We start from the raw sequence: 57,671 nt of genomic DNA, 5'->3' as shown, positions 1-57,671 counted from the left end.
GCTAATCCCATTTTGCTGTTAAGTGATGTTGAACAGTGCAATTGTCTGCTTGCTACAATTGCAGGGGGAGTACCAGCGAAGCTGTCACAGCCCGCAAAGTAAAGGCGCGCCTTGTACTGGAGTCGCTTCGGGGAAGCGAACTCCCAACCTATTGAAATTGCCCACTTTGGTAGTTACAAGATGTTTTCTATTTGTCTCACTCTACTGGTAAAGTTCTAGTATCTCCTGAATTTTTCATTAATAATGAATCCAGGCTATAGGGTACCTTCTGAAAATAAACCAATAGGAAAGCTCCTGCAGACGCAGAGAATACAGAATAGTCGAGAGGAGATTTAAAACCTATCCCTACAGTCATACATAGAGCAAATATAAGTAACAAAGCACCAGTCAATACCGCAATTGCTCTTGTTTTAAAACCAATTATAAGAAGTATTCCAAAAATGACTTCAAAACCGGTTGCTATCCATCCTACTATTGGTACAAGCGTCTCTGGTATAAAAGGAGTCAACACGCCTACATAGTTCATAAAATTTTCTATATTTCCCCATGACACATTAGGTTCTCCAGGTGCCCCCCATATTCCGAATCGATCGGCTACAGCCGATAAAAAGCTAAATCCTAAAGCCAGTCTAAGATATACTGTTATTAATCCTTTTAATTTCATTTTTTATTTCTCCTTCCCTTTGTGATAACCCTTATTAGTCCATAAGCAGACAAATATTATTAATTTTTGCTTTTCTTCTTTACTCCTTTATCGTTTAATCGCCCTGTTGGTTTGTTTTAATTCTAAGCATGTTGTTGCTTTAGAAAATGCACTTTATTCGTTTTTGCTCAAAAAATAGAATGTAGTCTGATCTTTTCAGTGGTTAATTTACGTTTATGGAATGCAAGCGTTTTTACGCGGTCGTCATGCAGATGCTGAAGTGCAGCCTCTTCTCATTTTTCATAATTATCCATCCATATTTACCAATTATTCACTTCCGTTTTTATTCGATATTGATGCAACCTTGTTTATTCATATACATTGCTGACTTCTACTTCAGGGTAAGCTCCTTGGATTTTCTTGGCTTAAATTCTATAACTTCTTAATTATTAATGATTGTATCTGCTATCTCCCGCTAAAAATCTATTTCTCCTTTCATATTCACGTTAAGTTACACAAAAAAAGTAAATAAACGAAACTTTGATAGATATGGTAAAATACTAAAAAGTAAAAGCAAGCCATTCGGCGAGGAAGTACACTCTGATAAACAGGATATGAAATTCCAAACTATTGGTTGCTTCTTCTCTGCCGACTTGTTCAATTAACAAGAGTAAAGGTGATTAGAGATGCATGAAAATGAAGTATACAAACGTATAGTTGAAAATCAACTAACAATGAGTAAATCTCATAAAAAAGTTGCCAACTATTTAATTGAAAATCAAAAAACTGCAGCATTTTTAACAGTATCCAAACTGGCTAAAAACGTCGGTGTTGGCGAGGCAACCATTATTCGCTTTGCGACCAGCCTGGGTTTTGATGGTTATTCAGATATGCAAAAATTCCTGCAGCAGGCAATGCAGCAGAAGTTCACATCAGCCGAGGAATTTTCAAATACAACAGGGGCAAATGAAGACCCGAAAAACATTGCCAGAGAAATTTTATCAGATGACATTCACAACATGAAAACGACATTAAGTCAGCTTAATCTAGATGTATTTAATGAAGCGGTTTCGGAGATGATTAAAGCGAAACGAATTTATATTATTTCCTACAGAAGTGCGGCCAGTATTGGTTCTTTTTTAGAATTTTATTTAAATCTAGTACTGCAAAATACAGAAATGATTCGTCAAAGCGACGGGGCAACAGAACATTTATTGGATATCAGCGATCAAGATATGGTCATTACGATCAGCTTTCCACGCTATACAAAGCGAACAATTGAAACCCTGAAATATGTAAAGCAAAAAGGAGCAAAAACATTGGTTATTACTGATCACCTAATGTCGCCACTTGTCCCATATGGAGATATAACGTTATTTGCTGAAACAGAAATTAACTCATTTATTGATTCATTTTCGGCACCGTTAAGTATTATTAATGCACTAATTACAGCAATTACAAGATCTGAGCACCAGAAGGTTGAAAATCGTTTGAAAGAACTTGAAGAACTTTGGGATCAGTTTGATATTTTTTATGAGTAATGTTTTATTAAATGTCTTGAAATAAAAGTCGACCTACTTCTTTGAAAGTGTGTAGGTCGACTTCTTTTCTACTTAACATATTCTTCGAAAGTAGTTATTTTTTTAGAAATGATGCCTCATTCTCTTTCATTACACCCACCCACGAAATTTGCAAGATTCTGCCATCCTGCGTACTCCAACCATGTATGCAGCTAAGCGCATATTAACATTCTGTGATTGCGAAGTTTTGTACACGGTTTCAAAAGAATCGATAATAACTTTGCGAAGTTTTGTATCTACTTCTTCCTCTGTCCAATAATACCCTTGGTTATTCTGCACCCATTCAAAATAAGAAACTGTTACTCCACCTGAGCTTGCTAATATATCGGGAACGAGAAGTATCCCTCTCTTACTTAATATCTTAGTTGCTTCAAGAGTTGTCGGACCGTTTGCCGCCTCAACAACAATCGGGGCTTTAATAAGATGGGCATTTTCAGTTGTAATTTGATTTGAAATTGCTGCAGGTATAAGAATATCACAGTCCAATTCTAACAATTCTTTGTTTGTCATGGTCTCTTTAAACAACTTTGTAACCGTACCAAAGCTATCACGGCGTTCTAACAAATAATCAATATCTAATCCATTAGGATCATAAAGCGCCCCATAGGCGTCCGAAATCGCAATGACATTTGCGCCGAAATCATGCATAAATTTTGCTAAGTAGCTGCCCGCATTACCAAATCCTTGAATAACTACTCTAGCTCCTTTAAGATTTATTCCCTTTTTCTTAGTCGCTTCTTCAATACAAATAGTTACACCTCGTGCAGTTGCACTTTCTCGTCCATTTGAACCTCCAAGCACTATAGGCTTTCCTGTAATAAAGCCTGGGGAATCAAATTCACGAATGCGGCTGTACTCATCCATCATCCATGCCATAATTTGCGAATTTGTAAACACATCTGGAGCTGGAATATCTTTTGTCGGGCCTACAACTTGACTAATTGCTCGAACATAGCCGCGGCTTAATCGTTCTAATTCATGAAAGGACATGTCTCTTGGATCACAAATAATTCCACCTTTACCACCCCCATAAGGTAAATTTGTAATCCCGCATTTTAAACTCATCCAAATGGATAGTGCTTTCACTTCATCTTCTGTTACTTCAGGATGAAACCTTATTCCACCTTTCGTAGGCCCTACTGCATCGTTATGCTGAGAGCGATAGCCAGTAAATATTCTCACTGTTCCATCATCCATACGGATAGGTATACGTACAGTGAGCATACGAACAGGCTCCTTCAATAATTCAAACATTTCACTAGAATAACCCATTTTAGTTAAAGCATTTTCAATTACGGTCTGTGTTGATTTTAATAAGTTTAAAGTCTCTTTATCCTGCTTATTTTTTAAATGTATGTCATCTAAGACTGCTGTTTTTTTCATAATGAGCACCTCACTATACAAAATAGTATTTGATTTGGATAGAGTGGCTCGTTTATTTAAAATAAATAACGAACCACACCCTTTTCAACAATTAATACGATTCAAGTCTAAAATGTTTTTTTAAAACTTACACTTATGAGTATACTTGGAATCCTCTAAAAAAAATGTTAGGTGCCTTACATATTTAACGAATAATAAAATGAAGCAAAGTAAAGTTGAATCTCTCTGCAATTAGTAGAAGTATGTCCCGTCGTATGGGAACACACCTCTTCGTAAGTCGGGTTCGGCTTGTGGCCTCCCGTATAGCCGGAGACGACCGAAACGATGCCCGGCATTTCCTCGAACGGAGATACCATACACCAAAAGCAGCCGCTGGCAAAAATCGCGTGTTCCCTTTATTCTGATCCTGGCGTTATCCTCAAAGTTCCAATTGCTTAATGAAGTTAACTGATGAATAACCACATCGGGCTGAATGTCGACAAGTGCTGAACATAGCGCTTCTCGATCAAATGTTTCACATTGTCATCAATAAGAAGAGACGGTTCAGTGGATGCTTGAATATCTTTAATTGTATAACCCTTGCTACTTCTACTAGCTTTAGCCCATTTTCTGTTACATCAATTACAGCACGCTCTGTAATTTAACGATTTACTACTCCCTTTCCCGTTATTCAGCAATGGGGGTACCGACGCCTGCAGGAGTATAAAAGGCAGGGATTCCTGCTCCGCCTGCACGAATTTTTTCAGCCAATGTGCCCTGTGGCATTAGTTCAACTTCAAGCTCACCTGAAAGCACTTGGTATTCAAACTCTTTATTTTCTCCTACATATGAGCCAATCATTTTTTTAATTTGTTTATTTTTTAATAGGAGCCCTAATCCCCACTCATCTACACCGCAGTTATTTGAAATAATTGTTAAATCTTTCACATCTGTTTCTAGTAAAGCTAAAATTAAATTTTCTGGAATACCTACTAATCTAAATCCGCCAACCATAATGGTCGCGCCATCGTGTATCTCTTTTACAGCTTCTGTAAAAGATGAAAGTATTGCCTTCACATTGATCACCTCAGCTTCATTCTACTTGTTTAATTCTATTTTGCGGCTAATTTATTAAACACAGCCTTTTTCTCGTTCAATTTATTACAATTTGGATAATACATTTTCATATGCTTCAAGAGTTAAATCAATTTCCTTCTTACCATGTACTGTAGAGAGGCTGTAACGGTTTAATGGCTTTGTATAAATTCCGTGATTTAATAGATGAAAATCAATGATCTTTCTTGTTACAAAATCAGATTGCTGCAGGTCGCGATAGTTTAATATTTCTTCTTTTTCTGTTAACACAACATTGAAAATTGTCCCTTTTCCAACAGCTTTCATTGCTATTCCTTTTGCAGTAAATAATGCTTCAATGCCTTTCTTTAGCTCATCTGTCGTTTCCATCACTTGATCAATTTCAAGTTCTAGCACTTCAATTGTTTTAAGACCTGCCGTTAAAATTGTCGGATGACCATTGTACGTACCGCTGTGGAAGAGAACATCTTTTGCAGCGGACTGTTTACTTTGACTGTTATCAAAAACATCTGATGCTGAAGTTGGTGCACTTACCATTAGAATTTCTTTTTTTCCACCGATAATTCCAACTGGAAAACCGCCGCCAACGACTTTTCCTAATGCCGTTAAATCAGGTTTGATGTTATAAACAGATTGCGCACCGCCAAGACCAAGACGAAAGCCCGTTTTTACTTCATCAAAAATGAGCAATATGCCTAGTTCTTCTGTTAATTTGCGAAGACCGTCCATAAATGATTGTTCTGCAGGAATAAAGCCTCCTTGAATAGGTTCAAGGACGACAGCTGCTACTTCATCTTTATATTTCGTTAAGATATCCGCACATGCTTCAATATTATTGAATGGCAAAATAATTGTATGCTCTTGATGATACGGGTCTACACCTTTTGATTCAATAATCGCATTTGGTTCATTAACTGGCCCTGCTTCATTCACTGGTGGATTTACACTAAGCAACACTTGATCATATCCGCCGTGATAATGTCCTTCAAATTTTGCAATTTTATATTTTCCTGTATACGAATATGCTAAGCGAAGCGCAAGCAGTGTTGCTTCAGTTCCTGAGTTTGTATAACGAACAAGCTCCATACTTGGATAATGCTCTTGTACTTTCTGTGCCATTTCCACTTCAAGACGGTGTGGTGTACCAAATAGCGCTGTTCCATCTGAATGTAATTGTGCTGTAATCGCTTCAATAATTTCCGGATGACCATGCCCAAGCATTAACGCGCCATATGATAGTAAATAATCAACATACTTATTACCATCCAAGTCTGTTAAATAGGCGCCATGTCCTTTCTCCATTACGATTGGATGTGGTGCAAATGATTTAATGTTAGCAGTTACTCCTTCTGGCATGACTGTTTTTGCTTTCTCCATAAATTCACAGGAAGTCTTTGTGTTTTTGCTGTAAACTTCATACAAGTTATTTACGGGATCCATTTTTATTTCCCACCTTTAAAAGGAGTGTTTACTCCATTTTTAATTAATAAAGAAATTCCACTCCATATTACAATGAACTCAAAAAATTGTGAAGAATTTATTTCTAATTTTTTTAAAAATGAAAAAAATACTCCGTATTTATTGAAATTGTTTTAAATCAATATTACAATTTTAAACGGTTACATTAATATTTAGATTTTATGTAATAACGTTACACAAAAACTGAAGGGGGAATCTTTTAATGAAAAAGACATATTCTTTATTACTTGTGTTAGTGCTTTCACTTTCTTCATTATTAGCAGCATGCGGTAACAATAACGAAGCAACTGAAACAAAAGATGGTGAAACAAAAGAAGATTTTAAAACGCAAATTCAAGGAGCTCCTGTATACAACTTTTTTCAATTTGTCTTGGTATTTGCACCAGAACCCGCTCGTACTCTTTCATCTAATTACGGCCCATATTGATGAACCCAACGCATAATCGTTGTGTGGGCCATCGATAAGCCACGTTCTTCCATCATCTCCACTAAATTACGAAATGTGAAACTTGCGAAGGGTATTCAGCAATAGAAAGAAACAGGAAAAACTTCCCAATAAAAGAGAATATTTCGAAGTGTAAGCCAGATTACAGAATACATAGTGGTTATCTCGTATCATGTTGTTGTGTAAGATAACTGAACACTTATGGAAAGGAAGATAAATATGGAGAAAAGAATAAAAAATCAACCGGATTTCAACCAAATTATTAACTCTAAGGAGCCAGTTGTCATCAAGTTCGACACAAACTGGTGTCCAGATTGCAGACGCATGGGTGCATTTATGGGAGAAGTATTAGAAGAATTCAATCCATTTCCTCTTTATGAAATGGATAGAGATGAATTCCAAGAAATTTCATCCACGTATAAAGTGATGGGAATTCCGAGCCTGCTTGTATTTAAAGAAGGCGAGAAAATAGGCCACTTGCATAGTGCAAATGCCAAAACACCTGAAAGTGTAACTGAATTTCTAACAACTTATTTTAAATAAAAGCAAGGGACCGGGCATAGTGCTCGATCCCTTTTCTTAACTTCATGAATCATCATTTTCTTTTTGAAGACTCTTCATGTACTTCAAATATTGATTGATTAACTGGTCAAGTTCTTGACTTAATTGTATGAGAGTAGATTTTTGAAGTTCCTTATCAACGTTGAATAATTTTGTCAATTTTCCGCGTTTTACCTCAATCATATACCTCAAAAAGTAAATAGATGCTATCGAATCACCGTACTTCTTCTCCATAACCGTTTACCTCACTGTTTTACCATTCTTACACCAAATAAGCGCATTTTACCTCATAATGTTCACATTATTTTTTGATTTAACTGTAGCTGATATTGGAAATGAATAATGTTAGCTATCTCACTTTTATGAGGTTAACCGTTACATTTATTTAGAAGATTATTCTGCTTTCATATTTTTTCTTCCACAATACTGTCAATGCTTTTTGTTCCGAATTGTCTTAATACTTATATTTTGGGTATTGATATTCCAGATGTGGGATTTTAACGCAGTCATTTTTGAGCTCTTGACTTTTTTCATCAAGATGAGTAAAACTAAATTCAATGAAAAAGCGTTAATCTGCGTTAAATTTGCCGAATAGATCCCTTTATCAACACGAATAAATTTTGCTGCTTTTAATATAGAAAGCTGATGATGTAGTGTTGTTTTAGAAGTATTAAACTGCACGCTCATCTCTTGAAGCGGTAACGGTCCCTTTAGAAGCTGATTAAGCAATTTTAATCGGAGTTCATCCCCTAACGCCTTGTGACCACGAATTAATTCATCCGAAGGAACTCCTGACCAAGCTCATGAACATAGCCACCTAAGTATTCGTGAGGTTCAAATTATGTAGCATACTTCTCGAATAATTCCCCTTGATGATGTTCAGTGGCTGTCGCTTTTCTAATTGGCTCAGTATCCCGATCCTTTTAAGGTAAAAGTGTGTCATAAAAATGATCGATTAAAATTTCTGAAAGACGGTTGAAAAATCTTGAACAGATGATGCGGATTGTTTGTTTTGAAGCATAATCAGCCCATACCAGAAGTTGGTCGAATTGAAGCCGCAGCTGCACAGCAATAGAAGGGATTCTTTTCACGTTTATTTTGAAACAATTCAAATTCATGATAGAGTTGAAATATCAGTGCACAAGGGGGATGGAAGATGCCTGCTTCAGCGCAAAAATCAAAGAAAATACTCACAAAGTCCAAAAACGATTATATACAAAACTTCTTAATCAACCAGTTGTTATTCATATAACTTCTGTTGTAAAGGTTAAAGGGCGAATACAGAATACGATGAATATACAATTGCTGTTTCTGTAAAACAAGATGAAGTCAAGATTTTCAAGCATGCAATTAGCTTGATCCGTCCGAATCGAGCTGAAATTGAAGAAAAAAAGTCAGTATCAAATCATAAGAAAAAGGACCGTAGGTATACACACACCCGACGGTCCTTTTATCAATTGAGGTTAAGGTTCATTTTATTCCCGGGATCTATTCAGCACCGGCAATCATCCTATGTTAGTGTATCTTACTGGGGAAGCTACAAGGCGTTACCCTATCTTTTCGTTCTCATCGAAAAAGTTGTTCTCTTTGTAACTTTCATTTGAGTTACTCAGAGCCGTTCTCTCCCCATAAAGTTTTTAGTCTTACTTTTGAGAACAACGTCTCGCACCCTTCGGAAGTTCGTTAGTTCTTATATAATGAAACTATTCTCATCATATCTAGTTTTTCAGGCGCGCGACATATCCGTTTGCATACCTTTTATTAAAGAATGGCTTCAGCCCTCGTAACCTGTCAGTTATGGAGGATCGCTGAGAGTTATTATTTTTCAGTTTCTGTTTGCCCCATTGCAATAGCAATTCTATTCCAAGTGTTAATTTGATTAATTATTAGAACAAGGTCAACATACTGTTTTTCGTCATAGTGGTTACGCACTCGTTGATAAAGCTGATCTGGCACACGTTTTGTCGGGATTAACGTTACGTGCTCTGTCAACTCTAAAGCTACTTTTTCTGCTTCTGTGTAAAAGTCACACTCTTCCCAAGCACTAATACCATATACTCTTTCTTCTGTTTCACCCATTTTCAGGACATCTGTTGTGTGCATATACATACAAAGTGGACAGCCGTTAATTTGAGAAGCACGAAGTCTAATAAGTTCACGAAGTTTACGGTCTAAACCTGTAGATACCGTATACTTATCCAATTTCTCAATGATTTTAAGTGCGTCTGGTGCTACATTGTAATAATCAATTCTTTGTGTCAATTTTATTTCCTCCTTAAAAAGTTTATTCAATTCAATATATAATTGATTTGAATTGAATAAACTCTTTATTTCCTCCTTAAAAAGTTTATTCAATTCAATTCAATTCCCTTCTTTAAACCAAATTCGATAACGGTCTGCTATTGTTCCTTAATATGTCCAAAAGTTACATTTGTTCATCTTCAGGTACGTTTGTGACAAACATTTCCTTCTCCTAAATGAATTCCTCTTTTATTAACTTCGTTTCACTTCATGATTTTTGGATTGTCCACTCCGTTTTTTGAAGAAGATAATCCACAGTAGCCAAATGTTCGACTTCCGGTTCACCAAGTTCTTACGCTCGTCGCAGTTCGATGATCCCTCTGCACAAGCTCTACTTTCCCTCCTGCTTTTCGGATATCTGTAACCGTCTGCTCTCTACGGAGTAAGTCCGAGATAAGTCCAAAAAACGCCATGCAGATGCTTTGGTTAGTTCTTTATAAAACTGCTCTTTAACCATTGTCTTATCCAGAATCTGGGATTTGAGGACTTATGGCCAATATCTGTGCACCTTTTTGCTTAATTTAAGGAAGCAGCTCCTGGTAAGCCTTGTGTTCAAGGTTACAATAGGGACACCAAGCCCCTCGGTAAAAGGTTAAGATAACAGGACCTTTTTCAAGTTCACGGGAAAAAGATATATGTTCACCCGTCGCGTTTGGAAGTGTAAAGTCTGGAGCTATATGCCCGATCGATATTCCTTTAGGCGCATGCTTCTCTAAATCCTCTGCTGCTTCTCTAATATATCTTGTATTGCCTGAGGGCGATTATTAACAACCTGATTAATTTTCGCTTCTACTTGTTCTCGTAATGTCATGTTTATCCCTCCCATTCTCTCTCTCTTTACCAGCAGTTTATATAAAAAAAAGAATGGATTCTGTAATCTAGATTACATTTATGCTTAAATATAAAAAAACTTCCTAGAGAAGTATCCAGGAACGTTTTCATAACTATTTAAATAAACGAAGATATTCCCCATAGCCTTCTTCTTTTAGCTTGTCTATTGGGATATATTCAAGTGCAGCAGAGTTAATGCAATATCGAAGGTTCTGGTGCAAAAACTTCAAGGCAATTGCAATTAATCTCTAAAACTTGGCTATACTGATACTATCAATCTAGAAAAGGGATGGTATTCAGTTATGAAAAAGCAAAATTTATTCAAATGGAAACATTATCAACCTGATATTATTTTATTAACCGTGAGAGGGCCCCTGGCTCACGCCTTGGATAATGACATGTAAACTTGCCTAAAAATAAAAATCCTTTCCGAATCGGGAAGGATTTTTGTTTTCATTACTTAACAATGTGAATAGGGCTGCCAATAGCAACTTCTGCTGCTTCCATTGTGATTTCGCCTAATGTTGGATGAGCATGGATCGTCATAGCGAGATCTTCTGCAGTCATACCTGCTTCAATTGCCAATCCAAGCTCGGCAATCATATCGGATGCGCTGGCACCAGCAATTTGTGCACCGATCACAAGACCATCTTCTTTACGTGTTACAAGCTTTAAGAAGCCATCTGTTGAATCCAGTGCTAGAGCACGGCCGTTAGCTGCAAATGGGAACTTGGCTGCTGTTACTTCGATTCCTTCTTCCTTCGCCTGCTTTTCTGTATAGCCTACAGAAGCAAGCTCTGGTTCAGAGAATACGACAGCTGGAATAGCCAGGTAATCAATTTCTGAGTTATGTCCGGCAATTGCTTCTGCAGCGATTTTTCCTTCGTAAGAAGCTTTATGTGCAAGCGGTGGTCCTTCTACAATATCACCAATTGCATATATATTGTTTACAGATGTACGGCATTGCTTATCGATTTTAACTACTCCGTGGTCGCTCATTTCGATGCCTACCTGCTCCAAACCTAATTCATCAGTATTAGGGCGGCGTCCAACCATAACGAATACATAATCCGCTTCAATGGTTTTCTCTTCGCCTTTTACTTCATATTTTACAGCTACGCTGTTTTCACTTTCTTGAACACCTTTAGCAAGTGCCTTTGTAATGATTTCAGCGCCTTTTTTCTTAAGGTTGCGTTTTACAAGGGAAGACATCTGCTTTTCGAAACCATTAAGGATTTCATCAGTACCTTCAAGTATAGTTACTTTTGTGCCAAAGTTAGCATAAGCGCCCCCTAGCTCTGTACCGATATAACCTCCACCGATAACAACTATGCTTTCAGGAATTTCTTCTAGTGCCAATGCACCTGTTGAATCCAGTACACGTTTTGTGTATTTAAATGCAGGAAGCTCAATTGGGCGTGATCCTGTAGCAATAATGGCATTTTTGAATGTATATGTCTGAGCAGAATTTTCATCCATTACGCGAAGTGTATTCGCATCAACAAAGTAAGCTTCACCGCGTACGATGTCTACCTTATTGCCTTTTAATAGGCCTTCAACACCGCCTGTAAGCTTTTTAACGACACCAGCTTTCCATTCTTGAACCTTTGTGAAGTCAACCTTCACATTTTCAGCAGTTATACCCATATTATCAGAGTGTTTAGCTGTTTCATAACGGTGACCAGCTGAAATGAGTGCTTTTGAAGGAATACATCCAACATTTAGGCACACACCACCTAGGGTACCTTTTTCTACAATTGTAACCTTCTGTCCAAGCTGTGCTGCGCGGATCGCTGCAACATATCCTCCTGGACCTGCTCCAATGACTATAGTATCTGTTTCAATTGGGAAATCTCCTACTACCATTTATTACGCCTCCATTAACAATAGTTCTGGATCGTTCAGTAAACGCTTGATGTGGTTTAGTGCATTCTGTGCAGTTGCTCCATCAATAATTCTGTGGTCAAAGCTTAAGGACAACGCCAATACAGGAGCAGCAACAATTTCTCCATCTCTAACTACTGGCTTTTCAGCAATGCGACCAATACCGAGAATGGCTACTTCTGGGTGGTTGATAACTGGTGTAAACCACTGACCGCCAGCAGAACCGATATTTGTGATGGTGCATGAAGCACCTTTCATTTCATCCGGTGCCAGCTTGCCATCGCGTGCTTTTCCAGCCAGCTCATTGATTTCATTTGAAATAGTAAAAGTGGATTTGCGGTCTGCATCCTTAACTACCGGTACAAGAAGACCTTTCTCAGTATCTGCTGCAATACCAATGTTGTAGTAATGCTTATGGATGATTTCACCTGCAGCATCATCAATGGATGTATTTAATGCAGGGAACTCACGCAATGCACTTGTCAATGCCTTTACCACATATGGAAGGTATGTAAGCTTAATTCCTTTATTAGCTGCAATTTCTTTGAACTTCTTGCGGTGTGCAACAAGTTTCGTTACATCAATTTCATCCATCAATGTAACATGTGGAGCAGTATGCTTAGAGTTTACCATAGCTTTAGCAATGGCTTTACGGATCCCGCTCATCTTCTCGCGTGTTTCAGGGTATTGTCCTTCCGGAATCGCTTGTGCAGCTGCTGGTGCTGCTTCCTGAGCAAGGGCTTCAGCAGCTTGAGCTTGTGCTCCTCCATTCAAGAACGCGTCGATATCAGCTTTTTGAATACGGCCGTTTTTGCCGCTTCCTGCTACCTGGCGAATGTCAACGCCTTTATCACGAGCATATTTTCTTACTGATGGCATTGCAATAATGCGGCGGTTAGGATCAACTTCAGTTTGGGAAATAGCCGCCCCTTCTTTTGGTGCTTCTTGCATAGGGACTTCTTCCTTTTTCACATCCTGGCCTGCTTCACCTGTTGATTGAACTTGAGCTTCAGTTTTAGCTTCTTCTTTGGGAGCCTCGTCTTCATGGTCTCCCTTGAATTTAAGGTCCTCATATCCAGGAGCGTCAAAAGTAATCAAAACCTGGCCTACAGTTGCAACTGTACCTTCTTCAACAAGAATTTCTTCGACTTTACCTTTAACAGGGGAAGGAATCTCAACAACTGCTTTATCGTTTTGAACTTCACAAAGCACGTCATCTTCTTGTATTTCATCGCCTGGCTTAACGAACCACTTGACGATTTCACCTTCATGGATACCTTCACCAATGTCAGGCAATCTAAATTGGAATGCCAATGGAATTCACCCTCCTATAATTTCGATCAATTAATAAAGCGCAAGCGCCTTGTCCATCCCCGACAAGCACAAGACATCAAGCGGCCGGTCCTTTTCAAATTGAAGCGGATTCAAATTAAGCTTCCTTTCGTTCAGTTTAATTTGCAGCAGTCGGAGCAGCTTGGTTTAATTGAACAGGTAAACCCGCTTCCAATGATTGTTTCGCTGCCCTTGCAATGCGCTCAGCTTGCAAACCATCAAACCCTGTACAGGTTACATCCTGGTTATTCAAAATAGAGCTCGCAAATTCAGTAACTTCGTCAATATATGCTTGAGTGTAGCGTTCAAGGAAGAAATATAGGGGCTTTTCCTTTGCTACATAATTCGCTGTAGAAACTTCCACATTCGTTGCACGGTTGTTGTCTACATTTGCTGCTCCCTTATCACCGAAGACTTCAAGACGTTGGTCGTATCCGTATGCAGCCCTGCGGCTATGTCAGCCCCCTCTTCCTTTTACTAAATTGGGTAAAAAACATGCAGATCTTTAATAAATCGTTAATAAATCGATACAAATCATAGACATTCGGAACCATCAAATGATCTGATTATTTTCCCACATCCGGATAGCGCCTCTCCTGGGTTTCATGAAACGTTCCACGTCTAGTCGCCTTCAGTGACTCGCCCAAGGCAAACACAGAAGCGCCCAGCAAGACGAGATCCTTCAACAGAAATTGACCTGGGGCCGCAGAAAGGGCGGGGAAACCGAGGCTCGGCTCAAAGACACCCGGCGTGGAGAGCATGAAACTCAGTGTCGTCAGAAATAGAATGCAGGAAAGAAACGCTCCAACAGCTGACAGCTTTGCAGACACAAAGCGGCTGAGAATGAGTAGGCCGACTAATAATTCTAATATGCCCAATAGAGAAGAAAACGTACGAATTGAAAAATAGTTGTAAAGCCATCCAAGTACTGGGCTGTTGCTTACAAGGCCGGCAATCTCATTCGCTTCGTAGGCCGTGAATTTCATCGCGCCAATCCAAATATAAACGATAGCCAGTGCAATAAACAAACCCTTTTTTCCGATGATCTCAATTTGTTGACCGAAAGCTTCAAATAACTTGAACATGAACGTTTCCTCCTCCGCCATTAGCAATAGTAAGTTTGTTATTTACCGAAAGGCAAAAAAAATGTTCCCCCATTTTTCCCTCGGACCCATACATTTTTATCATACCCGCGTTTTTCCCAATACCCTGTCCATTACATTCCAATGTGTCGCATTTTTTATTTAAATTATAAACCACTTGCTCGACAGCTCCTTCACAAACACTACAAGATGCTGTAAATACTTCGATTAATCTTTTTGCCACTTTAATTCACTCCTTTTGATAATTTTTTTAAAATCGGACACTGACTTTTTGGAACTCCAGAACCAGGGCATTTTTCAACCAAACCTTCTAACAAGAATTTCATTTCGTTTAAATCACGAATCTTTTTTTCAATTTCCTCAATTTTTCCTGATGCAAATTCGAGCTTTTCTTCTGAATGAAATTCTTTATCCCCGTTTGATACAGCTAGTAGATCTTTAATTTCTTCCAAAGTAAACCCTAGATCCTGAGCCCGTTTAATAAACTCAATGTCTTGAATTACTTCATGGGGATACATTCTGTATGCAGCATCACTTGCGGGTGGTGTCAGCAACGCTGGTACTGCCCCGAAACGATGATTACTTCTCAATGCTTTTTTAGGCTTAGATATGCTTATTTAATGCTTCCTCAAGTGCTTCCTTAGACTTAAGACCAACCAAAGTATCTACAACCTTGCCATCTTTCATGACTATTAGAGTCGGAATACTCATGATACCAAATTTGTTGGCTGTTTCTTGGTTTTGATCGACATCAATCTTTACAATCTTAACTTGGTTCCCCATGTCTTGATCAAGCTCTTCAAGAACGGGTGCAATCATTTTACAAGGTCCACACCAAGTGGCGAAAAAGTCAGCTAACACTATTCCATTGTTAGTTTCTGCCGTAAATGTTTGATCGGTCACGTTTAATACTGCCATCTCTTATCCATCCCCTTAAAATCTGTAATAGTTTTTTCTTACACTTACGAGTATAGTTTTTTTCTGTATTTAAAAATGTTAGATGGCTAACATTTAGTCATTATATTTAAGAATTATTGGTGGCAAAATTTTATCAATACAAAAAAACATCTCCTCCGTTCGAAGAGATGTTCGTTTTCTCATTTAGCTTTTTAATTTTTCCAAGAGCTCTTCTACATAATGCTGGGCACTTTGTGCGGCAATGCTACCATCACCAGTTGCGGTTACAATTTGACGTAATGTTTTTTCACGAGCATCCCCTGAAGCAAAGATACCTTCCACCTTTGTTTCCATTCGATCATTTGTCTCAATGTAGCCCATTGAATTCGTGATTCCAAGTTTCCTAAATGGTGCTGTTAGTGGAACCATTCCGACATAGATAAATACACCGTCTATAGTAAACTCTTTTTCAGCGCCATTTTCCGTCGATACAAGCGTCACTGACCCTACTTTTCCATTTTGCTCATTAATGGTTTTAACGGTTGTATTAAACATAACCTCAATTTTTTCATTATCAAACGCACGTTGCTGTAGAATTTTCTGCGCTCTGAATTCATCACGCCGATGAACAATTGTCACCTTATTTGCGAAGCGAGTTAAGTATACACCCTCTTCAACAGCAGAGTCTCCTCCCCCCACTACCACAAGGTCCTTGCCTTTAAAAAAGGCTCCATCACAGACTGCACAATAAGATACACCACGTCCACCTAGCTCTTTTTCACCAGGTGCACCCAGCTTTTTATACTCAGCACCGGTTGCAATGATCACGGCGCGAGCTTTATATTCCTTTGAAGTGGTTTTGACCGTTTTATATTCCACACCATCTTCAATGTCTTTAATATCTCCATATGCATATTCAGCACCAAACTTCTTTGCATGCTCAAACATCTTGTTAGAAAGATCAGGACCTAGAATATGATCAAATCCAGGATAGTTTTCAACCTCTTCTGTATTGACCATTTGTCCACCAGGCACTCCTCTTTCAATCATTAAAGTTGAAAGGTTGGCACGAGATGTATAAACCGCAGCTGTCATACCAGCTGGGCCAGCTCCAATAATAATCACATCAAAGATTTTTTCACTCGTCATCTTATCCATCTCCTTTTTCATTTTAGCAACTTTGAAAGGCTAATATGAATCGTCTTACTTTAGGTAGTATAAACTAATTTGAAACATAAAAATGTTAGATGGCTCACAATAAAGATGGTTTATTTTATAAACAAAAAAAGCTGTTAAAACTATTGCTTGTAAACATATCTAATTATTTCATAACATCATACAAGTGGAGTACGAAGGTTGATTTTGTACATAAAATGAAACCATTCTTCAGCATATAAAAATGCAGAAGGCGAGAATGAGAAGCTTGCGAAGGGTATTCAGGTATAGAAAGAAACAGGAGAAACTTCCTAATAAAAAAGAATATTTCGATGTGTAAGCCAGATTACAGAATACATAGTGGTTATCTCGTATCATGTTGTTGTGTAAGATAACTGAACACTTATGGAAAGGAAGATAAATATGGAGAAAAGAATAAAAAATCAACCGGATTTCAACCAAATTATTGACTCTAAGGAGCCAGTTGTCATCAAGTTCGACACAAACTGGTGTCCAGATTGCAAACGCATGGGTGCATTTATGGGAGAAGTATTAGAAGAATTCAATCCATTTCCTCTTTATGAAATGGATAGAGATGAATTCCAAGAAATTTCATCCACGTATAAAGTGATGGGAATTCCGAGCCTACTTGTATTTAAAGAAGGCGAGAAAATAGGCCACTTGCATAGTGCAAATGCCAAAACACCTGAAAGTGTAACTGAATTTCTAACAACTTATTTTAAATAAAAGCAAGGGACCGAGCATTGTGCTCGATCCCTTTTCTTAACTTCATGAATCATCATTTTCTTTTTGAAGACTCCTCATGTAATTCAAATATTGATTGATTAATTGGTCAAGTTCTTGACTTAATTGTATGATAGTAGATTTTTGAAGTTCCTTATCAACGTTGAATAATTTTGTCAATTCTTCCCGTTTTACCTCAATCATATACCTCAAAAAGTAAATAGGTGCTATCGAATCACTGTACTTCTTCTCCATAATCGGTTACCTCACTGTTTTACCATTCTTACACCGAATAAGCGCATTTTACCTCATAATGTTCACATTATTTTTTGATTTAACTGTAGCTGATATTGGAAATGAAAAGTAGTAGGGTAATTTTTCTTCCACAATACTGTCAATGCTTTTTGTTCAGAATTTTCTTAATACTTATATTTTCTTTGTTATTGATATTCCAGATGTGGGATTTTAACGCAGTCATTTTTGAGCTCTTTTTCGTGAGTTTCAAAATATGTAGCATACTTCTCAAATAATTCCCCTTGATGATGTTCAGTGGCTGTCGCTTTTCTAATTGGCTCAGGATACTTGGTTTCCTTGGTCACTAAGCAAGTAAAAATCTAGTTCATTTTTCCCCTTCATAGTCAAAGAAGAATCTGGGGTTTGAGGACTTATGGCCAATAGCTGTACACCTTTTTGCTTAATTTGAGGAAGCAGCTCCCTTTAAGCCTTGAGTTCAAGGTTACAATAGGGACACCAAGCCCCTCGGTAAAAGGTTAAGATAACAGGACCTTTTTCAAGTTCACGGTAAAAAGATATATGTTCACCCGTCGCGTTTGGAAGTGTAAAGTCTGGAGCTATATGCCCGACCGATATTCCTTTAGGCGCATGCTTCTCTAAGTCCTCGCTCTCCTTTTTAATATTCTCTCAGTTATGAGGGGAGAAGACATTTTCCTCCCTGTTGGCAGGTCTTTTTCACTCCTTGAAGTTCTAACAAAGATGCTTCATATTTAATTTAAAAAATTTATACCCATCCTCTGAAGCTTGAAGCTTCAGCCACTTTTCTGATCCCTACCATATAAGCAGCTAAGCGCATATCAACTTGATGATTTTGAGAAGTTTGATATATATTTTCAAAGGAACTAATCATCACTTTTGATAGTTTTTCATTAACCTCTTCTTCTGTCCAATAATACCCTTGATTGTTTTGCACCCATTCAAAATAAAATACTGTTTCTCCACCGGCACTAGCGAGAATGTCTGGAACAAGAAGTACTCCACGCTCTGTTAAAATCTTGGTTGCCTCGGGTGTAGTCGGACCATTTGCTGCTTCTACAACGATACTTGCCTTGATATTCTCAGCATTTTTCCCAGTAATTTGGTTTAAAATAGCGGCAGGAACCAGGATGTCACAATCTAATTCTAGTAACTCTTGGTTTGTGATGGTATCTTTAAACTGCTGAGTAACGGTACCGAAACTATCTCTTCTATCTAACAAATAATCAATATCAAGTCCATTTGGATCGTGAATGGCTCTGTATACGTCTGAAATACCAGATTGGCTCTTTTAAAAGTTCGAACATTTCAGCCTAATTTAGCAAGCGCTTTTTGAATAACCGTCTGTGTAGAATAGAATAAGTTTAATGACTCTTTTTCTTCTTGTTGTTTATTGGTCATTTCCGTTAATAACGTCTTAATAGACATTTTAGACACCTCTTCGTTTAGTGGGTTATTGGTTTCTTCTTATCCCTTTGCTTAAAACTTTTTTGATTTTCTCAAATGCCCAGTCAAGTTCTTCTTTGGTAATGATAAGCGGTGGTGCAAAGCGAATTACGGTATCATGAGTTTCCTTACATAATAACCCTTCATCTTTTAATTGCTCACAATATGGTCTAGCTGCTTCCGTTAGTTCAACCCCGATGAATAACCCTCGGCCGCGAATTTCTTTGATGATAGGATTTTCGATTGTTTTTAATTGATTTAAAAAGTACTGGCCTAATTCGAATGAACGCTGTTCTAATTTTTCTTCCTCCATTACATCTAGCGCTGCAATGGACACTGCACATGCAAGTGGATTACCTCCAAATGTCGAACCATGTGATCCAGGATTAAAGACACCTAATACATCAGCATTAGCCACGACACAAGAAATTGGGAATACGCCTCCGCCAAAACGACTACTAAACTATCAATTACTTCCGGAACGGCCTCAAGGGCTCTTCTCTAAATATATCTTGTATTGCCTGAGGGCGATTATTAACAACCTGATTTATTTTCGCTTCTAACTGTTCTCGTAATGTCATGTTTATCCCTCCCATTATTTCTCTCTTTCCACCAGTTTATATAAAAAAAAGAATGGATTCTGTTATCTAGCTTACATTTATGCTTAAATATAAAAAAACGTCCTAGAGAAGTCTCCAGGAACGTTTTCATAACTATTTAAATAAACGAAGATATTCCCCATAGCCTTCTTCTTTTAGCTTGTCTATTGGGTTAAATTTAAGTGCAGCAGAGTTAATGCAATATCGAAGTCCACCTTTATCACGTGGTCCATCATCAAATACGTGTCCTAAATGAGAATCTGCCGAGGTGCTTCTGGCTTCAATGCGTCTCATCCCATGGGACGTATCTAGTTTTTCGAGGACTTCTTGATGCTTAATAGGCTTTGTGAAGCTCGGCCATCCACATCCAGAGTCAAATTTGTCAAATGAACTAAATAATGGTTCACCAGAAACAATATCTACATAAATTCCTTCTTCCTTATGATTCCAAAATTCATTTTGGAAGGGTGTTTCCGTACCGTTCTCTTGAGTCACACGGTGCTGAATTGGAGTAAGCTGCTTTATGTTTTCTGCATGCTGTTTCTTCCAATTTTCTCGGATAAATCCCGCTCGTCCAGATCCTTCTTTGTAAATATTATAATGAAAGGAATTCTTTTTATAATAGCCCTGATGGTATTCTTCTGCTGGATAAAACTCAGATGCCTCTTTGATTTCTGTCACGATTGGCTTTGAAATCCTTTTACTATCCTCTAATGTCTGTTTTGATTCTTCGGCTAGTCGCTTTTGTTCCTCAGTATGATAAAAGATTGCCGTTTTATAGGACTCTCCTCGATCACCAAACTGACCATTTGCATCGGTTGGGTCAATTTGTTGCCAAAATAGTTCTAACAGCTTTTCATACGGAAAAACAGTCGGATCATACGTAATTTGAACTGCCTCATAATGACCCGTTGTGTATGAGCATACTTCATCATAGGTTGGGTTCTCTATATGCCCACCTGTATAGCCTGAAACTACTTTAATAATGCCTGGTAACTCATCAAATGGCTGAACCATACACCAAAAACATCCACCAGCAAATGTAGCTAATTCATAAATTGTTGACATAAACATACCTCCTACTAGTACTAGTTTACCCAAACCCTATCTATTCCTTCAATTTAGAAAGAACACCTCAGTTCATAAGGGTTTCCTTTTTAATTATTTAGATTATTTCTTTCTCCAAGTTGATTGAATCTTTATGAAGTTTGTATCTTTTAAGATGTTAAACACTGGACATCTTGAGTCTGTCTTTTCTTTTAGCTCTTGAATTCTCTCATCAGATTTGTCAGTGTCAACCACTGCTTCAATGGTAGTTTCGAAGTATTGCTTTATCGTGTCAATGATGTTAACGTGAACCATTTACCACCACTGCGTTCTTTTGGTTTACAGTTTTTTTGATAAATGGCATTAATGCACGAAGCTCACGGCCAACTACTTCGATCGGATGATTGTTTTCGCTACGGTTGATTGCATTAAATTGCGGGCGGTTTGCCTGGTTTTCTAAGATCCAGCCCTTAGCAAATGCACCTGTTTGAATGTCTGTTAATACTTCTTTCATGCGTGCTTTTGTATCTTCGTTTACAACACGTGGTCCTGAAACGAAATCTCCCCATTGTGCTGTATCAGAGATAGAGTAGCGCATGTTTTCTAATCCTCCTTCATATAGAAGGTCAACGATTAATTTTAATTCGTGTAAGCACTCAAAGTAAGCAACTTCTGGCTGGTAACCAGCTTCTACAAGCGTTTCGAAACCAGCTTTAATTAGGGCAGTAGTACCGCCCGCAAGAACTGCCTGTTCTCCGAATAGATCTGTTTCTGTTTCTTCTTGGAAAGAAGTTTCTAATACACCTGCACGAGCAGAGCCAATACCTTTAGCGAAAGCTAGAGCCAGGTCACGCGCTTGCCCAGTGTAGTCTTGGTATACTGCGTAAAGTGCTGGAACACCTGCGCCCTCTGTATATGTGCGGCGAACTAAATGTCCTGGTCCTTTAGGAGCAACTAAGAATACATCTACATCGGCAGGTGGAACGATTTGTGTAAAATGTACGTTGAAGCCATGTGCAAATACTAATGCATTACCAGCTTCAAGGTTCGGTTTGATGCTTTCTTCGTATACCTTTGGCTGCATTTCATCTGGAAGCAAAACCATAACAACGTCTGCTTGACGAGTTGCTTCTGCAACAGTAGTAACCTCAATGCCGTCTTCTACTGCTTTATCCCAAGACTTTCCACCTCTTAAACCAACAACAACATCAAAGCCGCTTTCTTTTAGGTTTAATGCGTGAGCATGACCTTGTGATCCATACCCGATTACTGCAATCTTCTTTCCTTGTAAAACTGCCTCTTGAATATCTCCGTTATATAGTACCTTTGCCATAATAATCATCCCTTCAGTATTGTTTATTTTATTTGAGAATAGGTAGTTAACTCGTTAACTTGTGGTTGATGTCCCCGTAAAAAGGCGGTTAATTCGGTTCTAACAATCACTTTAAATCCATAAGGCCGGAATAAATCGATTAATGATCAATTTTATCCGGACGTCCTGTGATCTGGATCGCCGGGCTGTCCTTGCTGACGTCTATAATCAAGGCGCAGAATGGATCAATAATGCCGCTGATTTCACTGCGAAGCTGTGAACAGCCGGCTTCTTAATAACTACCATTTCTCAATAATAAAAATGTCAATCTTTTAATGCTCCTTGATACTCTTTTAAAAATTAAAAGATTAGTGTCCTAAATCACTTGTGAGCTGTTTTTGTTCTTCATAAAACAGAGGTGCATGATCATCCTTTAATCCTTCAATTATATCTTCCGCAATCTGTTTACCTAGTTTCCTACCAGCTATATTTTTAGTTTCATATTGTACACCTGCGAGTTTTCTGAAAAGGTCGGATTCTTTTGACATTGCAATAAATGTTTCTTTTTTCATCCGGAAATATATACAAAAGAACCGTGCTGACTGCCCAACCTGTTGCTACATGAGCAGAAGGATAGGAAGGCTGGGCTGGAAATGTAAAATTATCAATTAATTGGATGTCAGGATCAAGATGTGTTGGACTTGGTAGAAGATAATGGTATTTTTCATGGAATGCAGCTACAGGGGCTGTATAAATAGCACCACTTACTATGGTGAATCCTTGCAGCTTCAGGTGGTGTTAGACTGTATTTCTTTAACATTTCTTCTGTTATTGCCATCCACCATTGGACCATTAATCTCACTTGTCTATCGTTTAAGGATCATTAATTTAGGTCAAACGTTGAAAAAAGAGGAAAGCCCAAGTTTCTTGAACATTGCTCTCCTTGACCTAGTTGTTCAGTGAATAATTTATTTACCTGGTACGATATGCCAAATTTCTTCTGCATATTTTTTAACCGTATTGTCAGAACTGAACTGGCCACCATTTGCGGTGTTTATCAAACTCATCTTACGCCATGTTTTTTGATCTTTATATAACCTGTCGATTTTTTCTTGGGCCGCAACATATGCATGGAAATCTAGAAGATTGAAATATTCATCGTTATATTTAATCAACGTATCAAAGATTTCTTGACCTTCACGAACAATATTTGGAATCGTTCCATCTACAAGTGCATTCACCACGCGTTTAATGATTGGATCAGCATCATATACACCCCAGGCATTATAATCATGTGCATAATAGTGGGCATACACGTCATCTTTATCCATCCCAAAGATAACGATATTTTCATTGCCAACAGCATCTCTAATTTCAATATTGGCCCCGTCGAGTGTTGCTATCGTTACTGCACCATTTAGCATAAACTTCATGTTTGAAGTACCAGATGCTTCTTTAGAGGCAAGTGAAATTTGTTCTGAAACATCTGCTGCCGGTACGATAATTTCTGCGAGTGAAACGTTATAGTTCGGTAAAAAGACAACTTTCAATTTATCTTTCAATGCATTGTCGTTATTGACTAAGGTACCGACTTCGTTAATCACCTTGATAACTGATTTTGCAAAGTAGTAGCTCGGTGCTGCTTTTGCTCCGAAAATGAAAACGCGTGGCGTAATATCTAAATCAGGATTTTCCTTCAAATCCATATATAACTTGATGATATGTAAGAGATTTAATAGCTGACGCTTATACGCATGAAGACGCTTAACTTGTACATCGAAAATCGCATTTGGTGAAACTTCAACACCAGTAGCTTCTTTAATGTATGCGGCTAGACGCTCTTTGTTTTGATGTTTTGCATTTGCAAGTTTATCTTTAACTTTTTTATCGTCTGCATAACTTTCTAAAAGTTTAATTTTGCTAGCATCTGCACGCCATTCCTTACCAATCGTCTCATCCAATACCTTAGACATTGGTTCGTTTGAAATTTGTGACCAACGACGCAAGGCAATCCCGTTGGTCTTATTATTAAAGCGCTCAGGGAAAAGTACATAGAAATCATGAAGCACGACATCTTTCAACAAGTCAGAGTGGATTTTAGCAACCCCATTAGTTGAATGAGAACCTATGATAGCTAAGTGCGCCATATGCACTTGTCCCCATTGAATGATACGTGTACGTCCTACAATTTCAGGATCGGCAACTTTACTCATTTCTTCTACATAACGACGGTCGATTTCTTCAATGATTTGATAAACGCGTGGAATTAGGAATTTAACCATATCCACTGGCCATTTTTCTAAAGCCTCTTGAAGAATGGTGTGGTTGGTATATGACATTGTTTTAACAGTCGCATTCCAAGCACGGTCCCAATCCATCTTATGTTCGTCAATCAGTAAACGCATAAACTCAGCAACTGCTAAAGCCGGGTGTGTATCATTGATGTGTACCGCAATTTTTGTGTGAATTTCATCAAGCGGGATTCCAAGTTTCAAATAATGTTTGACAATCGTTTGAAGCCCTGCTGAAGTAAAGAAATATTCCTGTACAAGTCTTAATTGACGACCTTCGTAAGTCGAATCATCAGGGTAAAGCACACCAGTAATATCTTGAACTTGACGACGTTCGTTGATTGAATAGTATTTTCTTTCTTCAGATTCTGGAATTTCTACATCCCACAGACGAAGGTTGTTGACTTGTCCATTTTCATAACCAACCATTGCCGTGTCGTACGGTATTGCGCGCAAAACTCTAGGATTTTCATAAACCGGAGTGAAATTACCTGTCGCCTTGTCTTCTTTAAGCCATACATTTCCTTCCATTTTCACTTCAACTGCTTCATGGGCTTTACGAACTTCCCAAATATTTCCACTCTGAAGCCAAGCATCTGGAAATTCTACTTGATAACCGTCAATGAATTGTTGTTTAAACAAACCGTATTTGTAACGGATACCATTTCCGAATCCTGGAAGACCTGTCGATGCTAGAGAATCCATGAAGCAAGATGCGAGACGACCGAGTCCACCGTTCCCGAGTGCCATGTCTTTTTCGGCTTCGGCAATCATATCAAAATTCAAACCTAATTCTGATAATCCATCGCGTACAACATCTAAAATCCCTAAGTTTAGCAAATTACTGCGAAGCATTTTTCCTGGTAAGAACTCGATTGAGAAGTAATAGGCAGTTTTGTTTTTATTTTCCATTTGGTAACGACGTACATCGCGCCAATCCTCAGAAATATAGTTCTTAATTACCGAACCGAGAGATTCAAATAGTTCCTGTGCATTTGCATCCACAGTTTCAATCGCGAATTTTTCATGCAATCGATTTTTAAAATCTGTTTGGAACTTCTTTTTGGTTAATTTCACAAGTAGTAACCTCTTTTCATTTTTTTGATGAATTAGCACATAAAGGGCTTAACAGAAAAACATATCGGTAGTCTGTAATGAATCTTTATTAAAAATCTTAATTATCAAAATAATTAAGGGTGTTGTTTTTATTAAAAAATGTTTAAACTTTCTGTTGCTTCTCTTTCTAAAAGAATAGGTGAAAAGTTCAGAAAGATATATATATATATAAAGAAAGGAAAAAAAGCAATGGAGAAAAGCACAATTCAATAAGCTTTTCCCCATGCTAATGGTCAAATATGGGATCAGAAAAGGATAATACATATACTAAAATCAAGCTGTTATTTTCTTCTGTATGTAATAAATTTAATATCTTCATAACGTGATTTAATTAAGTTTTCTAATAATTCCAGTTCAGCTTTTAATTCATTGATTTTTTTTGTACAAACTATATTTGCTTTTTTAATTTCAGTGATCCTGTTTTTTAACAATTTTCTAAAATGAGGTGATTCGTTTAATAAATAATGAATTAATTCCTTTGCAGCTTCCATTTCCTGGTGGTTCTTGAGAGCAAAAATACTTTGTTGACTTGGTTCAAATATGAATATAGATCGAAAATGTAACTAGTCCTATTTAAAAAGAGCCAATCAAAAAGTTGTGATTGGCTCTTTAAATGTTGATTTTCTTTTTTTACCTACTCCACCGTGAGGGTTTTGAGCAGAAGCCATTGCACTTACAACCTTATTAACTAGCTTTCCATTAATAAATAGACCACCGGTTGTATCTAGAAATTACTTCATTTGTGAAGGCATATTTCCAAATCGAGTTGGTACACTAAAAATAATTGCATCTGCCCATTCTAGGTCGTCTAATTGCACCTCTAAAACATCTATTGTTTTCTCAACAGTAGCTTTAAACTAAGCCGAATTAGCGTGTGCCTCGGCTTACTTCCTTTTTTGGATAAGTTGTCTGCTGTTATATTACATTATACTAATTCATGTATTGTTTTAACGAATTGGTAACCCCCAGCAGCTCCGCTCGTTACAAAGCTGTGAGAGGTTAACATTCTTCCCCCATTGGAGGAAACGCCCTTTAGCAACAATCCATCTGTTACCCCAGTAGCAACAAAAAAGCAATCTGGACTTTTAACAATGTCATTTAAAGTAAGTTTAGCTGTTGGATTGGAAATCCCCATTTTGATGCAGCGGGCATATTCTTGTTTATTTGCCGGTAATAACCTTCCCTGGAAGTCTCCGCCCAAACAGGCTAATGCTACAGCGGAAACTACCCCCTCAGGTGCCCCTCCTGTTCCAATAAACATATCGAATTCAAGTTTATTTATTGCAGTAGCAATTGAAGCAATGACGTCTCCATCGTGAAATAAAGTTACACTGGCACCTAAACTTCGAATCTCTCTAATTAGTTCTTCATGTCTTTCACGATCCTGGATGATGATATTTAGTTCACTGATTTTTTTTTCGTTTGCTTCTGCAACAGCTTTTAGATTTTGAAAAAGAGATGCATCTAAGTCGATTTTTCCAGCTGACTTTGGACCGACTGCAATTTTCTGCATATAAATATCAGGTGCATGTAATAGGCATCCGCGTGGTGCACCTGCGATAACTGCAATTGAATTTCCTTGACCTTTGGATATTAAGGTTGTACCGTCAAGAGGATCTACTGCGATGTCAATGGCAGGTCCTCGTCCAGATCCGACCCTTTCGCCAATATATAACATTGGAGCCTCATCTAGTTCTCCTTCTCCGATGACAATCTTTCCTTCCATATTAATTAAGTTTAACTTATCTCTCATCGCTTGGGTACTGGCACCATCAGCATCATTTTTCTCCCCTCTGCCAATCCACGGATATGCAGCTAAAGCAGCTTTTTCAGTAACATTAATAAAATCAAATAAAAGAGCATTCAATGATTATCACCTCGGAGGAAATATTATTTCTAATTATATTTTTGCAATTATTTTGTTTGTGTCACTTTCCATACAGGATTTCCTTCAATAGCTGATTGTGGGGCAAGTTCTGGTACTTTTAGAACATTAACTTCAGCACCTGCTTCTTTTGCACCTTCTGCCCATTTTGCTAGTTGAAAGTTTGTTCCATCCATGCTGTAATAGATCACTGTTAATTTTACATTTGTTATTTTTTCTATCTCCTTATTAGGTTATTTTCCAAATAATTCAGATAAATTAACCAATCATCATTTCCATTACTTTTCCATTACTTTTCCATTAGATTCAATAATAAAATCCACTTCTCCATAATAATGGATTTATAAATTTTATAACCTTCCAATTGAGCACATTTTTAACTTTCCATTTGGCCATTTCCTAATAAACCAAGCGAAAGTTTCACTTTTAGTGTTGTTCGAAGGTTAACTCTTCAATTCCGCAATATTGGTTCCTCCAGCCGACAGGAACTGAAAATTCTTTTCCCTTTTTCATTTCACTATTATAAGATTCAGAGATGTTTCCGTATTTTGGGAGGATTACTCTTACATCCGTTCCCAAGCTTTTTAGCTCTTTTGGAAGAGAGCCGGCTACATCAGCAAGACCTCCTGATATTGCATTCGGGCCACATTCAGAAACTGCAAATAATACTTGTTCATCAACGCTCCTTGTTTAGTACCCTTTCGAACTACAAAAGGGTCCCTGGCTGTGCCAATTAAGCTTGATCCCGCTTCTACTTTGACATTTTTGTCTAATATTACGGAATCAAGATAACAATTATCTTCAATTTGACATTTCTGCATGATAATACTATTCTTGATTACTACACCTTTACCAATTTGCACTCTACGGGCGATAATACTATTTTCAACCGTACCTCCAATTAGGCACCCGTTTGCAATCAAAGCATTTTTTACGAGAGTTCCCTTTAAATAACAAGTTGGCGGCTCAACTTTCACTTTCGTATCGGTGATCCAAAGCGGGAGGTTGCTGAAAAATATCCTGTTCCCTGATAACCCCGTGATGCATCTAGTGGGTTTTCGATGACGGGGAGTATTTCGATATGAGTAAATCCATTTTCTAATACGTAAGGAATTAATTCAGCTACTAATTCCTTATATGTGAGCAAATCACCATTTTCATGTTTCTTCCAAGAACCAAGATGAACCTCGTAGATAACTTGTGGTTCAGAGAGAGATTTCTTTTTTCTCGTTGTTGAAACCACTTCGTATCTTTCCTTCATAATCTCTTAAAGAGTAAACAATCAAGGCAGTGTTTGGTCTTAATTCAGAATAAAAAGCATATGGATCGGATTTAAGTAATTTTTCCCCTTCTGCTGTAATGATTTCGTATTTATATATTAATTCTTCCATATCCTGGTGAACTATAAGGATCCAAACTCCTTCGTTGTTTACTCTATGTAATTGGTAACCTTCACCATTCCAACCATTAAAGTCACCACAAGCCTTACATTTACTGCATTAGGAGCCCAAACTCAAAATCTAGTAACCACTCTTTCATCTTTCCTCAATATATGGGCCCCAAAGAGTTGGTGACATTGAAAAAGATTGCCCTCATGAAATAAATGGAGCTGGTAGTCGGTAGGATATAAAGTATTTACTGCCATAATTACCTCATCCTTATTGAAATTAAATATTACAAGTTTCAATTATAAGTGCAAAATAATAATTTCCTCGTAAAACTTTTTATCTTTTCTACAATAAATGATGAATTATCTCAAATATTCTCAATTCCACCTTGAAACTTTACAATTCCATGAACTATAAACAATGCTCCTTATGTTACTCGTAAAATAACTGCTCCCATTTGTTTTAAAAACATTTTCTCTACGGATAAAGAGCAGTCAGTCTAAACCAGATGAAACACCAGTTGCAATTACAATCTTATTTTTTAATACGCTCTAACAAAGCCTCTTTTTCTGTTTCATATCCTGGTTTCCCAAGTAAAGCAAACATGTTTTTCTTATATGCTTCTACTCCAGGCTGATCAAATGGATTTACCCCCATCAACAAACCGCTAATACCACACGCTTTTTCAAAGAAGTAAACCATTTCACCAAAAGTATATTCGTCTAATTTTTCAATCTCCACTGTTAAATTGGGAACTCCTCCATCCACATGGGCTAAAACCGTACCTAGTGCGGCATTTTTATTGACAAAGTCCATTGTCTTTCCAACTAAATAATTCAAACCATCAAGATTAGAAGCTTCTTCCTCTATGGTAATGTCAAGTTTAGGTTCTTTTACAGATACAACTGTTTCAATAAGATCCCTACGTCCTTCTTGGACATATTGTCCCATCGAATGAAGGTCAGTGGAGAAATCTACAGAAGCAGGATAGAGGCCTTTTCGATCTTTTCCTTCACTCTCACCAAATAACTGTTTCCACCATTCAGAAACATAATGAAGGGAAGGTTCAAAATTAACCAAAAGTTCAATTGATTTCCCTTTTCGATAAAGCGCATTTCTGACTGATGCATACTGATAACTTTGGTTTTCTGCTAAGTTGGGATTATTATATTTATCCGCTGCAGCCGCTGCTCCTGCCATCATTTTATCAATATCCAGTCCTGCAGTAGCGATCGGTAATAACCCTACTGCTGTTAATACGGAGTATCTTCCCCCAACATCATCAGGAATCACAAATGTTTCATATCCTTCTTCATCGGCAAGAGTTTTTAATGCACCTTTAGCGCGATCAGTTGTAGCATAAATACGTTTTCTAGCTTCTTCTTTTCCGTATTTTTCCTCCATATAATCCCGGAAAATACGGAACGCAATGGCAGGCTCTGTTGTTGTACCTGATTTTGAAATCACATTCACTGAAATATCCTTGTCCTTCAGCACATCAAATAAGTGTGAGATATAGGTGGCACTGATATTTTGTCCAGCAAAATAAATTTCTGTTTTGTCATCCATTTGGTTATGAAACGTATGAGATAGAGCTTCAGTCGCCGCTCTTGCGCCAAGATAAGAGCCTCCTATTCCAATCACGATTAAAGCATCTGAATTATTACGAATTCTTCTAGCAGCCGCTTTGATTCTTTTAAATTCTTCTTTATCGTAGGTATGCGGTAAATCTACCCATCCAAGATAGTCAGATCCTGGCCCTGTTTTATCGTGTAGCATTTTATGTGCTGCTTTTACAAAATCACTTAAATAATCCACTTCATGCTGCTGCATGAAAGATAATGTATTAGAATAATCAAAAGAAATAGACATATTTGTTCTCCTGTTCTGTTGTTTGTTAGTAGTTGCTTAATGTAAGGACGTTAGCTATTTAAAAGTCAGAAAATAACGCCTCTATGCTTTAAATTAATTTTTAAACAGTTGTTTTCCAGTCAGCAGCAAATTTTTCTAATCCTTGGTCTGTTAAAGGATGTTTTGATAATTGTTCAATTACTTTGAAAGGAATTGTTGCGATATGTGCTCCTGCCATTGCAACACGGGTTACATGATCAGGATGTCGAACAGATGCTGCAATAATTTGTGAATCTATATTTTGAACACGGAACATTTCAGCAATTTTTGCCACAAGTTGTACACCATCTTCATTAATATCATCTAAACGGCCTAAAAATGGTGAAACATAGGTAGCACCAGCACGTGCTGCAAGTAATGCCTGATTGAGGCTAAAAATAAGGGTAACATTTGTTTTAACACCTTTTTTTGTTAGATAGCGGCAAGCCTCTAATCCCTCTAATGTCATTGGAACTTTGATGGTGATATTTTTATCTCCACCATTAATTTTGATTAGTTCATTTGCTTCCGCAATCATTTGATCGGCTGTTAAAGCGTTAGGGGTTACTTCTGCTGACACTGACTCAACCTCAGGAACAGCATTTAAAATTTCTGCAATACGATCTTCAAATTTAACACCTTCTTTTGCTACTAATGAAGGGTTTGTTGTTACACCTGATAAAACTCCGATTTTAAATGCTTTTTTAATCTCATCTAAATTTGCAGTATCTATAAAAAATTTCATTTTCGTTCCTCCATTTTGTAAACTAATATGCTATTTTATTTCTTTACAACAGCATGTCCACCAAATTCATTTCTTAATGCGGCTACAACTTTTCCAGTAAAAGTATCATTTTCTAAGGAACGGTAACGCATCAATAAAGACATAGTTATAACTGGAGTAGCAGTTTGTAAATTTAGAGCGGTTTCAACGGTCCATTTTCCTTCACCTGAGGAGTGCATGATACCTTTAATTTCATCCAATTTAGAATCTTTTGAAAATGCATTTTCTGTTAATTCCATTAACCATGAACGAATAACAGAGCCATTATTCCAAACCCTTGCTACCTTTTCGTAATCATAATCAAATTCACTTTTTTCAAGCACTTCAAATCCTTCACCTATAGCAGCCATCATTGCGTACTCTATGCCATTATGAACCATTTTTAAGAAGTGTCCGCTGCCTGCTTTACCCGCATATAAGAAACCATTTTCCACTGCTGTATCTTTAAAAATCGGTTGAACTATTTCCCATGCATCAGGATCGCCGCCAATCACATAACAAGCACCATTCCGGGCACCTTCCATACCGCCTGAGGTACCTGCATCCATAAATCTTACACCAAATTCTTTTAATTCATTATAACGCTGTATTGATTCCTTATAATGGGAATTACCCGCTTCGATAACAATATCACCTTTGTCTAAAAATGGTTTAATCTCTCCAACGACTAAATCAACAACCGCATGTTGAACCATAATCCAAATAATTCTTGGTTTTTCTAAGGACTGGACAAGTTCTTTATAGCTTGATACACCAACAGCTCCAAATTTCTTCATTTCTTCGACAGCACTTGGGTTAACATCGAATGCTACTACTTCGTGATGGTGATCTAATAAATTTTGTCCTAAATTCAAACCCATTTTCCCTAAACCAATTAATCCAACCTTCATAGTGTCTTCCTCCGGTTTTTTATTTTTTTAAAAGTAATTCCCTCCTAAGAATTCAAAAGACTTTTCGTAATTTGAACTACATTTTCAGTCGTAAATCCAAACTGTTTCATAACCGAAGCACCATCTCCTGAAGCACCAAATGATTCAATGGATAACACTTTTCCTTCAAATCCAACAAAGCGTTCCCATCCCAATGAAATACCCATTTCAATCGCAACTCGTTTTGAAATGGAAGACGGCAGTACCGATTCTTTATATTCTGCTGATTGCTGGCTAAACAATTCCCAGCTTGGCATTGCAACGATACGAACAGATCGATTTTCATTTTCGAGCTCGGCTTTTGCGTTTACAGCTAATGAAACTTCAGAACCAGTAGCAATTAAAATAACTTCTGGTGTGGAATTAGTCTCATCCAATAAATAAGCTCCTTTGGAAACACTATCCAGATTCGCTTTTGTTTCGTTATACACAGGCAGGTTTTGGCGGCTTAAGATCAATGCTACTGGTCCTTCTGATTGCTGAAGAGCATACGCCCAGGCACTTGCCGTTTCATTTGCATCAGTTGGCCTAATAACCGTTAATCCAGGTATCGACCGGAGTGCTGCTAAGTGTTCAACTGGCTCATGTGTGGGACCATCTTCACCTACTGCAATGGAATCATGTGTAAAGACATAGATGACGGGAAGTTTCGATAGAGCCGCAAGACGGATAGAAGGGCGAAGATAATCATTAAATACAAAGAATGTACTTACAAAAGTCTTCACTCCACCGTGATAAGCCATCCCATTTGCTGCTGCACCCATTGCATGTTCACGAACACCGAAGTAAACATTATGTGCTGCGTAGGATTCCACTGCGTAAATCTGTTCTCCCTTAATTTCGGTCAGGGTAGAATGAGATAAATCTGCACTTCCCCCAAAAATCGCTGGAACTGATTTTACATAATGATTGATTGCTTCTCCACTGGCAACTCGAGTTGATATTGCTTTACCTGCGTCGAATGTTAAAACATCTTTCACATCGATTAAGACTTTTCCAGAAATAGCATTTGTTAACTGTTCTGCTAATTCTGGATAAGCTTTACGGTAAGAATCAAATAATAGGTTCCAGTTTTGTTCAGTATCCATTCCTTTTCGTTTTACCTGTTCAAAATGAGCTTTTACTTCTTCTGGAATATAGAATTCTTCTTCAAAAAGCCAGTTATAAGCTTGTTTTGTCGCTTTTCCTTCTTCTAGTCCAAGTGGTGCCCCATGTACTTTGTTTGTTCCTGCTAACTTAGGGCTTCCATATCCAATAATTGTTCTAATTTCAATAATACTTGGTTGATCGGTATTTCGTTTTGCCAATTCAATTGCACTAGTAATGGCTTCTATGTCGTTCCCATTATCCACTCTTACATAATGCCAGTGAGCAGATTCTGCTCTTTTCTCAATGTTTTCGGAAAAAGAAACGTTCAATTCACCATCAAGGGATATATCATTTGAATCATACAGAACAATTAGCTTACCAAGTTTCATATGTCCAGCCATTGACATCGCCTCATAGGAAATACCTTCCATTAGGTCGCCGTCGCCAACTAAAGAATATGTATAGTGATCAATAACAGGGTGCCCTTCTTTATTAAACTTTGCCGCTAAATGAGCTTCCGCCATTGCCATTCCGACCGCGTTTGCTATCCCTTGTCCCAAGGGACCAGTCGTTGCTTCTACGCCAGGAGTATGACCAAATTCAGGATGCCCCGGCGTCCTGCTGTTCAATTTTCTAAAGTTCTTCAAATCATCAATCGTGACATCATAACCAGTTAAATGGAGCAGGCTATATAATAAACTGGATCCATGACCGGCTGATAAAACGAATCGGTCACGATTAAACCATTTTGGATTTCCAGGATTATGATTCAAATGGTTGGCCCATAAGGAATAAGCCATTGGGGCTGCGCCCATTGGGAGACCTGGATGACCCGAATTTGCCGCATTGACGGCATCGATAGATAATGTTCGAATGGTCGTAACAGCTAAGTTCTCAATATTTTGTGTCATTTTAATATTTCTCCTTGAACCTTATTTTAGAAGTAACTTCTCTTTGTTTTCTTGTATTTTTTCATCTAGCCACCATTTAAACCCATTTTCTAATAAGAGGGAATTTGAGGCATCCGGACCATATGAACCTGATGAATATTCATGGAATGGCAGTAGATTTTCATCAAATGCGTCAAGAATCGGTTGTACCCATTCCCACGATAATTCGACTTCTTTCCAATGGGCAAAGAATGTGGAATCTCCGATTAAAGCATCATAAATTAGCCTTTCATAAGCCTCAGGGACTTCTGAGCCATTGCCTACTGAATCTTCACATGAAAAATTAATTCTAACAGGTTCAATATTTCCATTATTCATCGGGTTTTTGCTGTTTAATTGTAGTGAGACATTTTCGCCTGGGCTTATTTCGATGATTAATAAATTAGGCTCTACTTTTTGATTAAGGTCTAAAGTATTTTTAAATTCGATTACGATACGAGTAGACTTTTCCCTCATTCTTTTTCCTGTCCGAATATAGAAGGGAACACCAGACCAAAACGGATTATCAATCCAAACTCGAGCTGCTATAAATGTATCAGTGTTGGAATCAGAATCCACTCCAGTTTCATCCTTATACCCTGGAACCCTCTGACCATTAATCTCCCCTGAAATATACTGGCCACGAACGATTTGGGTATGTACATCTTCTTTTTTTACTGGCAGGAGAGCTTCTATTACTTTCCTTTTTTCATTTCGGATTTCAGAAGCATTGATTTTTTTAGGAAGGTTCATGGCCGTCATCATTAGCATTTGCAGCATATGGTTTTGAACCATATCGCGTATCGCCCCTGCTTGATCATAATAACCGGCTCTTTTCTCAACCCCAACCGTTTCACTCGCAGTAATTTGAACATTTGCGATATGTTTTTTATTCCAAATTGACTGTAGGACTGGGTTTGCAAATTCTAGGGCCTCTAGATTCTGAACCATTGGCTTACCTAAGTAATGGTCAATCCGATATATCTCTTCTTCTTCAAATGCAGAACTTAATTTTTTATTAAGTTGACGGGCAGATTGAAGATCATGACCAAATGGTTTTTCTATCATCAAACGTTTCCAACCATTCGTTGCTCCTAATCCACTATCCCTGATATTTAAAGCAATAATGTCAAAAAATTCTGGGGCAACAGAAAGATAAAACATTCGATTTTCCTTTATTTGCAGTTCCTCTTCTCTTTGCTTAACCAAATGTAGTAATTTTTGATAATCTCCTGTATTGTTAACGTCTAAAGTGTTATACCGAAAAGCATTTAGAAAATCTCCCATTTCAGCAGTTTCATGTTCAAAACGGCGTGAAAAGGTTATTATAGACTCTTTTACTTTTTCTTGAAAATTAATATGAGATAGGTTACTTCTTCCAAGTCCAATAACAGATATAGGTTGAGGTAATTTTTGATCTAAATACAAATTATAAATAGCAGGGAAAATTTTCCTCTTAGCCAAATCCCCTGTTGCCCCAAATAAAACGAAGGTCATTGATTCCAATTTAAGTCCTCCTATTAATTGATAACAATTATCACTATATTTAATGTCAAACCAGTTTGTAAGTACTAAACAGTATTACTAAAAACACAATTAAATACATTTTCATGTACTTATCAAATCCTGGCCCCGCTTATATATAGTAATATTCTTATCTCGATCCAAGGTAATGACAATGTCAGCCATTCCAATAAATAGTCCATTATCGACCACACCAGGTATCATATTAAAGCGTTTTTCCAAATATTCCGGAAATTTTAATTCTGAGAAAACACAATCAATAATATAGTTACCGTTATCGGTTATATAAGGAAGCTCATTTTTTTGTCGTAACTTTGGACTGCCTCCAAGCTCGCGTATATGTTTCATTGTCATTTCAAATCCAAAAGGTACCACCTCAACTGGTAGTGGGAAAGACCCTAATTGATTCACCACTTTTTGTGAGTCAGCTACTACTATAAAATTTTTTGCTGCTTTTGCGATTATTTTCTCTCTTAAAAGGGCTCCGCCACCCCCTTTAATAAGGTCTAATTCACGATTCACCTCATCAGCACCATCTATGGCAAGATCAATATGATCAATCTCATTAAAGGAAACAAGTGGAATTCCTACTTCTATTGCTAATTTTTCTGTTTGTTTGGACGTTGGGATTCCTTTAATATAAAATCCTTGTTGTACTAATTTCCCAAGCTTAGAAATGGTATAGAGTACAGTAGTACCAGTTCCTAGTCCAACTACCATCCCTTCTTTCACAAAATCTACAGCTTTTTCTCCAACTTCTTTTTTCTCATTCAAGGACTTGTTGCCCCTTTCACTTAAAGGTCTGGAGATTCACTTTATTAATTTAACCATTGTTGCTTAATTTGCTCTTGTGCGATATGCAAAATCTGTTTTTCAGATGTCCTTTTTAACAATTACATTCGTTAAATAATTTTTTCCTTTATAACTTAGATTCACAGTTACTTTTATCATAAATTTTCACCCCAGCTCTTTTTAATTTCACTTATATATCAAGGAGCTTTAAATAACTTAAGTTAATGGATTTTAATTTTAGATGTTTTCCCAAATGGGAACCATCAGGTCCAATAAATATAACAGAACAGAAAAGAGTACCACCACTAAATTCACTATCCCGTTCAATTACGCCCATTACAAAATATACGTAGTATCACTTATGGCTTCCCCAAGTAGCCGATTCAGCATCAACCACAGACCACTCAATATACGGGAAACGTTTCTTCGCATAAGAAACCATATCCACCTCAGTTTGAGTCACTTCCTCAGGTGTTTTTTCATTAATTTATATTTCATATGGATGGAGAGGTGGCAATGAAAACGTGCAACCTTGGTTCTGCAGCATCTTTTAAAGCGTCCCACGCAATGTCAATGTCTGATTTTGTTGCTCTGGCCAGCCCAGTAACGAAACTATTTTTAATCGTCCGGGCTATGGCTCTTACCGCTTCAAAATCCCCTTTGGAGGAAACCGGACGACCGGCCTCCATATTGTCAACGCCACACCGTTCAAGCTGTCTAGCAATCTCCAATTTTTCCAACTGGTTTAAATTAACCCCGGAGATTATTCTCCATCGCGAAGTTACAGAAGCATCTCCCATTAACCCTCTTGGATCTAAAGCTCCTTCAATTTTGAAGTCGATTCCGTTAAGGTTAAATTTCATTTCCTTTGCTACTATATTGCCAATGTAGTTTTCACAGCCTGCAAGAGAGCCAAGTAGTGTATTTAGCGGATTTGCACCCTTATCGTTTCCACCTAAGTTTTTTGGCTCGTCTACAAAAAATGTATAAGCTCATGCCTTCACTTCAGTTGTTACCTTTTGAGATGTAGATACGATATTGAAATTTACTGATGCCATGATTAATTCATCCTCTAAAGTGTTTTTAAATAACTTACACTTAGGAGTATACTAGGAATCCCTTTTTTTAAATGTAAGGTGCCTTACATATTTAATGAATAATAAAGTGAAGTAAAGAAAAGTTGAATCTCTCTGCAATTAGTAGAATAGTCTCTCTGTTAATTTGGGAGAATACATTCATTTGATTGTGAAAAAGTTATGGGATTTCTAGTTAATTTCCCACTAACTCCTTACAAAATTACGCTATAAATCAGAGGAATACTAATTCTTCATAGGTGGTGATGATATAATGTAGTATGTGATTTATTTGGATTAGATGGTGTTCCATACAAACAGGAGCAATATCGAACTTGTCTTGATCTAGGTTCTTGGGGAGCCCTAGCTACAAGGGGATGGAATCGCGTTCCATGGGCTCAAAGAGAAGAAGCGAAAAAAATAAAAATGAATATTAACCAAGCTGTTATTTATCCTCCACTTTCTGGAAATCGCGAAGAGTTATTCGAAGCAGCTAACTTACTTAATATGTAATTCAACCACTATAGAGCAAATTAACCAACTGCTAAACGTACAGGTAGTTGGTTAATTTATGTCTAAAATATGGCCAAACGTACAATCTTCTTTTTTGGGAACGGCGACCCCAAGTTGCCGATTTTATCAAAAGTGATAAACCTTCTTTTTGGTCATCGAACCTTCATGCATATCCTTCTCTTTTTAGTGATTGTTGGAGCAGTGTTGTTCATGTTTGTTCCCGTTCCGGCTGTTTCAATAGTTGTCCTAGCTGGGATGGTCAGTCATTATATCCTAGATGCTGCCACAAAAAACGGCATTAAGTTACTATACCCATCAAAGGTCACTGTTCGGTTTCCTTTCACTACTTGAACTGTTGGGGCTGCCGAATATCTTGTTCTAACAGCTTTAACAGTTATTGTTGTTTATTTTAGTTATGATGTGCTTAATTATTATTTGTAGGAGGATGTTAAAAAATGAAAAGTACAGGTATTGTTCGAAAGATTGATGAATTAGGTCGTGTTGTTATTCCGCGGGAACTTCGGCGCACACTGAACATTAATGATAAAGATCCATTAGAAATCTTTGTAGACGAAGATAAAATTATCCTTCGAAAATATGAATCTGCTAGAACATGTCAGGTTACAGGAGAAGTTTCAGACGATAATCTTTCCCTTGCTAACGGAAAGATTATTCTTAGCCGGGAGGGAGCAGAAAGTCTTATTCGGGAAATGGAAGAATCTTTATTGGTAAAATATTAAGCTTAAAAACAATATCCTGGCCCCTTATTTGGGGCTTTTTTATCATTATCCAACCTTTAGGGTGCCGTTTTTAAGCATTCTTTAACTTTAAAGTGGAGTTCTTTATTTGAATATCTGTTTTTTTCGGCTCAAACCTATTCACCAATAGATCGATATGAGGCACTTGATAAAACTTGATATACGGGCTTTCTATCTTGTAACGTGTATCTGTAATGACAATAACGGCAGGGAACACTTTTTTATTTTGTGGCTGCCATGGTTCCTGTTGCCATTCATTGCTCATAAAATAAGACTCATAACGCTGCACCTTCCCATTCTTAACCTTTTCGGAATAGAGGGACCTTTGAATCGTATTTAGGCTCTACCATGAATGTCTTTGGATCCTCATACTTGATCAAACTCTTATAAAACTCAACGATTTTAAGGAAATGCGGAATCTTGGCGGAATCCTTTTTAATGGTGGCTGGTGAAGGGAAGTATAAATAAGGCTGATGATTCACATTAACATCAATAAGCCCATCCCTTCGCAAGCTTTTCAGAATGGTATTACAGCACGTCACCGGCTGTTTAAGACCTTTGAAATGTAATTCGATGATGTCGTTCCTCGTAAGGCATCGAAAGCGCTGCAGGTCATTTAAAATGGCTACATCCCGTTTTCTCATCAGTCCAACACCTCAAATAGATTCGTCTCTGTTTCTTCTTTTGTACCGTTGTTAATCATTCCATATATCACAATCATCTTCTGTAAAAGAACAGCTGTATCTAATTGATCTAATCCAGTCATATCCGATTTATTGGTATTCACAATATATTTCCCCCTTACAAACTATAAATATATATTCCATTTTGTCTTACTAGCACAATAATATGCGGAAATGATTTCTATTGCAAAATCCCAAGGAAAAAATACCATTTGTTAAAATTTTACCATTATAATTAGGTAAGAAAGACTATTTATTAATATCATAGAAATGGGGACTCAATTTTGGAAATCATACACATATCGAAAACCGTTAATCCATATTTAGTAAAGGTCTTAAATCAAAATGGAATTAATATTTCCGATATAGATTTTATCGTAATTGCGAGGCATCCTATTAACCATGAAGAAAAACAGGAAATGGAGGATGTAGCTAATCGATTAGGAAATAAAGAGAATATCCAAGTTCATGAATTTACATATTTGGATACGGATCCTACTATAGAATATGATACATTTGATGATCCATTACCGGCTAAACATGCTGCTTTTGTTATCTTAAATAAAAATATCAATAATACTGAACAACTCGGTATAGTATATAAACCGAAAAACAGCACCAAAGCACTTCCAATCTTTGCTTTAAGTGAAAATGCTGAATTCTTAATTCAGGTAAAATCAGACCCTTCTGATCTGGGTAAGACCAATGAAATTTTGCAAGATATCGCAAAAAGGCTTATGGGGAATAATAGAACATCACTAAGTTTTAATTATTGTACTAGTGCTGAGAACTCTACTCAATATGGTTTTATCATAAAAAATAGGATAAAAGGGATAGATGAAAAGTACTTCAGTTCATCTATCCCTTTTTCCATAGGTTTAATAATTTAATTTATCTATGCTGGCGGATATGTATGCCATCCTTCTATCGAATCTCTACATACTTTGGAGTTTTATACCTCCAAGCATCTTGTAATGGGAAATCCGCAGGTTCATGGTTAAATGGCTCAGTAGCAGGAAAATGCTCTTCCTAACCAATATTTAAACTGTCTATCTTATTATCATCCAAAAGTGGTTGATCATTAACATTCTTAGAATGTTTATTATTTTCTATTCTCAAACATTCTATCAAGTTCATCAAGTAAAACTGATACCATCTGTAAGTATTGAAGTATCTTCTTTTAATGAAGAAATTTTAGTGAAGGGAACATCCTCCCACCCCGCTTAAAAGCTTTAATAAAGATTTGACAAGGGAAGGCTGTTCCGACAGCCTTTTTTTATTCCTAATTAAGTTTGTGAAACATTGTACTTTCCGGAGGGACTTGCTCTGTATGATAGGATGAAATTACCGTTGATGTGCTAGGCTTAGGTACTTGTAAATCTTCTAATTTGCCTTCCTTTCGAGCCTTTTCAATAGCTTCTTTTTGTTTAGAAAGCATTTGGTTTCATTCTCCAAAGACTCTATAACAGTACGATTCTCTTTTTCCTTAATTTCTAATTTAACAAGGAGCGTATCTTTTTCATTTATTTGTTCATTTAAGAGCCCAGCCATACCCTCTAATTCTAGCTCTAAGCTTCTTTGATTATCTAATTTGGCGTCAATTGTTGCCTCTTTGTCTAATAACATTTTGAGCGTTTCTGCTTCAGTAAATTATCCGTTTAGTGGTTTCGAATACTGAAAGCCTGCTTTGAATACTTCGCTTTTTCATACCGGTTTTAGGGATTAGTGCAATATCATGATCTGTTATAGAAATTCTATCCTGCAGTGGCTTGATCTTAGTTCCAGTTTTTGTATCTCGGTTGCTAACCGGAGGCTTCCCTCTCTCGATTCTTTCATTTTCTCGCGATTATCTATGATGATAGCCTTTTTAATCTTATCGATATGATTTTTTAAAACTGCCTTCTCATTCTGAACTAGGTTTAAAGTACTGTCCATTTTGACTATCTGCTGTTCGATTCTAGAAATAGCACTATTTGTTTCTACATTGACAGGACCAGAGAGACTACCTACTTCTAAGCAAGTACAACTGATAATTTTGCTAACCTTTTCATAACTTTCCTCCATACGCAAAAACCCCAAGAGCACAGTAAGGAATTACTGCAAACTCTTGGGGTTTTCCCATTTTATATATTATTATTTTGAATATATCATAGCCTATATTTCATCAGCCTACAAGGAAGGGGCATATATGGAAAAAATAACAGTTGGGACAATGCTTGTATGGAAAACTTCTTTAGTCATTTTAAGACTGAATGTTTTTATCCATCTTCATTCAAAACAACTCAAGAGGTTATATATGCCTTAAATAAATACATGAGATTATATAATCATCAACGTTTTCAAAAGAAATTAAATAACCTGAGCCCATATCAATAGAGGACTCAGGCTGCCTAATTGTGCTTTATTATTACTAGTCTACTTTACAGGGGTCACTTCATAAATAAGTGGTTTCTTTTTAACCTATATCTAACGGGGTTCTCTTCATCATAAACTCAGCTATGTGCTGCCGGGCTATCAGTCCATTATCTAGCAATCTGATAAATCCTGGACTCAAAAGGTCTTAAAATCATCTTACTATCCGATTCATCATTAGCCATAGATGAATAATTCCACAATAAAAGCTCTTTGTCTCTTACACCTAGTTTTTCTGGCCAGTTAACCTTATTTATATTTTCACTGTGATTTAGAACAATCAACCAGGTGACTTCATCTAAAGTTCTCGTGTAGATATAAAGCTCCAAATTGCCCTCTGACAAATCATCATAATCACCATAAACCATAACCTCATTCTCTTTTCTCAAGGCAATGAGCTTTTTATAGTAATGAAGAACAGAATCTGGATTTTTCAGTTCCTCTTTTACATTGATGACTGTGTAATTAGGATTGACTTTTATCCAGGGCACTCCCTTTGTGAAGCCAGCGTTTTCACTGACATCCCATTGTACAGGCGTTCGCGAGTTATCTCTGCTGAGAGGCTGAAGGTCTCTAAGAACCTTATCTGGCGCTTCACCAAGCCCGACTTGCTCCCTGTATTTATTTTTCATGGCGATATCTTGATAATCTTCAATGTCCTCGAAACAAACCCCCGTCATTCCAATCTCTTCCCCTTGAAAGATATATGGAGTTCCAGGCAAGGTATGAACGAGGGTTGCAAGCAGCTTGGCAGATTCTGCACGATATTTTCCATCATTCCCATACCTCGTAACCTGTCGGGTATGATCATGATTGTTTAAAAACTGGGAATTCCACCCTTTGCCTTTTAATCCTTCATACCATAGCTTTTGAATTTCTTTATACCTCAGCATATCCCAGACCCGCATATCATCTGCCACTTGAAAATGAAACAAAGTATGCAGTTCGTTTCGGTTTTCTCCGACATATAATAAGCCATCTTCTGGGGTAACAAACGGAATTTCACCAACGGTCATGATATCATAATACCGTAGCACTTCCCGGTTCATCTCCTGCAGATATTCATGAATGCCTGGATTATTCCCCAAGTACGATAAATCATATGGGTCTTCTGCATCTTTATAGCCTTTTTCTTTGGCTAACAGGTTGATAACATCCATACGGAATCCGTCTATCCCTTTATCCAGCCAAAAGCGCATGATCCGGTAGATTTCCTCGCGTACTTCTAGATTTTCCCAGTTCAGATCAGGCTGCTCCGAAGCAAAGGAATGAAAATAATATTGCCCTGTTTTCACATCCCATTCCCAAGGGGATGGAGTAAAGTAGGAACGCCAATTATTAGGTTCCTTCTCGTCTTTTGCATCTTTCCAAATGTACCAGTCTCTTTTTGGATTGTCCTTTGAAGATCTCGATTCCAGAAACCACGGATGCTGGTCAGACGTATGATTGACGACCAAATCCATAATGATCTTCATCCCCAGCTTATGAACTTCACTTACCAGGCGCTCGACTGTCTGCATATCCCCCGCTTTTTCCATGACCTTATAATAATCCGAAATATCATAACCATTATCTTTGTCAGGAGACTCATACATTGGATTCAGCCAGATGACGTCAGCCCCAAGCTCTTTAATATAGTTCAATTTTGACAGCAGGCCTTCCAAATCGCCTATTCCGTCTCCATTTGAGTCATAGAAGCTTCTCCAATATACCTGATAAACAACAGCTTCTTTCCACCATGTTTTTTTCAAGCCTATCCCCGCTTTCCATCGGCCGCTTTAGCTGCGATGCCTCATACTGATGAAATACTTTCACGAATGAAGCAATTCTCTTTTAATAAATTAGCTCTTAATTCAGCTGCATTTAGCGATTTAGGGTGAATGCCCTGGTTTACGGACATTGCTGCTGCCATTCCGGCTGCCTGCCCCATGGCATAGCATGTTGGCTGTATGCGCAGAGAAGAATGGGCTTCATGTGTAGAGGAGATACATCTGCCTGCTACTAAAAGGTTATCGAAGACCTTCGGAAGCAAACAGCGATACGGGATATCATACCATTGGCCCTTCGGAAGAATCACCTTCTCAGTACCTGCTCCTGTGGGATTATGAATATCGATCATATAAGAGCATGAAGCAATGGCATCATCAAATCTACGGCATTCCAGAACATCATCAGCTGTTAAAACATATTCCCCCATGATCCGGCGTGATTCACGGATGCCAATTTGAGGTCCTGTTGTGACTAAATAAGAATTTTCAAATCCTACTACATTCTCCTGCATATATTCGACAATTTCTTTTATTTGTTTTCTGCCTTCAATTTCAGCTCTAGTTAAATCATCTACATTAAGGGCATCAACATTTACAATTCGAGTCATGTTGATCATGACTTCTCCATCACGGGGCATCTTGAAGAACAAAACCCTTCCCTGCGGCAGTCTTTCATCTTCTACAGCATACTCACAAGCTTTTTTTCTATTCGTTACTCCGCCCATTTTGAACATAATGCTGGCTGGCTGGCATTGCCCATCCGATTCCCGGCCAATCTTGAATTCTGCTCCTGCTCTTGCTGCTAAGTCTCCATCACCTGTACAGTCAATAAATGTTTTAGCTCTTAGCATTTGCCGTCCAGATTTACTTTCGATGATGATTCCTTTAATCACATTTGCCTCTGTTACAGCATCGACAACAAAAGAATGGAATTGCAGACGAACGCCGCTGTCGAGCACCATTTCATTTAAAACATATTTATATATTTCAGGGTCAAAGGACCAGGCATGGCCAGCTCCGCCAAACGCTCCTGCTTCCTTCAAGCGATCAATCATCTCCTGGAAGATTCCCTTAACGAGCTGAGTCTTTCCTGAAGAGAAACTCATAAATGGGTTAACAAGCGCTGCCGAACCCATACCACCTAAAAATCCATTCCGTTCAAGAAGAATGGTATTACCCCCCTTCCTTGCTGAAGCAATAGCCGCTGCTACCCCAGCCGGGCCGCCTCCTGCAACGATTACGTCTGCCGTTTTCGAGATCTCTATGTTTTTTACCTGTGTATACATTTCCATATTCTTTGCCTCCTATCCCTTTACTCCTGAAGATGCGATTCCCTCTACCAAATAACGCTGAAAAACAATAAAGATTAAAGCAATTGGAATCATGGACAGCGCTGACGCTGCCATTAATAGGTTCCATTTAACTTCATATTGCCCCTGGAACTGGGTCAATGCGACTTGAAGAGTCATCATATCAGGTGAATCCAACATGATTAATGGCCATAAAAATTCATTCCAGGCTCCAAGAAACGTTAAGATTCCCAATGTCACTAAAGCAGGTTTCGTTAAAGGCAAAATAATCTGCCAGAATATCCTAAATTCTGAGCACCCGTCGATGCGGGCTGCTTCCATCAATTCTGTTGGAATCGTACTCATAAACTGACGCATCAGAAAAACGCCATAAGCATTTGCAACAAGCGGCAAAATAACAGACCAATATGAATTCAATAAACCGATCTTTGACATCATCAGAAAAATAGGAATCATGATTACTTGCATCGGGATCATCATCGTCCCAAGAAATAACAGGAAGAGAACTTTCTTGCCCATAAAGTTAAATTTCGCAAATGTGTAGCCTGCTAACGAGCAGATAAACAGGGTAATAACAGTTGTTAAAACCGAAATGATCGAAGTATTAATAAAATATTGCGTAAAATCACCCGAGCCCCATGCTTCTACAAAATTTCCCCAATTCGGATCTTTAGGAAGGAAGGTCGGAGGGCTCGTGAATATTTCATTATTCGGTTTTAAGGCACTCAAAATCATCCATACAAATGGTACGAGCATTCCCACTGAACCTAGTATTAAAAAAGCATATAAAGGAATACGTTTTAACAAATTTCTGCTTTTGCTGCTCATGGAAGGTCCCTCCTAGAATTCACTATCAGATTTAAACATTCTCATCTGCACCAGCGTTAAAATAAACAGAATGATAAAGAATACATACGCTGCCGCCGATGCATATCCCATATCAAAACGCTGGAATGCCTCTTGATAAATGTAATGAACCAGAACCATCGTGCTGGTTCCAGGCCCTCCGCCAGTAATAACATAAGCCAGGTCAAAAATTTTGAAGGATCCGATTAACGTAATAATCAGCACAAAAAGGGTTGTTGGCTTCAAGAGCTGGACAGTAATATGCCAGAACTTCTGCCAGGAATTAGCCCCATCAATTTCCGCAGCTTCATAGACACTGCTTGGGATGGCCTGCAGACCTGCAAGGAATAACAGCAAGTTGCTCCCTAACCCTTTCCAAATACTTACGATAATAAGAACAATCATCGCCTGATCGGAATCAATCAGCATGTTCTGCAGCGGCAAGCCAAGTTTCTCAAGCAGATAGTTGATAAAACCGTAGCTCGGGCTAAACATCCATTGCCAGACTAAACCGACTACAACCATGGAAAGGACGACCGGAAAGAAAAAGGCGGCCCGGTAAAATCCTAAACCTCTTATCTTTTGATTCAAAAGCACCGCAATAAATAATGCGATGGCCACTTTTAATGGAACAGAAAGTGAAAAAATAAGTGTATTCTTAATCGAGGTCCAGAACAATGGATCTTGAAATAAACGCACATAATTATGAAAGCCTACAAATTCGGGTGTTCCAATCATGCCCCATTGGTGGAAACTCATATAGAATGCAAATAAAACCGGGAAAAATAAAAACAGAGAGAAAATAAGAAGAACAGGTGAAATAAAACCAATCGGAGTTAATTTTTGTTTCCATTTATATTTTTTTGCCTCAGTATGATTGTGTTCCCCTTTAACCTCCATTGACTTGACCAAATCCATGTACGATCACCCCTGGAATTAGAAAGGAGGGGAAGCCCCCTCCATCCTTAATTATTTTTTCAGCACCGAATTATTAATCTGCTCTTCCATTGATTCAGCAGCCTCTTCAGGAGATTTTTCTCCTAAAATAACCGATTGCATTTCACTTGTCAGGATTGACTTATAGCCTAAATATTCAGGAATAGAAAAGTCCTTAACGGCATATTCCGGAACACTATTAATCTCGTTAATAATCACTTTCATACCTCCAGCAATATCCCCGTAGTCAACAGACTCCTGTGCACTTGTTTTGGTAGGGACTACGCCTTCTTTGGCTGCAAATTCAGCCATTTTCTCTTCACTTGTTAAGTATTTCATTAGCTTGATGGCTTCTTTTGGATGCTTTGTATCCTTAAAAGAAACAATATTTGCTCCACCAAGTTTGGTAGCCGTTACTTCTTTTTTCGGCAAGTATGTTACCCCATATTCAAAATCCTGAATGTCATTTTCAAATGAGTTAATTAATCCTGAGAATGTAATAACCATTGGAAGCTGACCCTGTTTGAAAAGCTCATCAGCTTTTTCAGAGCCAATAAATGACTCTTTAGATGCTAAACCTTTATCAAATAATGATTTAAAGTATTCAATGGACTCAATGGATGACTTTGAGTTGATTCCAGATGACTTTTGGTCCTCACTCAGCACAGATCCTTTGTTTTGATAAAGGAACGGAAGAAATTGTGAAACATCATTTCCTGTGCTGACGCCATATTTTAAGTTATTAGCACTTTTGACTTTTTCTGCAGCTGCAGCGAAATCCTCCCAGTTCCATGTTGAATCAATGGTCTCAGGTGTTTTTACCCCAGCTTTTTCAAAAAGATCTTTGTTATAGAAAACGGAAATGCTGTCTGTAAAATGCGGGACTCCGACAATTTTATCCCCGTTCTTTACACTTACAAGCGCTGATGGGAGAAAATCAGCTTTCTCTTCTTCTGAAAGGTCACCTGAAACATCCAGCAGCAAATCCAGATTGGCATAACGCTGCGTTGCGAGAACAGGTGTGTACAATAAATCAGGTGCTCTGCCGCCTGCGATCATCGTTTCAATTTTTTCAAAGAATTGGTCTAAAGGGATTTTTTCAACATTTACTTTAATGTCTGGATTCTCTTGTTCGAATTCTTTAATTTGTTCAACTAAAGTAGGGCTGTCATTATTGAGAATGAAACGCAGTTCTGTTTTTCCATCTTCACTGCCTCCAGCCTCGGATCCCCCGCCTCCGCAAGCGCTTACAAACATAGATAAAATAAGAACAAAAGAGAGCAGCAATGACATTTTAAATTTTCTTAACATCTTAATCCTCCTTAAATTCATTTCTATTTTTATAATTTTTTACATGAACTATTTTTAATAAATTGAAGATCAATAAAATTAGCCTGAGAGACATCATTTCCTTCTAATAATGAAATGGTCATTTTCGCTGCCTGCCTGCCTAGATCAATCTTTGGGATTCTTATAGTGGAAAGTTCAAGCCCTATAAAATCATTAAATTGTTCATTCAGCTCCTGATTATCATCAAAGCCAATGACAGAAATGTCATCTGGAATTCGGAGCCCCTCTTCCTTAATCGCGGTAGTTGCCCCGATGGTTGAATAAGTATTGTTTATGATGACAGCTGTAGGCTTCTGCTTGAGCAATTCTTTCATCGCATTATAACCATCCAATTGAGTTTGGCTCTCTTCAAAAACAAGCTGGGGGTTATAGACAAGATTGTGCTTATATAAAGCCTCCTGGTATCCAAGCAACTTATCATAATCCGGCTCTATCATTCTTGATTGTCCAATAAGTCCAATTCTTGTATGACCCAGCTCAATTAAATATTCTGTCGCCATTTTGGTTCCTTTGATATAATCCGGCGAAATAAAATAAGGGTTAATTCCTTCAATTTCCCTCTTTCCAACAAAAACATATGGGAAGCCCTTTTCATGAACATTTTTAATATCATTTTGATTGATCTTAACTCCCATAAAAATAACACCGTCTACAAAGCTTGAGTGAGTAATTCGGTCGCTGTATGACTGTTTTTCACTATTGGCAAAGATCAGCAAGTCATATCCGAGTTCAGAGGCACCTTGTTGTACGCCATTGATAATTTCATTATAAAAAGCAGGATGTACACCTTTTTCGCTATACACAACAAGCCCGAGGATGTTGGTTTTTTTCCTAGCCAAACTTCTGGCAATCAAATTAGGCTGATAATTAAGCTCTTTAATCGCCTTTAATACCTTTTGCCTGGTTTTGTCGGAAACTTTTCCGCTGTTATTGACTACTCTCGATACGGTCATGTTTGAAACACCCGCAGCTTTTGCCACTTCTAATAAATTTGGCGTTCGGTTCACTTGCATCATCCTTTTTAAAGCTTTCTCTTCAAAATGTTAACGTTAACATTTTTGTTTAAAAAAAATCACTGTTTGAACCGCATTAATGTTAGCGTTAACATCATATTATTCCTTTCATTCATGACTGTCAATATAATAATTAAAAAATATAAATATTTTTAATACGAATAGTTCCTTTTAATAAAAAGTGCCTGTATCCTGTTGCAGTAAGGCTTCAGGAAACAGGCTCAACCTTTCGAAATGAAATGCTAGAGGTTTTCACTAAGTAAATACTTTTTCCGAAGTTAAGAGCTTTTTATTTGGAACAGGAATGTTCAATCCAACAGATCTAAAACGACTGCTTCTTAACAATTGTTGTTTATAAAAAAACACATATTTTCTGCGTGTTCAGGAGTTCCTATCCTGTCTATAAATTCCAGAAAGGCGATTCACTCCGGAATTTTACTGACCTTCAAATATCTCAATCGACCCTTCCCGGCGAACCGGCAATCGTTGAACAGCAGTTTTGTAACAATTGCGATATGTGAAATACAATTTCGATCGGCATCCTGACGCCGTAACCGGCATCAAATGAAGCAAAATCGCTCGCTGTTCCGGAAATGGCAACCGTAATCGGAACTTCATAGCACCCAGCCAATGACGAAGCAATTTTTCGGCGTTTATGACCTGAGGTTGAGAATTTTTTTCCATTCCTCTATCCCCTCTGCATCAACAAAATGTTCGCTTGGAGACGCCGGACGTCTGCGGCCTTTGTGGGCTGGTATGTCAACACTAAACTAGACAACTTTTTTAAGGTGTTCCTTTTTATATTCAATTGGGCTTAAATAGCGCAGTGTTCCGTGTATTCTTATATGATTAAACCAATGGACGTAATCATCTAATTCCAACTTCAACTGTTCTAAACTTTCAAAATATTTACCTTTTATAAATTCTGTCTTGATAATCTTAAATGTGGCTTCGGCAACTGCTTTATCATATGGGCATCCTTTCATGCTCAATGACCGTTTAATTTCGAATGTATCTAGTGCTTCATCAATCGTCTTGTTTTAAATTCGTTGCCTCGGTCGGTGTGAAAAAGCTGAATTTCCCTGAGGTCCGCTTTAATAGTTGATAAGGCTTGATATACAAGTTCGGTATTTTTGTGAGGGCCTGCACTGTGGCCTATAATTTCCCGATTATATAGATCAACAAATAAACATATGTAATGCCATCGACTTTCGACTCTTACATATGTTAAATCACTTACTACAACAGTTAATTCCTTTTGTTGATCAAATTTCCTATTTAACTCCTTTTCAACTTTAGATTCAGTACATTTATCAACATGAGGCTTAAACTGAGCGACTGTATATTTAGATACTACTCCATTCTCTTCCATGATTCTGCCAATCCGTCGTCTTGATACGACTATTCCAAGCTTTTTTAACTCATGTTTAATTTTACGAGTACCATAGTTCTGGCGGCTTTTATGAAATATATCGATAACGGTAGCCGTTAGTTCATCCTCTGATTTTGATTGCTCTTTTGTTTCATAATAATAGGTACTTCTCGGCAGTTGTAGGACTTCGCACATTGCTGATATCGAGTATTTGTCACGGTTATTTTTAATCACATTTACTTTCGTCCTATTATCAGCGCAGCTTGCTTTAAAATAGTATTCTCCATCAATAAACGTTGATTTTCTTTATGAAGTTTGATCAACTCTGTTTCTTCTGGTGTTCTATTATCCTTCTCTTTAAACGAACCAGATGTTTGACTTTGTTTAACCCATTTATCCAATGCCGAAGGCGTTAAATCATATTCACTAATAATATCTTTTCTACGTTTTCCACTTTCCTATAACTTGACCATTTGAGCCTTAAATTCAGGAGTAAATGTTCTTCTGGCTTTCTTCATCTTTAAATCTCTCCTTAACGAATAAGATGTAGTAGACTACAAAAATAGTGAGATTATGCAAAAACTTGACATGGAGCCTCCGCGGGCATGCTTTCCCGCTCAGAGAGCCAGCTGTTAATTACACCTGGCTCGCCAACAAGGCTAGCACACCCGCCACTCCATATAAAGTTTCTAAAACGGATCACTTATGTTCACTAGCAGTATATCCAGAATTGGTAGTTAGTCTACTTGACCTTAATTTTATTGTCCAGTTAAGTGTAGCCGATTCAGTACTAAACAATGATATGGCAGCTACAATCAACCTCACCCTTCTTCGGGAAATCCTCGTCGAATATGCTAAACTTTTTTCACTCCATTTAACCGAAAAAAGACTGCCTATAATACACTAAAAAAGCTAATCGATTAACGACGATTAGCTTTCTTTATATTACTGATTGGCTTTCTTTACCCTCTCAGCGATGGTTACTGTACGTTTCGCTTGATGTTTTACAGCTGCTTGAACATCTTCAATCATTTTTCCATCCTGGCCAACTGTAACACTTGTTCCATAGGGATTACCACCTGCTCCAAAAATAACCGGATCAGTATAGCCAGGAGCAGCAATAATCGCACCCCAATGCATCATGGAAGTATATAAGGATAAAAGTGTGGCTTCCTGTCCACCGTGTGGGTTCTGGGCAGATGTCATGGCACTTACGACTTTATTGACAGTCTTACCAGTCGCCCACAACTCGCCTTGAATATCAAGGAATTGCTTCATTTGTGAAGGCATATTCCCAAATCGGGTTGGAACGCTAAAGATAATTGCGTCTGCCCATTCAATATCGTTTCCAGTTGCGACTTGAACGTCCTTCGTTGCTTCTACAGTTGATTTCCATACATCATTTTTCTCGATGATAGATGCCGGGGCTAATTCTTCTACTTTTAGAACTTTTACCTCAGCTCCCGCTTCTTTTGCTCCTTCTTCAGCCCACTTTGCCAATTGATAGTTTGTTCCACCCATGCTGTAAAAAATGACTGCTAATTTAACATTTGACATTGCTTTTGTCTCCTTTATAGATGAATTTCCAAATAACTTGGATAGAAAACCCATTTTCATAAACCTCATTTCCTTAATTTAAATAAACAGTTCTTCTCTCTTTTGAGTCTCTTTTAAAAATTTATTGGTCAATGGATACGAATTTACTTCCATTGATTGCAAGAAATAGCGATGGCTAAAATGGCCAGATCCAGCTCACAGCCCGTTGGCCATTTCCTAACAAGCCAACTGCTATTTACCGATCCAATCATGATGATGCCAATTAATGCGGACACAACTCTTGTTCCCAATCCAATGATCAAAGCGATGCCGCCAATTAATTCTATACCAGCTACAACATAGGCCATAAATCCTGGCAGGCCAATACTTTCAAACCGTCATATAGTATTCCCTATTCCACCTTGGAATTTAACTAAAATATGAATCAAAAATATAAAACCTAATGTTAAGCGTAATATAAACGCCCCTAACTCTTCTTTTAAAGTAATTAATTTAATACCACGATAATATTCTTTATTTTAATGAAAACGAACATTTTCTATACCACTTTGCAGCAGCCTCGACCTCTGCAGCAGTAAGTTAATGTCCCCTGTTCTCCCAATGAAGCTCTGCATAAGCGTTGGCCTTTTCCAGCATGGAGTGCAATTCTTTCGATTCCATTGGTGAACAAATCGGATCATTAGTACCGGCAGCGATAAACACATACTTTCCAGTCAGATCAGGAAGTTCAATTCCTTTTCTGGGCACCATTGGATGATGAAGAATAGCCCCTTTCAATGCATTTTGATAATGGAACAGTAAACTGGCTGCTATATTCGCACCATTTGAGTATCCAATGGCAATAATATTATCTCTGTCAAAACTATACCTTTCAGCAGATTCATCAAGAAATTCATTCAATTCTTTTGTACGGAATATTTAGATCTTCCTCATCAAAAACACCTTCAGCCAATCTGTGGAAGAAACGGGGCATGCCATTTTCAAGAACATTCCCTCTGACGGTTAATATGGAAGCTTCATCATCGATTCTTCCTGCAAGGGGCAGCAAATCTAACTCATTGCCTCCTGTTCCATGCAGCAGTAATAAGGTCGGTTTTGAAGGGTTTATCCCTTTTTGAAATATGTGCTTCATCATTTACCTCCTTTTATTTAGGAATCTCTACAGCAGGTAAAGTCTCTTCCAATTCTCCCCTCCTGGATTCCAGCCATGAAGATAACATAAGGCTGCTGCCAAGTACCTTTAGTGGTTCGTCAACCGTAAATCCTGGAGGGTCTGTCGCGATTTCGAACAAAATGCCGCCTTCTTCATGAAAGTAAAGTGCTTTGAAGTAATTACGATCCAGAATTTCGGTTAGATAATAGCCCTTCTCCAGAAGAAAGTTTCTCCACCTCATATGGTCCTCTTCATCTTTCGCTCTCCAGGCAATATGATGAACTGTACCAGCCCCCATCAATCCTCGAACAGAGGGGGTAAGTTTTATATCGATTGTATTTCCAAGTTCGGCTTCTGATTTAAATCTTAAGAATCCCTCTTCTTGACCATGGCATTCAAGCCCTAATACATTCTCTAGTACTTCAGCCGTTTTATTTGGCTTTGCAGAAATCAGGGTTGCTCCTCCAAATCCTTTAATGGCAACCTCTGGATGAATGTCTTTCAAAGTCCATGTATTCAAAGGCCCCTCAGACCGCTCTACCAGTTCGATTTCAAGGCCGTCTGGATCCTGGAATTGCAGGTAGGTTTCACCGTAGCGAACCGTTTGTATAAAATTAACACCAAATTTACTCAGCCGTTTTTTCCAAAATTCAATTGATTGATCAGGGATCACATAACTGGTCACTCCGACCTGACCCGTTCCAATCCGTCCATTTAGCTGCTTCTCCCACGGGAAGAAAGTCATAACCGTCCCAGGATCACCATTTTTATTTCCGAAATAAAGATGATAGACTTCCGGCCGGTCAAAATTAATCGTTTTTTTTCTTTAAGAGTGAATTAAATTCTACTTGGGTCTTTCGATAGAAAACATTTCGCCAATCTTTGCATATTTGATGCCAGCCAAACGGCTCACTGCAGCAAGCCCCCTTGGATCAATTCTTCCTTTTTCATAGATGTTTTCATCAATATGAAATTGAACAACTTTTCCAATGATAAGATCACAGCCAGGCGTATCCGTACCCCCTAATGAAAGCGATTGTTCCAGGGTACATTCCATACGGATTTTCGCTTCCATCACTCCAGGTACAGAAATTTTCCTACTTTCAGCTGGAGTTAATTGTGCTAATTCTATTTCACTTTGATCAGGAGGCAGAGCTGCTGCTGTCTTATTTATTTTTTCTACATTCTCCTCATCGACAATATGAACAACAAATTCCTTTGTGCTGATAATATTTTTGGCCGTATCCTTCTGTGTTCCTTCATTTCTTTGAATCGCTAAGGATATCATTGGGGGATTTGATGTCACGATATTGAAATAACTGAATGGTGCCCCATTCAACACACCTTCATTTGATATAGTTGTTACAAAAGCAATAGGCCTTGGTATGATGCTTCCTATTAAAAATTTGTAATTTTCTCTTTCACTATTGTCAGTTGGGTCAATTGAAAGCATAGCGGGCATCACCTCTTTTAAATTCAATCCAATTCTCTGACTGTAAACGGAAGCAGAACACTTTCTATGTTTTCCCTTTGTGGCTCATATTGTTCAGGCAGCATTAATTTCCCGCCCAATGTTTCCCGGGATTCATCATGGGCAAACCCTGGAGGATCTGTAGCAATTTCAAATAAAATTTCCCCATGTTCCCTAAAATAGATAGCATTAAAGTAGTTTCGGTCTTGAACTGGTGTAACCCCATATCCATTATCGGCAACATATTTTTGCCAATCCAATTGATCCTGATCATCAATAGCCCTCCAAGCAATATGATGCAAGGTTCCCACACCCATTCGCCCCCGTCCAATTGGAGTTAATTTAAGATCGACGACATTTCCAATATCAGCAGAAGAACGGTAACGGATAAAATCTCCTTCCTGACCTACAACTTCAAGTCCCATAATGTTTTCCAGCAGATCAGCAGTCTTCGCTGGCTGAGTTGATAAGAGAGTTGCTCCACCGAATCCTTTTATAGCTACTTCAGGGGTAACCTCCCCGAAAGTCCAGGAATTCACATCCCCTTCTTCTCTTTCAACAATCTCCAAATGAAGTCCATGAGGATCATCAAATTCCAAATATTGCTCTCCGAAACGTTCCATTTTTGTATAAGGAACTTTAAATTTTTCAAGCCTTTCTTCCCAAAACTTCATGGCACCTGCCGGAACGACATACGAAGTAACTCCTACCTGGCCATCGCCAATAACCCCTTGACGGGCACCTGCCCAAGGAAAGAAAGTAATGATTGTTCCTGGCTTGCCGCCCTCATTTCCAAAGTAAAGATGATAAGTGCCCAGATCATCAAAATTGACCGTTTGCTTGACTAAACGCAATCCCAAAACTCCAGCATAGAAATCTACATTCTCTTGAGGATGGCCTACAATTGCAGTTATATGATGAATCCCCATTGTTTTTTTATCCATATTTTACACACTCCTTCTAAAATTGGATTGATTATATTCTGTAACCACTGACATGCTTATGATACCCAGGTAATTATTCTGCTTTCATTTTTGCTTTTTAATTCACTTAATACTTATAATGAAATCTTCATCACAGTTTAGAACAAACACAAGTATTCAGCCCATATTGTTGTTTTACTTATAAATTTTGCCGGCTGTGAGCAGTAAGATTTCCAACGGAGAGAATGAGAGCCCCTTTAGCCTGTGGGGTTCCCGCTTTTCTCAATCCCCATCGCTACTATCAATTCAGTTATACAATGTATATAGAAGTTGAAAAGGGACAAAAATTCACGAAAAGCCTGTTTTAAAGAAATTCTAATTCTAGATAGTTTAAAATAAAAAGAAATCCAATGCATATCGACCTGGGCCAATTAATGCGATACCAATGGCTACAGAGATTAAAGTTAAGTTATATTCAGTTCCTACAATCATTAATGCTGCGAGAGGTGTTAAAAATCCTAATGCAAACAAAATTCCCCCGATTAGTTCTGCTAATCCTGCGGAAAGGGCCATCATTACTCCCGGCTTCATCCCAATGGATTCAAACCAGCCTCCGGTTCCTTTTAATCCATGTCCCCCAAACCACCCAAACAATTTTTGAGCACCGTGACCAATGAATAATACGCCTATTACCAGCCTAATAATTAATAAACCTACGTCCATCATTTTTAATTCCTCCTAATTTTATTTATCTCGAGTTTGAGATAAAATACAAAAATTTATTAATTTTATCTTGCCTTTTCGAGAAGTTGAACTATGATTCTTCTGCACTTAAAGATCTAAACATATCGTCAATTAACTCCTGATGTTCCAGCATAACTTTCTCCATTCATTACCTTTATCTGTTAAACTGACGTGTATAGCTCTGCGGAAAATTCCATATCAAGACAGAATTTATAAAAGGTAAATATTTTGAAAGTTTAGAACAGTTGAAGTTGGAATTAGATGATTATGTCCATTGGTTTAATCATATAAGAATACACGGAACACTGGGCTATTTAAGCCCTATTGAATATAAAAATTAAAAAAGTTGTCTAGTTTAGTGTTGACATACCAATACGTTATCTACACTTTGCTCTTACATATATGAGTATAAAGTTTTTCATATTTTAAAAATGTTAGATGGCTAACATTTACAGATCTCATCATAATATTTTGGGGCTTTTTATTTTATCAATATAAAAAAACATTTCCTCTAAAGAAGAAATGTTCAGACTGTAGGAAAACTCATTAAATTGAGTTTTCCTACAGTCTTTTTGGATTTAAACTTGTATTAAGAAAATCTTGAGGTGATAAATATGCTTTCGAAACTTCATCAAGGGGTGTAGTCTGTCCAAAATGAAGTGGAATTCATACCTAGACTGTTCAGGATAACCACCTAAGGAGTTATCTGAAAGTGGACCTAACTTTTTTCAATTTGTCTTGGTATTTGCACCAGAACCGGTCTTGATAAATTTCAAATCCACACTTTCTAAACAAGCCCCTTTTTGTATAAGAAAATAATAGTCCATATTACGATTTTACTAATTTAGGCTGTGTCTCTTTTATTGTATCAGGATATATTAAAGAGAATACAATACCAGCGATTAAGCAAATAAAGAACGTTGCAGCTTTTGCTGATAAAATCGATTCAAGCGATGAAAGCGGCCAAACGATAGCACTGACAAATCCGACAATAATCGTGGCGATAACACCCATACCTGAAATACGCTTCCAGAAGAAAATTAATAAGATAATAACAGAAAATGTATTCCCAATACCTGCCCATG

Annotated in this window: 53 protein-coding genes and 24 pseudogenes; 10 read left to right on the top strand and 67 right to left on the bottom strand. The window is 37.8% G+C overall.

Translation table 11 applies throughout. The features are described from left to right. Positions 1 to 196: 196 nt before the first annotated feature. Entirely contained in the window at positions 197 to 664 is a 468-nt protein-coding gene (locus IQ19_RS25010; protein WP_144546175.1) for a DoxX family membrane protein, read from the bottom strand. A gap of 665 nt (positions 665 to 1,329) precedes the next feature. Between IQ19_RS25010 and IQ19_RS25005 the strand changes: the two genes are divergently transcribed. Next, positions 1,330 to 2,184 carry a MurR/RpiR family transcriptional regulator gene (locus IQ19_RS25005; protein ID WP_144546173.1) on the top strand — a complete coding sequence of 285 codons (855 nt, stop codon included), beginning with the start codon at positions 1,330 to 1,332 and terminating at the stop codon, positions 2,182 to 2,184. A gap of 129 nt (positions 2,185 to 2,313) precedes the next feature. Here IQ19_RS25005 and IQ19_RS25000 read toward each other — a convergent pair whose 3' ends face one another. The 6 genes and pseudogenes from IQ19_RS25000 to IQ19_RS24975 form a co-directional block, all read right to left on the bottom strand. Continuing rightward, positions 2,314 to 3,606 (bottom strand): Glu/Leu/Phe/Val family dehydrogenase, encoded by a 1,293-nt coding sequence (locus IQ19_RS25000; protein ID WP_144546171.1) that lies wholly within the window; start codon positions 3,604 to 3,606, stop codon positions 2,314 to 2,316. A 242-nt stretch (positions 3,607 to 3,848) separates the two neighbouring features. Then, positions 3,849 to 3,962 (bottom strand): annotated as a pseudogene (locus IQ19_RS24995) (peptide-methionine (S)-S-oxide reductase); the annotation flags it as partial. 25 nt (positions 3,963 to 3,987) lie between these two features. Further along, a pseudogene (locus IQ19_RS28785) lies at positions 3,988 to 4,122 on the bottom strand (NAD-dependent epimerase/dehydratase family protein); the annotation flags it as partial. After that, positions 4,122 to 4,276 (bottom strand): annotated as a pseudogene (locus tag IQ19_RS28780) (succinyl-CoA--3-ketoacid-CoA transferase); the annotation flags it as partial. The pseudogenes IQ19_RS28785 and IQ19_RS28780, both read right to left, overlap by 1 nt. Continuing rightward, positions 4,276 to 4,662, bottom strand: a pseudogene (locus IQ19_RS24980) (CoA transferase subunit A); the annotation flags it as partial. The pseudogenes IQ19_RS24980 and IQ19_RS28780, both read right to left, overlap by 1 nt. A gap of 84 nt (positions 4,663 to 4,746) precedes the next feature. Further along, positions 4,747 to 6,120, bottom strand: coding sequence for an aspartate aminotransferase family protein (locus IQ19_RS24975; RefSeq protein ID WP_144546169.1), 1,374 nt, complete (start codon positions 6,118 to 6,120; stop codon positions 4,747 to 4,749). A gap of 241 nt (positions 6,121 to 6,361) precedes the next feature. Between IQ19_RS24975 and IQ19_RS24970 the strand changes: the two genes are divergently transcribed. Beyond that, entirely contained in the window at positions 6,362 to 6,586 is a 225-nt protein-coding gene (locus tag IQ19_RS24970; protein WP_144546167.1) for a hypothetical protein, read from the top strand. Here the strand turns inward: IQ19_RS24970 and IQ19_RS24965 are convergent. After that, positions 6,574 to 6,669: pseudogene (locus IQ19_RS24965) on the bottom strand (IS6 family transposase); the annotation flags it as partial. The gene IQ19_RS24970 and the pseudogene IQ19_RS24965 overlap by 13 nt on opposite strands. Positions 6,670 to 6,805: 136 nt before the next feature. Between IQ19_RS24965 and IQ19_RS24960 the strand changes: the two are divergent. Beyond that, a complete protein-coding gene (locus tag IQ19_RS24960; protein ID WP_144546165.1) occupies positions 6,806 to 7,147 on the top strand; it encodes a thioredoxin domain-containing protein in 342 nt (113 codons plus the stop codon). 42 nt (positions 7,148 to 7,189) lie between these two features. On the opposite strand, the gene IQ19_RS29375 is transcribed toward IQ19_RS24960, so the two are convergent. The 5 genes and pseudogenes from IQ19_RS29375 to IQ19_RS29370 form a co-directional block, all read right to left on the bottom strand. Further along, positions 7,190 to 7,348, bottom strand: coding sequence for an aspartyl-phosphate phosphatase Spo0E family protein (locus tag IQ19_RS29375; RefSeq protein ID WP_394141749.1), 159 nt, complete (start codon positions 7,346 to 7,348; stop codon positions 7,190 to 7,192). A 246-nt stretch (positions 7,349 to 7,594) separates the two neighbouring features. After that, complete coding sequence (locus IQ19_RS28775) at positions 7,595 to 7,852, bottom strand: hypothetical protein (RefSeq protein WP_338422706.1); 258 nt, start codon at positions 7,850 to 7,852, stop codon at positions 7,595 to 7,597. 1,131 nt (positions 7,853 to 8,983) lie between these two features. Next, the gene (locus IQ19_RS24945; RefSeq protein WP_144546161.1) at positions 8,984 to 9,427 is read right to left on the bottom strand and encodes a carboxymuconolactone decarboxylase family protein; all 444 of its coding nucleotides are present in this window, start codon (positions 9,425 to 9,427) and stop codon (positions 8,984 to 8,986) included. Between the two features lie 560 nt (positions 9,428 to 9,987). Continuing rightward, positions 9,988 to 10,143, bottom strand: coding sequence for a redoxin domain-containing protein (locus IQ19_RS28770; RefSeq protein WP_277875361.1), 156 nt, complete (start codon positions 10,141 to 10,143; stop codon positions 9,988 to 9,990). 267 nt (positions 10,144 to 10,410) lie between these two features. Continuing rightward, positions 10,411 to 10,506: pseudogene (locus IQ19_RS29370) on the bottom strand (peptide-methionine (R)-S-oxide reductase MsrB); the annotation flags it as partial. 93 nt (positions 10,507 to 10,599) lie between these two features. Here IQ19_RS29370 and IQ19_RS24930 point away from each other — a divergent pair. Then, a pseudogene (locus tag IQ19_RS24930) lies at positions 10,600 to 10,686 on the top strand (IS6 family transposase); the annotation flags it as partial. Between the two features lie 67 nt (positions 10,687 to 10,753). On the opposite strand, the gene lpdA reads toward IQ19_RS24930, so the two are convergent. The 8 genes and pseudogenes from lpdA to trxB form a co-directional block, all read right to left on the bottom strand. Then, the gene (lpdA, locus tag IQ19_RS24925) at positions 10,754 to 12,163 is read right to left on the bottom strand and encodes a dihydrolipoyl dehydrogenase (protein WP_144546159.1); all 1,410 of its coding nucleotides are present in this window, start codon (positions 12,161 to 12,163) and stop codon (positions 10,754 to 10,756) included. A 3-nt stretch (positions 12,164 to 12,166) separates the two neighbouring features. Continuing rightward, positions 12,167 to 13,495 (bottom strand): dihydrolipoamide acetyltransferase family protein, encoded by a 1,329-nt coding sequence (locus IQ19_RS24920; RefSeq protein ID WP_144546157.1) that lies wholly within the window; start codon positions 13,493 to 13,495, stop codon positions 12,167 to 12,169. Between the two features lie 136 nt (positions 13,496 to 13,631). After that, positions 13,632 to 13,970 (bottom strand): annotated as a pseudogene (locus IQ19_RS24915) (Gfo/Idh/MocA family oxidoreductase); the annotation flags it as partial. A gap of 109 nt (positions 13,971 to 14,079) precedes the next feature. Then, entirely contained in the window at positions 14,080 to 14,598 is a 519-nt protein-coding gene (locus tag IQ19_RS24910) for a YkgB family protein (protein ID WP_199749553.1), read from the bottom strand. Further along, complete coding sequence (locus tag IQ19_RS28230; RefSeq protein ID WP_199749552.1) at positions 14,582 to 14,839, bottom strand: hypothetical protein; 258 nt, start codon at positions 14,837 to 14,839, stop codon at positions 14,582 to 14,584. Before IQ19_RS28230 ends, IQ19_RS24910 begins: the two co-directional genes overlap by 17 nt. A gap of 1 nt (position 14,840) precedes the next feature. Beyond that, positions 14,841 to 15,206 carry a MerR family DNA-binding protein gene (locus tag IQ19_RS24900; protein ID WP_144546153.1) on the bottom strand — a complete coding sequence of 122 codons (366 nt, stop codon included), beginning with the start codon at positions 15,204 to 15,206 and terminating at the stop codon, positions 14,841 to 14,843. Positions 15,207 to 15,219: 13 nt separating this feature from the next. Continuing rightward, a complete protein-coding gene (trxA, locus tag IQ19_RS24895; protein WP_144546151.1) occupies positions 15,220 to 15,534 on the bottom strand; it encodes a thioredoxin in 315 nt (104 codons plus the stop codon). A gap of 183 nt (positions 15,535 to 15,717) precedes the next feature. Beyond that, entirely contained in the window at positions 15,718 to 16,671 is a 954-nt protein-coding gene (gene trxB / locus IQ19_RS24890) for a thioredoxin-disulfide reductase (RefSeq protein ID WP_144546189.1), read from the bottom strand. A gap of 402 nt (positions 16,672 to 17,073) precedes the next feature. Between trxB and IQ19_RS24885 the strand changes: the two genes are divergently transcribed. Then, positions 17,074 to 17,415 (top strand): thioredoxin domain-containing protein, encoded by a 342-nt coding sequence (locus IQ19_RS24885; protein ID WP_144546149.1) that lies wholly within the window; start codon positions 17,074 to 17,076, stop codon positions 17,413 to 17,415. A gap of 42 nt (positions 17,416 to 17,457) precedes the next feature. On the opposite strand, the gene IQ19_RS24880 is transcribed toward IQ19_RS24885, so the two are convergent. The 26 genes and pseudogenes from IQ19_RS24880 to IQ19_RS24750 all read right to left on the bottom strand — a co-directional run. Continuing rightward, positions 17,458 to 17,667 carry an aspartyl-phosphate phosphatase Spo0E family protein gene (locus IQ19_RS24880; RefSeq protein WP_144546147.1) on the bottom strand — a complete coding sequence of 70 codons (210 nt, stop codon included), beginning with the start codon at positions 17,665 to 17,667 and terminating at the stop codon, positions 17,458 to 17,460. A 318-nt stretch (positions 17,668 to 17,985) separates the two neighbouring features. Next, a pseudogene (locus IQ19_RS24875) lies at positions 17,986 to 18,267 on the bottom strand (peroxiredoxin-like family protein). Between the two features lie 163 nt (positions 18,268 to 18,430). Next, positions 18,431 to 18,961 (bottom strand): annotated as a pseudogene (locus IQ19_RS24870) (Glu/Leu/Phe/Val family dehydrogenase); the annotation flags it as partial. A gap of 174 nt (positions 18,962 to 19,135) precedes the next feature. After that, positions 19,136 to 19,576 (bottom strand): annotated as a pseudogene (locus IQ19_RS24865) (aminotransferase class III-fold pyridoxal phosphate-dependent enzyme); the annotation flags it as partial. A gap of 265 nt (positions 19,577 to 19,841) precedes the next feature. After that, a complete protein-coding gene (gene msrA / locus IQ19_RS24860; protein ID WP_144546145.1) occupies positions 19,842 to 20,795 on the bottom strand; it encodes a peptide-methionine (S)-S-oxide reductase MsrA in 954 nt (317 codons plus the stop codon). Positions 20,796 to 21,075: 280 nt separating this feature from the next. Continuing rightward, on the bottom strand, positions 21,076 to 22,107 hold the full coding sequence (gene ilvC / locus IQ19_RS24850; RefSeq protein WP_144546141.1) for a ketol-acid reductoisomerase: 1,032 nt from the start codon (positions 22,105 to 22,107) through the stop codon (positions 21,076 to 21,078). A 23-nt stretch (positions 22,108 to 22,130) separates the two neighbouring features. Next, positions 22,131 to 22,366 (bottom strand): annotated as a pseudogene (locus IQ19_RS24845) (acetolactate synthase small subunit); the annotation flags it as partial. A gap of 88 nt (positions 22,367 to 22,454) precedes the next feature. Further along, a complete protein-coding gene (locus tag IQ19_RS24840) occupies positions 22,455 to 22,658 on the bottom strand; it encodes a hypothetical protein (RefSeq protein ID WP_144546139.1) in 204 nt (67 codons plus the stop codon). Between the two features lie 396 nt (positions 22,659 to 23,054). Next, the gene (locus IQ19_RS24830) at positions 23,055 to 25,454 is read right to left on the bottom strand and encodes a glycogen/starch/alpha-glucan phosphorylase (protein ID WP_144546137.1); all 2,400 of its coding nucleotides are present in this window, start codon (positions 25,452 to 25,454) and stop codon (positions 23,055 to 23,057) included. 320 nt (positions 25,455 to 25,774) lie between these two features. Continuing rightward, positions 25,775 to 25,984 carry a hypothetical protein gene (locus tag IQ19_RS24825; protein WP_144546135.1) on the bottom strand — a complete coding sequence of 70 codons (210 nt, stop codon included), beginning with the start codon at positions 25,982 to 25,984 and terminating at the stop codon, positions 25,775 to 25,777. Positions 25,985 to 26,131: 147 nt separating this feature from the next. Further along, positions 26,132 to 26,350 (bottom strand): annotated as a pseudogene (locus IQ19_RS24820) (NAD(P)H-dependent oxidoreductase); the annotation flags it as partial. A 68-nt stretch (positions 26,351 to 26,418) separates the two neighbouring features. After that, positions 26,419 to 27,360 (bottom strand): class II fructose-bisphosphatase, encoded by a 942-nt coding sequence (glpX, locus tag IQ19_RS24815; RefSeq protein WP_144546132.1) that lies wholly within the window; start codon positions 27,358 to 27,360, stop codon positions 26,419 to 26,421. Positions 27,361 to 27,419: 59 nt separating this feature from the next. After that, a pseudogene (locus tag IQ19_RS24810) lies at positions 27,420 to 27,590 on the bottom strand (NAD(P)H:quinone oxidoreductase, type IV); the annotation flags it as partial. A 232-nt stretch (positions 27,591 to 27,822) separates the two neighbouring features. Next, a pseudogene (locus IQ19_RS24805) lies at positions 27,823 to 28,011 on the bottom strand (glycogen/starch synthase); the annotation flags it as partial. 35 nt (positions 28,012 to 28,046) lie between these two features. Next, a pseudogene (locus tag IQ19_RS29365) lies at positions 28,047 to 28,361 on the bottom strand (GlgC family sugar phosphate nucleotidyltransferase); the annotation flags it as partial. Then, on the bottom strand, positions 28,352 to 28,621 hold the full coding sequence (locus IQ19_RS28755) for an alpha-amylase family protein (RefSeq protein ID WP_242021117.1): 270 nt from the start codon (positions 28,619 to 28,621) through the stop codon (positions 28,352 to 28,354). The gene IQ19_RS28755 and the pseudogene IQ19_RS29365, both read right to left, overlap by 10 nt. After that, positions 28,584 to 28,811, bottom strand: a pseudogene (locus IQ19_RS24795) (early set domain-containing protein); the annotation flags it as partial. The gene IQ19_RS28755 and the pseudogene IQ19_RS24795, both read right to left, overlap by 38 nt. A 489-nt stretch (positions 28,812 to 29,300) precedes the next feature. After that, positions 29,301 to 30,638 (bottom strand): glucose-6-phosphate isomerase, encoded by a 1,338-nt coding sequence (locus IQ19_RS24790; RefSeq protein WP_144546130.1) that lies wholly within the window; start codon positions 30,636 to 30,638, stop codon positions 29,301 to 29,303. A gap of 100 nt (positions 30,639 to 30,738) precedes the next feature. After that, entirely contained in the window at positions 30,739 to 31,401 is a 663-nt protein-coding gene (fsa, locus tag IQ19_RS24785) for a fructose-6-phosphate aldolase (protein ID WP_144546127.1), read from the bottom strand. A 35-nt stretch (positions 31,402 to 31,436) separates the two neighbouring features. Continuing rightward, positions 31,437 to 32,330: a phosphogluconate dehydrogenase (NAD(+)-dependent, decarboxylating) gene (gene gnd / locus IQ19_RS24780; RefSeq protein ID WP_144546125.1), complete on the bottom strand. Its 894-nt coding sequence runs from the start codon at positions 32,328 to 32,330 to the stop codon at positions 31,437 to 31,439. 44 nt (positions 32,331 to 32,374) lie between these two features. Beyond that, positions 32,375 to 34,369, bottom strand: coding sequence for a transketolase (gene tkt, locus IQ19_RS24775; RefSeq protein WP_144546123.1), 1,995 nt, complete (start codon positions 34,367 to 34,369; stop codon positions 32,375 to 32,377). Positions 34,370 to 34,390: 21 nt separating this feature from the next. Continuing rightward, positions 34,391 to 35,893, bottom strand: coding sequence for a glucose-6-phosphate dehydrogenase (gene zwf / locus IQ19_RS24770; RefSeq protein WP_144546121.1), 1,503 nt, complete (start codon positions 35,891 to 35,893; stop codon positions 34,391 to 34,393). Between the two features lie 102 nt (positions 35,894 to 35,995). After that, on the bottom strand, positions 35,996 to 36,685 hold the full coding sequence (rpiA, locus tag IQ19_RS24765) for a ribose-5-phosphate isomerase RpiA (RefSeq protein ID WP_144546119.1): 690 nt from the start codon (positions 36,683 to 36,685) through the stop codon (positions 35,996 to 35,998). Positions 36,686 to 36,784: 99 nt separating this feature from the next. Then, positions 36,785 to 36,862, bottom strand: a complete 78-nt coding sequence (locus IQ19_RS24760; RefSeq protein WP_144546183.1) for a BA3454 family stress response protein — start codon at positions 36,860 to 36,862, stop codon at positions 36,785 to 36,787. A 70-nt stretch (positions 36,863 to 36,932) separates the two neighbouring features. Next, positions 36,933 to 37,052 (bottom strand): annotated as a pseudogene (locus IQ19_RS29360) (nitrilase); the annotation flags it as partial. Positions 37,053 to 37,073: 21 nt separating this feature from the next. Beyond that, positions 37,074 to 37,596, bottom strand: a pseudogene (locus tag IQ19_RS24750) (hypothetical protein); the annotation flags it as partial. A 762-nt stretch (positions 37,597 to 38,358) separates the two neighbouring features. Here IQ19_RS24750 and IQ19_RS29355 point away from each other — a divergent pair. Together IQ19_RS29355 and IQ19_RS24740 are read left to right on the top strand one after the other, a co-directional pair. After that, positions 38,359 to 38,640: a metal-dependent hydrolase gene (locus tag IQ19_RS29355; protein ID WP_144546117.1), complete on the top strand. Its 282-nt coding sequence runs from the start codon at positions 38,359 to 38,361 to the stop codon at positions 38,638 to 38,640. A gap of 104 nt (positions 38,641 to 38,744) precedes the next feature. Next, positions 38,745 to 39,029, top strand: a complete 285-nt coding sequence (locus IQ19_RS24740) for an AbrB/MazE/SpoVT family DNA-binding domain-containing protein (protein WP_144546115.1) — start codon at positions 38,745 to 38,747, stop codon at positions 39,027 to 39,029. A gap of 70 nt (positions 39,030 to 39,099) precedes the next feature. Here the strand turns inward: IQ19_RS24740 and IQ19_RS24735 are convergent. After that, positions 39,100 to 39,691, bottom strand: a pseudogene (locus tag IQ19_RS24735) (replication-relaxation family protein). Continuing rightward, positions 39,691 to 39,834 (bottom strand): hypothetical protein, encoded by a 144-nt coding sequence (locus tag IQ19_RS27885; protein WP_158638907.1) that lies wholly within the window; start codon positions 39,832 to 39,834, stop codon positions 39,691 to 39,693. The pseudogene IQ19_RS24735 and the gene IQ19_RS27885 overlap by 1 nt, the downstream one beginning before the upstream one ends. A gap of 180 nt (positions 39,835 to 40,014) precedes the next feature. Between IQ19_RS27885 and IQ19_RS24730 the strand changes: the two genes are divergently transcribed. Further along, positions 40,015 to 40,620 (top strand): hypothetical protein, encoded by a 606-nt coding sequence (locus IQ19_RS24730; protein WP_144546112.1) that lies wholly within the window; start codon positions 40,015 to 40,017, stop codon positions 40,618 to 40,620. Positions 40,621 to 41,113: 493 nt separating this feature from the next. Here IQ19_RS24730 and IQ19_RS24725 read toward each other — a convergent pair whose 3' ends face one another. Continuing rightward, on the bottom strand, positions 41,114 to 41,356 hold the full coding sequence (locus IQ19_RS24725; protein WP_144546110.1) for a hypothetical protein: 243 nt from the start codon (positions 41,354 to 41,356) through the stop codon (positions 41,114 to 41,116). A 117-nt stretch (positions 41,357 to 41,473) separates the two neighbouring features. After that, positions 41,474 to 41,794, bottom strand: coding sequence for a hypothetical protein (locus tag IQ19_RS24720; protein WP_144546108.1), 321 nt, complete (start codon positions 41,792 to 41,794; stop codon positions 41,474 to 41,476). Positions 41,795 to 41,872: 78 nt separating this feature from the next. Here IQ19_RS24720 and IQ19_RS29350 point away from each other — a divergent pair, with 78 nt between their 5' ends. After that, a complete protein-coding gene (locus tag IQ19_RS29350; RefSeq protein ID WP_415803205.1) occupies positions 41,873 to 42,106 on the top strand; it encodes an IS3 family transposase in 234 nt (77 codons plus the stop codon). Between the two features lie 146 nt (positions 42,107 to 42,252). On the opposite strand, the gene IQ19_RS24710 is transcribed toward IQ19_RS29350, so the two are convergent. The 15 genes and pseudogenes from IQ19_RS24710 to IQ19_RS24640 form a co-directional block, all read right to left on the bottom strand. Further along, positions 42,253 to 43,893 carry a glycoside hydrolase family 13 protein gene (locus IQ19_RS24710; RefSeq protein WP_144546104.1) on the bottom strand — a complete coding sequence of 547 codons (1,641 nt, stop codon included), beginning with the start codon at positions 43,891 to 43,893 and terminating at the stop codon, positions 42,253 to 42,255. Positions 43,894 to 43,934: 41 nt separating this feature from the next. Beyond that, positions 43,935 to 45,203, bottom strand: a complete 1,269-nt coding sequence (locus IQ19_RS24705; RefSeq protein WP_144546102.1) for an FAD-dependent oxidoreductase — start codon at positions 45,201 to 45,203, stop codon at positions 43,935 to 43,937. Between the two features lie 12 nt (positions 45,204 to 45,215). Beyond that, the gene (locus IQ19_RS24700) at positions 45,216 to 46,049 is read right to left on the bottom strand and encodes a carbohydrate ABC transporter permease (RefSeq protein ID WP_144546100.1); all 834 of its coding nucleotides are present in this window, start codon (positions 46,047 to 46,049) and stop codon (positions 45,216 to 45,218) included. A gap of 12 nt (positions 46,050 to 46,061) precedes the next feature. Beyond that, positions 46,062 to 46,985, bottom strand: a complete 924-nt coding sequence (locus IQ19_RS24695; protein WP_199749551.1) for a carbohydrate ABC transporter permease — start codon at positions 46,983 to 46,985, stop codon at positions 46,062 to 46,064. Between the two features lie 51 nt (positions 46,986 to 47,036). Then, a complete protein-coding gene (locus tag IQ19_RS24690; RefSeq protein ID WP_158638905.1) occupies positions 47,037 to 48,314 on the bottom strand; it encodes an ABC transporter substrate-binding protein in 1,278 nt (425 codons plus the stop codon). A 29-nt stretch (positions 48,315 to 48,343) separates the two neighbouring features. Then, a complete protein-coding gene (locus IQ19_RS24685) occupies positions 48,344 to 49,360 on the bottom strand; it encodes a LacI family DNA-binding transcriptional regulator (protein ID WP_158638903.1) in 1,017 nt (338 codons plus the stop codon). Positions 49,361 to 49,820: 460 nt separating this feature from the next. Further along, positions 49,821 to 49,997: a hypothetical protein gene (locus IQ19_RS27880; protein WP_158638901.1), complete on the bottom strand. Its 177-nt coding sequence runs from the start codon at positions 49,995 to 49,997 to the stop codon at positions 49,821 to 49,823. Between the two features lie 139 nt (positions 49,998 to 50,136). After that, a pseudogene (locus tag IQ19_RS24680) lies at positions 50,137 to 51,256 on the bottom strand (IS3 family transposase). A gap of 427 nt (positions 51,257 to 51,683) precedes the next feature. After that, a complete protein-coding gene (gene wrbA / locus IQ19_RS24670) occupies positions 51,684 to 52,295 on the bottom strand; it encodes an NAD(P)H:quinone oxidoreductase (RefSeq protein ID WP_144546094.1) in 612 nt (203 codons plus the stop codon). Between the two features lie 143 nt (positions 52,296 to 52,438). Beyond that, the gene (locus IQ19_RS29185; RefSeq protein WP_338422705.1) at positions 52,439 to 52,642 is read right to left on the bottom strand and encodes a DoxX family protein; all 204 of its coding nucleotides are present in this window, start codon (positions 52,640 to 52,642) and stop codon (positions 52,439 to 52,441) included. Between the two features lie 232 nt (positions 52,643 to 52,874). Then, positions 52,875 to 53,427, bottom strand: a pseudogene (locus tag IQ19_RS24660) (alpha/beta hydrolase). Positions 53,428 to 53,440: 13 nt separating this feature from the next. After that, positions 53,441 to 54,193, bottom strand: coding sequence for a ring-cleaving dioxygenase (locus tag IQ19_RS24655; protein WP_144546092.1), 753 nt, complete (start codon positions 54,191 to 54,193; stop codon positions 53,441 to 53,443). A 99-nt stretch (positions 54,194 to 54,292) separates the two neighbouring features. Further along, entirely contained in the window at positions 54,293 to 54,901 is a 609-nt protein-coding gene (locus IQ19_RS24650; protein ID WP_144546090.1) for a flavin reductase family protein, read from the bottom strand. A 23-nt stretch (positions 54,902 to 54,924) separates the two neighbouring features. Further along, positions 54,925 to 55,863 carry a ring-cleaving dioxygenase gene (locus IQ19_RS24645; RefSeq protein WP_144546088.1) on the bottom strand — a complete coding sequence of 313 codons (939 nt, stop codon included), beginning with the start codon at positions 55,861 to 55,863 and terminating at the stop codon, positions 54,925 to 54,927. Positions 55,864 to 56,232: 369 nt separating this feature from the next. Beyond that, positions 56,233 to 56,568, bottom strand: coding sequence for a DoxX family protein (locus IQ19_RS24640; RefSeq protein WP_144546086.1), 336 nt, complete (start codon positions 56,566 to 56,568; stop codon positions 56,233 to 56,235). Between the two features lie 215 nt (positions 56,569 to 56,783). Here IQ19_RS24640 and IQ19_RS24635 point away from each other — a divergent pair. After that, positions 56,784 to 56,927 (top strand): annotated as a pseudogene (locus IQ19_RS24635) (IS3 family transposase); the annotation flags it as partial. A gap of 487 nt (positions 56,928 to 57,414) precedes the next feature. Here IQ19_RS24635 and IQ19_RS24630 read toward each other — a convergent pair. Further along, positions 57,415 to 57,671: pseudogene (locus IQ19_RS24630) on the bottom strand (sodium/proline symporter); the annotation flags it as partial.

Source organism: Cytobacillus oceanisediminis (genome assembly GCF_007830235.1).
GTDB lineage: Bacteria > Bacillota > Bacilli > Bacillales > Cytobacillaceae > Cytobacillus > Cytobacillus oceanisediminis.
Note: the sequence above shows the minus strand (reverse complement) of the source record. Positions and strands in the feature narration are given on the sequence as shown.

What these genes read in the sequence shown, in the direction of transcription:
- IQ19_RS25010 (WP_144546175.1), bottom strand. Translation starts at nt 664, where the DNA reads ATGAAATTAAAAGGATTAATAACAGTATATCTTAGACTGGCTTTAGGA.
- IQ19_RS25005 (WP_144546173.1), top strand. Translation starts at nt 1,330, where the DNA reads ATGCATGAAAATGAAGTATACAAACGTATAGTTGAAAATCAACTAACA.
- IQ19_RS25000 (WP_144546171.1), bottom strand. Translation starts at nt 3,606, where the DNA reads ATGAAAAAAACAGCAGTCTTAGATGACATACATTTAAAAAATAAGCAG.
- IQ19_RS24975 (WP_144546169.1), bottom strand. Translation starts at nt 6,120, where the DNA reads ATGGATCCCGTAAATAACTTGTATGAAGTTTACAGCAAAAACACAAAG.
- IQ19_RS24970 (WP_144546167.1), top strand. Translation starts at nt 6,362, where the DNA reads ATGAAAAAGACATATTCTTTATTACTTGTGTTAGTGCTTTCACTTTCT.
- IQ19_RS24960 (WP_144546165.1), top strand. Translation starts at nt 6,806, where the DNA reads ATGGAAAGGAAGATAAATATGGAGAAAAGAATAAAAAATCAACCGGAT.
- IQ19_RS29375 (WP_394141749.1), bottom strand. Translation starts at nt 7,348, where the DNA reads ATGATTGAGGTAAAACGCGGAAAATTGACAAAATTATTCAACGTTGAT.
- IQ19_RS28775 (WP_338422706.1), bottom strand. Translation starts at nt 7,852, where the DNA reads ATGAGCGTGCAGTTTAATACTTCTAAAACAACACTACATCATCAGCTT.
- lpdA (WP_144546159.1), bottom strand. Translation starts at nt 12,163, where the DNA reads ATGGTAGTAGGAGATTTCCCAATTGAAACAGATACTATAGTCATTGGA.
- IQ19_RS24910 (WP_199749553.1), bottom strand. Translation starts at nt 14,598, where the DNA reads ATGTTCAAGTTATTTGAAGCTTTCGGTCAACAAATTGAGATCATCGGA.
- trxA (WP_144546151.1), bottom strand. Translation starts at nt 15,534, where the DNA reads ATGGCAGTATTAAACGTGACCGATCAAACATTTACGGCAGAAACTAAC.
- trxB (WP_144546189.1), bottom strand. Translation starts at nt 16,671, where the DNA reads ATGGATAAGATGACGAGTGAAAAAATCTTTGATGTGATTATTATTGGA.
- IQ19_RS24885 (WP_144546149.1), top strand. Translation starts at nt 17,074, where the DNA reads ATGGAAAGGAAGATAAATATGGAGAAAAGAATAAAAAATCAACCGGAT.
- IQ19_RS24880 (WP_144546147.1), bottom strand. Translation starts at nt 17,667, where the DNA reads ATGGAGAAGAAGTACAGTGATTCGATAGCACCTATTTACTTTTTGAGG.
- msrA (WP_144546145.1), bottom strand. Translation starts at nt 20,795, where the DNA reads ATGTCAACAATTTATGAATTAGCTACATTTGCTGGTGGATGTTTTTGG.
- ilvC (WP_144546141.1), bottom strand. Translation starts at nt 22,107, where the DNA reads ATGGCAAAGGTACTATATAACGGAGATATTCAAGAGGCAGTTTTACAA.
- IQ19_RS24840 (WP_144546139.1), bottom strand. Translation starts at nt 22,658, where the DNA reads ATGAAAAAAGAAACATTTATTGCAATGTCAAAAGAATCCGACCTTTTC.
- IQ19_RS24825 (WP_144546135.1), bottom strand. Translation starts at nt 25,984, where the DNA reads ATGGAAGCTGCAAAGGAATTAATTCATTATTTATTAAACGAATCACCT.
- IQ19_RS24790 (WP_144546130.1), bottom strand. Translation starts at nt 30,638, where the DNA reads ATGTCTATTTCTTTTGATTATTCTAATACATTATCTTTCATGCAGCAG.
- fsa (WP_144546127.1), bottom strand. Translation starts at nt 31,401, where the DNA reads ATGAAATTTTTTATAGATACTGCAAATTTAGATGAGATTAAAAAAGCA.
- gnd (WP_144546125.1), bottom strand. Translation starts at nt 32,330, where the DNA reads ATGAAGGTTGGATTAATTGGTTTAGGGAAAATGGGTTTGAATTTAGGA.
- tkt (WP_144546123.1), bottom strand. Translation starts at nt 34,369, where the DNA reads ATGACACAAAATATTGAGAACTTAGCTGTTACGACCATTCGAACATTA.
- IQ19_RS24760 (WP_144546183.1), bottom strand. Translation starts at nt 36,862, where the DNA reads ATGATAAAAGTAACTGTGAATCTAAGTTATAAAGGAAAAAATTATTTA.
- IQ19_RS29355 (WP_144546117.1), top strand. Translation starts at nt 38,359, where the DNA reads ATGGCCAAACGTACAATCTTCTTTTTTGGGAACGGCGACCCCAAGTTG.
- IQ19_RS24740 (WP_144546115.1), top strand. Translation starts at nt 38,745, where the DNA reads ATGAAAAGTACAGGTATTGTTCGAAAGATTGATGAATTAGGTCGTGTT.
- IQ19_RS24725 (WP_144546110.1), bottom strand. Translation starts at nt 41,356, where the DNA reads ATGTTATTAGACAAAGAGGCAACAATTGACGCCAAATTAGATAATCAA.
- IQ19_RS24720 (WP_144546108.1), bottom strand. Translation starts at nt 41,794, where the DNA reads ATGGAGGAAAGTTATGAAAAGGTTAGCAAAATTATCAGTTGTACTTGC.
- IQ19_RS24705 (WP_144546102.1), bottom strand. Translation starts at nt 45,203, where the DNA reads ATGGAAATGTATACACAGGTAAAAAACATAGAGATCTCGAAAACGGCA.
- IQ19_RS24700 (WP_144546100.1), bottom strand. Translation starts at nt 46,049, where the DNA reads ATGAGCAGCAAAAGCAGAAATTTGTTAAAACGTATTCCTTTATATGCT.
- IQ19_RS24695 (WP_199749551.1), bottom strand. Translation starts at nt 46,985, where the DNA reads ATGGATTTGGTCAAGTCAATGGAGGTTAAAGGGGAACACAATCATACT.
- IQ19_RS24690 (WP_158638905.1), bottom strand. Translation starts at nt 48,314, where the DNA reads ATGTTAAGAAAATTTAAAATGTCATTGCTGCTCTCTTTTGTTCTTATT.
- wrbA (WP_144546094.1), bottom strand. Translation starts at nt 52,295, where the DNA reads ATGTCAAATGTTAAATTAGCAGTCATTTTTTACAGCATGGGTGGAACA.
- IQ19_RS29185 (WP_338422705.1), bottom strand. Translation starts at nt 52,642, where the DNA reads ATGGCCTATGTTGTAGCTGGTATAGAATTAATTGGCGGCATCGCTTTG.
- IQ19_RS24655 (WP_144546092.1), bottom strand. Translation starts at nt 54,193, where the DNA reads ATGACTTTCTTCCCGTGGGAGAAGCAGCTAAATGGACGGATTGGAACG.
- IQ19_RS24650 (WP_144546090.1), bottom strand. Translation starts at nt 54,901, where the DNA reads ATGCTTTCAATTGACCCAACTGACAATAGTGAAAGAGAAAATTACAAA.
- IQ19_RS24645 (WP_144546088.1), bottom strand. Translation starts at nt 55,863, where the DNA reads ATGGATAAAAAAACAATGGGGATTCATCATATAACTGCAATTGTAGGC.
- IQ19_RS24640 (WP_144546086.1), bottom strand. Translation starts at nt 56,568, where the DNA reads ATGATGGACGTAGGTTTATTAATTATTAGGCTGGTAATAGGCGTATTA.